Annotated in this window: 61 protein-coding genes, 5 tRNA genes and 1 pseudogene (1 of these 67 running past the window's edge); 31 read left to right on the top strand and 36 right to left on the bottom strand. The window is 35.8% G+C overall.

Annotation, left to right across the window (positions count from 1 at the left end; all coding sequences use genetic code 11):
• Positions 1–355, top strand: the 3' portion of a protein-coding gene (locus GQ598_RS00335) for a TetR/AcrR family transcriptional regulator (RefSeq protein WP_160401842.1). It extends 176 nt beyond the left edge of the window; 355 of the gene's 531 nt are visible here — the last part of the coding sequence; the start codon falls outside the window, past its left edge; it ends in the stop codon at positions 353–355.
• A 153-nt stretch (positions 356–508) separates the two neighbouring features.
• Here the strand turns inward: GQ598_RS00335 and GQ598_RS11040 are convergent, their stop codons facing one another.
• A complete protein-coding gene (locus tag GQ598_RS11040) occupies positions 509–652 on the bottom strand; it encodes a hypothetical protein (RefSeq protein ID WP_202112618.1) in 144 nt (47 codons plus the stop codon).
• A gap of 233 nt (positions 653–885) precedes the next feature.
• On the opposite strand from GQ598_RS11040, the pseudogene GQ598_RS00325 reads away from it, so the two are divergent.
• Positions 886–1953: pseudogene (locus tag GQ598_RS00325) on the top strand (IS3 family transposase).
• A gap of 217 nt (positions 1954–2170) precedes the next feature.
• On the opposite strand, the gene GQ598_RS00320 reads toward GQ598_RS00325, so the two are convergent.
• Positions 2171–3535 carry an MFS transporter gene (locus tag GQ598_RS00320; protein ID WP_160401841.1) on the bottom strand — a complete coding sequence of 455 codons (1365 nt, stop codon included), beginning with the start codon at positions 3533–3535 and terminating at the stop codon, positions 2171–2173.
• A 1-nt stretch (position 3536) separates the two neighbouring features.
• Positions 3537–4199: a cytochrome P450 gene (locus GQ598_RS00315; RefSeq protein WP_160401840.1), complete on the bottom strand. Its 663-nt coding sequence runs from the start codon at positions 4197–4199 to the stop codon at positions 3537–3539.
• 248 nt (positions 4200–4447) lie between these two features.
• On the opposite strand from GQ598_RS00315, the gene GQ598_RS00310 reads away from it, so the two are divergent.
• On the top strand, positions 4448–5305 hold the full coding sequence (locus GQ598_RS00310; protein WP_160401839.1) for a helix-turn-helix domain-containing protein: 858 nt from the start codon (positions 4448–4450) through the stop codon (positions 5303–5305).
• A 51-nt stretch (positions 5306–5356) separates the two neighbouring features.
• Here the strand turns inward: GQ598_RS00310 and GQ598_RS00305 are convergent, their stop codons facing one another.
• Positions 5357–5512, bottom strand: a complete 156-nt coding sequence (locus tag GQ598_RS00305) for a hypothetical protein (protein WP_160401838.1) — start codon at positions 5510–5512, stop codon at positions 5357–5359.
• A gap of 209 nt (positions 5513–5721) precedes the next feature.
• A complete protein-coding gene (locus GQ598_RS00300) occupies positions 5722–6540 on the bottom strand; it encodes a helix-turn-helix domain-containing protein (protein ID WP_160401837.1) in 819 nt (272 codons plus the stop codon).
• Between the two features lie 123 nt (positions 6541–6663).
• Here GQ598_RS00300 and GQ598_RS00295 point away from each other — a divergent pair, with 123 nt between their 5' ends.
• Both GQ598_RS00295 and GQ598_RS11275 read left to right on the top strand, forming a co-directional pair.
• The gene (locus tag GQ598_RS00295; protein ID WP_160401836.1) at positions 6664–7065 is read left to right on the top strand and encodes a hypothetical protein; all 402 of its coding nucleotides are present in this window, start codon (positions 6664–6666) and stop codon (positions 7063–7065) included.
• Positions 7066–7078: 13 nt separating this feature from the next.
• Complete coding sequence (locus GQ598_RS11275; RefSeq protein WP_160401835.1) at positions 7079–7360, top strand: hypothetical protein; 282 nt, start codon at positions 7079–7081, stop codon at positions 7358–7360.
• Between the two features lie 21 nt (positions 7361–7381).
• Here GQ598_RS11275 and GQ598_RS00285 read toward each other — a convergent pair whose 3' ends face one another.
• The 3 genes from GQ598_RS00285 to GQ598_RS00275 form a co-directional block, all read right to left on the bottom strand.
• Complete coding sequence (locus GQ598_RS00285; protein ID WP_160401907.1) at positions 7382–8911, bottom strand: DHA2 family efflux MFS transporter permease subunit; 1530 nt, start codon at positions 8909–8911, stop codon at positions 7382–7384.
• Between the two features lie 8 nt (positions 8912–8919).
• Entirely contained in the window at positions 8920–10095 is a 1176-nt protein-coding gene (locus tag GQ598_RS00280) for an efflux RND transporter periplasmic adaptor subunit (RefSeq protein WP_160401834.1), read from the bottom strand.
• Positions 10096–10164: 69 nt separating this feature from the next.
• Positions 10165–10902, bottom strand: a complete 738-nt coding sequence (locus GQ598_RS00275; RefSeq protein ID WP_160401833.1) for a 3-oxoacyl-ACP reductase family protein — start codon at positions 10900–10902, stop codon at positions 10165–10167.
• 354 nt (positions 10903–11256) lie between these two features.
• Here GQ598_RS00275 and GQ598_RS00270 point away from each other — a divergent pair, with 354 nt between their 5' ends.
• The 3 genes from GQ598_RS00270 to GQ598_RS00260 all read left to right on the top strand — a co-directional run bounded on the left by GQ598_RS00270 (position 11257) and on the right by GQ598_RS00260 (position 13312).
• Positions 11257–11649, top strand: a complete 393-nt coding sequence (locus GQ598_RS00270) for an NAD(P)-binding domain-containing protein (RefSeq protein ID WP_160401906.1) — start codon at positions 11257–11259, stop codon at positions 11647–11649.
• Positions 11650–11679: 30 nt separating this feature from the next.
• A protein-coding gene (locus GQ598_RS00265) for an IS3 family transposase (RefSeq protein ID WP_160401832.1) occupies positions 11680–12830 on the top strand; the annotation gives its coding sequence in 2 pieces (ribosomal slippage) (positions 11680–11926 and positions 11926–12830; 1152 coding nt in all).
• Between the two features lie 68 nt (positions 12831–12898).
• Positions 12899–13312, top strand: coding sequence for a GNAT family N-acetyltransferase (locus GQ598_RS00260; protein ID WP_202112617.1), 414 nt, complete (start codon positions 12899–12901; stop codon positions 13310–13312).
• A gap of 1097 nt (positions 13313–14409) precedes the next feature.
• On the opposite strand, the gene GQ598_RS00255 is transcribed toward GQ598_RS00260, so the two are convergent.
• Positions 14410–14497: transfer RNA gene (locus GQ598_RS00255), tRNA-Ser, on the bottom strand.
• A gap of 193 nt (positions 14498–14690) precedes the next feature.
• Between GQ598_RS00255 and GQ598_RS00250 the strand changes: the two genes are divergently transcribed.
• Genes GQ598_RS00250 through GQ598_RS00225 form a run of 6 tightly spaced genes read left to right on the top strand, consistent with a single transcriptional unit; the run spans position 14691 to position 18202 of the window.
• Positions 14691–15008, top strand: a complete 318-nt coding sequence (locus tag GQ598_RS00250) for a TusE/DsrC/DsvC family sulfur relay protein (protein ID WP_160401831.1) — start codon at positions 14691–14693, stop codon at positions 15006–15008.
• Positions 15009–15029: 21 nt separating this feature from the next.
• Positions 15030–15326, top strand: coding sequence for a cell division protein FtsB (ftsB, locus tag GQ598_RS00245; protein WP_091346162.1), 297 nt, complete (start codon positions 15030–15032; stop codon positions 15324–15326).
• Positions 15326–16036, top strand: coding sequence for a 2-C-methyl-D-erythritol 4-phosphate cytidylyltransferase (ispD, locus tag GQ598_RS00240; protein ID WP_160401830.1), 711 nt, complete (start codon positions 15326–15328; stop codon positions 16034–16036). The genes ftsB and ispD overlap by 1 nt, the downstream gene beginning before the upstream one ends.
• A gap of 4 nt (positions 16037–16040) precedes the next feature.
• On the top strand, positions 16041–16526 hold the full coding sequence (gene ispF / locus GQ598_RS00235) for a 2-C-methyl-D-erythritol 2,4-cyclodiphosphate synthase (RefSeq protein WP_160401829.1): 486 nt from the start codon (positions 16041–16043) through the stop codon (positions 16524–16526).
• 21 nt (positions 16527–16547) lie between these two features.
• The gene (gene truD / locus GQ598_RS00230) at positions 16548–17570 is read left to right on the top strand and encodes a tRNA pseudouridine(13) synthase TruD (protein WP_160401828.1); all 1023 of its coding nucleotides are present in this window, start codon (positions 16548–16550) and stop codon (positions 17568–17570) included.
• A gap of 5 nt (positions 17571–17575) precedes the next feature.
• Positions 17576–18202 (top strand): protein-L-isoaspartate(D-aspartate) O-methyltransferase, encoded by a 627-nt coding sequence (locus tag GQ598_RS00225; RefSeq protein ID WP_160401827.1) that lies wholly within the window; start codon positions 17576–17578, stop codon positions 18200–18202.
• A 36-nt stretch (positions 18203–18238) separates the two neighbouring features.
• On the opposite strand, the gene GQ598_RS00220 is transcribed toward GQ598_RS00225, so the two are convergent.
• The 6 genes from GQ598_RS00220 to nadR all read right to left on the bottom strand — a co-directional run bounded on the left by GQ598_RS00220 (position 18239) and on the right by nadR (position 24061).
• Entirely contained in the window at positions 18239–19063 is an 825-nt protein-coding gene (locus GQ598_RS00220; protein WP_160401826.1) for a 3-keto-5-aminohexanoate cleavage protein, read from the bottom strand.
• Positions 19064–19077: 14 nt separating this feature from the next.
• Entirely contained in the window at positions 19078–20274 is a 1197-nt protein-coding gene (locus GQ598_RS00215; RefSeq protein WP_160401825.1) for an MFS transporter, read from the bottom strand.
• An 18-nt stretch (positions 20275–20292) separates the two neighbouring features.
• Positions 20293–21060, bottom strand: coding sequence for a cyclase family protein (locus tag GQ598_RS00210; RefSeq protein WP_160401824.1), 768 nt, complete (start codon positions 21058–21060; stop codon positions 20293–20295).
• A gap of 193 nt (positions 21061–21253) precedes the next feature.
• Positions 21254–21955: a TetR/AcrR family transcriptional regulator gene (locus GQ598_RS00205; protein WP_141683304.1), complete on the bottom strand. Its 702-nt coding sequence runs from the start codon at positions 21953–21955 to the stop codon at positions 21254–21256.
• A 178-nt stretch (positions 21956–22133) separates the two neighbouring features.
• The gene (gene pnuC / locus GQ598_RS00200) at positions 22134–22823 is read right to left on the bottom strand and encodes a nicotinamide riboside transporter PnuC (RefSeq protein WP_160401823.1); all 690 of its coding nucleotides are present in this window, start codon (positions 22821–22823) and stop codon (positions 22134–22136) included.
• 2 nt (positions 22824–22825) lie between these two features.
• Positions 22826–24061 carry a multifunctional transcriptional regulator/nicotinamide-nucleotide adenylyltransferase/ribosylnicotinamide kinase NadR gene (gene nadR, locus GQ598_RS00195; RefSeq protein WP_160401822.1) on the bottom strand — a complete coding sequence of 412 codons (1236 nt, stop codon included), beginning with the start codon at positions 24059–24061 and terminating at the stop codon, positions 22826–22828.
• Positions 24062–24399: 338 nt separating this feature from the next.
• On the opposite strand from nadR, the gene GQ598_RS00190 reads away from it, so the two are divergent.
• On the top strand, positions 24400–24579 hold the full coding sequence (locus GQ598_RS00190) for a DUF4139 domain-containing protein (protein ID WP_160401821.1): 180 nt from the start codon (positions 24400–24402) through the stop codon (positions 24577–24579).
• Positions 24580–24603: 24 nt separating this feature from the next.
• Positions 24604–26454 (top strand): exodeoxyribonuclease V subunit alpha, encoded by a 1851-nt coding sequence (gene recD / locus GQ598_RS00185; protein WP_160401820.1) that lies wholly within the window; start codon positions 24604–24606, stop codon positions 26452–26454.
• Between the two features lie 100 nt (positions 26455–26554).
• Here recD and GQ598_RS00180 read toward each other — a convergent pair whose 3' ends face one another.
• The 13 genes from GQ598_RS00180 to trxB form a co-directional block, all read right to left on the bottom strand.
• Positions 26555–27280: an amino acid ABC transporter ATP-binding protein gene (locus tag GQ598_RS00180; RefSeq protein ID WP_160401819.1), complete on the bottom strand. Its 726-nt coding sequence runs from the start codon at positions 27278–27280 to the stop codon at positions 26555–26557.
• Positions 27277–28011: an ABC transporter permease subunit gene (locus GQ598_RS00175; RefSeq protein ID WP_160401818.1), complete on the bottom strand. Its 735-nt coding sequence runs from the start codon at positions 28009–28011 to the stop codon at positions 27277–27279. Before GQ598_RS00175 ends, GQ598_RS00180 begins: the two co-directional genes overlap by 4 nt.
• Position 28012: 1 nt before the next feature.
• On the bottom strand, positions 28013–28732 hold the full coding sequence (locus tag GQ598_RS00170; RefSeq protein WP_202112616.1) for an amino acid ABC transporter permease: 720 nt from the start codon (positions 28730–28732) through the stop codon (positions 28013–28015).
• Between the two features lie 167 nt (positions 28733–28899).
• Entirely contained in the window at positions 28900–29808 is a 909-nt protein-coding gene (locus tag GQ598_RS00165) for a glutamate/aspartate ABC transporter substrate-binding protein (protein WP_160401816.1), read from the bottom strand.
• 226 nt (positions 29809–30034) lie between these two features.
• Positions 30035–31576 carry an apolipoprotein N-acyltransferase gene (gene lnt / locus GQ598_RS00160; RefSeq protein ID WP_160401815.1) on the bottom strand — a complete coding sequence of 514 codons (1542 nt, stop codon included), beginning with the start codon at positions 31574–31576 and terminating at the stop codon, positions 30035–30037.
• Positions 31569–32441 carry a CNNM family magnesium/cobalt transport protein CorC gene (corC, locus tag GQ598_RS00155; protein ID WP_091346132.1) on the bottom strand — a complete coding sequence of 291 codons (873 nt, stop codon included), beginning with the start codon at positions 32439–32441 and terminating at the stop codon, positions 31569–31571. Before corC ends, lnt begins: the two co-directional genes overlap by 8 nt.
• 117 nt (positions 32442–32558) lie before the next feature.
• Positions 32559–33026: an rRNA maturation RNase YbeY gene (gene ybeY, locus GQ598_RS00150; RefSeq protein ID WP_160401814.1), complete on the bottom strand. Its 468-nt coding sequence runs from the start codon at positions 33024–33026 to the stop codon at positions 32559–32561.
• Positions 33027–33049: 23 nt separating this feature from the next.
• Positions 33050–33520 carry a 23S rRNA (pseudouridine(1915)-N(3))-methyltransferase RlmH gene (gene rlmH, locus GQ598_RS00145; RefSeq protein ID WP_091346129.1) on the bottom strand — a complete coding sequence of 157 codons (471 nt, stop codon included), beginning with the start codon at positions 33518–33520 and terminating at the stop codon, positions 33050–33052.
• Between the two features lie 4 nt (positions 33521–33524).
• Positions 33525–33842 carry a ribosome silencing factor gene (rsfS, locus tag GQ598_RS00140; protein WP_160401905.1) on the bottom strand — a complete coding sequence of 106 codons (318 nt, stop codon included), beginning with the start codon at positions 33840–33842 and terminating at the stop codon, positions 33525–33527.
• Positions 33843–33929: 87 nt separating this feature from the next.
• The gene (locus GQ598_RS00135; protein WP_160401813.1) at positions 33930–34316 is read right to left on the bottom strand and encodes a hypothetical protein; all 387 of its coding nucleotides are present in this window, start codon (positions 34314–34316) and stop codon (positions 33930–33932) included.
• Between the two features lie 245 nt (positions 34317–34561).
• Positions 34562–36196, bottom strand: coding sequence for a cysteine/glutathione ABC transporter ATP-binding protein/permease CydC (cydC, locus tag GQ598_RS00130; protein ID WP_160401812.1), 1635 nt, complete (start codon positions 36194–36196; stop codon positions 34562–34564).
• Complete coding sequence (gene cydD, locus GQ598_RS00125; protein WP_160401811.1) at positions 36190–37905, bottom strand: cysteine/glutathione ABC transporter permease/ATP-binding protein CydD; 1716 nt, start codon at positions 37903–37905, stop codon at positions 36190–36192. The genes cydC and cydD overlap by 7 nt, the downstream gene beginning before the upstream one ends.
• Before the next feature lie 15 nt (positions 37906–37920).
• Positions 37921–38874, bottom strand: coding sequence for a thioredoxin-disulfide reductase (trxB, locus tag GQ598_RS00120; protein WP_160401810.1), 954 nt, complete (start codon positions 38872–38874; stop codon positions 37921–37923).
• 342 nt (positions 38875–39216) lie between these two features.
• On the opposite strand from trxB, the gene GQ598_RS00115 reads away from it, so the two are divergent.
• Positions 39217–39402 carry a hypothetical protein gene (locus GQ598_RS00115; RefSeq protein WP_065585956.1) on the top strand — a complete coding sequence of 62 codons (186 nt, stop codon included), beginning with the start codon at positions 39217–39219 and terminating at the stop codon, positions 39400–39402.
• 79 nt (positions 39403–39481) lie between these two features.
• Here GQ598_RS00115 and GQ598_RS00110 read toward each other — a convergent pair whose 3' ends face one another.
• Complete coding sequence (locus GQ598_RS00110; RefSeq protein WP_160401809.1) at positions 39482–40144, bottom strand: NAD(P)H-dependent oxidoreductase; 663 nt, start codon at positions 40142–40144, stop codon at positions 39482–39484.
• A gap of 8 nt (positions 40145–40152) precedes the next feature.
• On the bottom strand, positions 40153–41415 hold the full coding sequence (locus GQ598_RS00105) for an AmpG family muropeptide MFS transporter (RefSeq protein WP_160401808.1): 1263 nt from the start codon (positions 41413–41415) through the stop codon (positions 40153–40155).
• A gap of 223 nt (positions 41416–41638) precedes the next feature.
• Between GQ598_RS00105 and GQ598_RS00100 the strand changes: the two genes are divergently transcribed.
• On the top strand, positions 41639–42628 hold the full coding sequence (locus GQ598_RS00100) for a 2-hydroxyacid dehydrogenase (protein ID WP_160401904.1): 990 nt from the start codon (positions 41639–41641) through the stop codon (positions 42626–42628).
• A 58-nt stretch (positions 42629–42686) separates the two neighbouring features.
• Entirely contained in the window at positions 42687–43760 is a 1074-nt protein-coding gene (gene mltB, locus GQ598_RS00095; protein WP_160401807.1) for a lytic murein transglycosylase B, read from the top strand.
• Positions 43761–43860: 100 nt separating this feature from the next.
• Here the strand turns inward: mltB and GQ598_RS00090 are convergent, their stop codons facing one another.
• Positions 43861–44730: a sulfite exporter TauE/SafE family protein gene (locus GQ598_RS00090; RefSeq protein WP_160401806.1), complete on the bottom strand. Its 870-nt coding sequence runs from the start codon at positions 44728–44730 to the stop codon at positions 43861–43863.
• 160 nt (positions 44731–44890) lie between these two features.
• On the opposite strand from GQ598_RS00090, the gene GQ598_RS00085 reads away from it, so the two are divergent.
• Positions 44891–45508 carry a LysE/ArgO family amino acid transporter gene (locus GQ598_RS00085; RefSeq protein ID WP_160401805.1) on the top strand — a complete coding sequence of 206 codons (618 nt, stop codon included), beginning with the start codon at positions 44891–44893 and terminating at the stop codon, positions 45506–45508.
• A gap of 120 nt (positions 45509–45628) precedes the next feature.
• Here the strand turns inward: GQ598_RS00085 and GQ598_RS00080 are convergent, their stop codons facing one another.
• From GQ598_RS00080 to GQ598_RS00065, 4 genes are all read right to left on the bottom strand, one after another.
• A complete protein-coding gene (locus GQ598_RS00080) occupies positions 45629–46234 on the bottom strand; it encodes a tetratricopeptide repeat protein (protein WP_160401804.1) in 606 nt (201 codons plus the stop codon).
• A gap of 170 nt (positions 46235–46404) precedes the next feature.
• Positions 46405–46480 (bottom strand) — tRNA-Lys (locus GQ598_RS00075).
• Positions 46481–46489: 9 nt separating this feature from the next.
• Positions 46490–46565 (bottom strand) — tRNA-Val (locus GQ598_RS00070).
• A gap of 35 nt (positions 46566–46600) precedes the next feature.
• Positions 46601–46676 (bottom strand) — tRNA-Val (locus GQ598_RS00065).
• Between the two features lie 203 nt (positions 46677–46879).
• Here GQ598_RS00065 and GQ598_RS00060 point away from each other — a divergent pair.
• The 6 genes from GQ598_RS00060 to tusA all read left to right on the top strand — a co-directional run bounded on the left by GQ598_RS00060 (position 46880) and on the right by tusA (position 51163).
• On the top strand, positions 46880–47830 hold the full coding sequence (locus GQ598_RS00060; protein WP_160401803.1) for a PilN domain-containing protein: 951 nt from the start codon (positions 46880–46882) through the stop codon (positions 47828–47830).
• Entirely contained in the window at positions 47820–48293 is a 474-nt protein-coding gene (locus GQ598_RS00055; RefSeq protein ID WP_160401802.1) for a hypothetical protein, read from the top strand. Before GQ598_RS00060 ends, GQ598_RS00055 begins: the two co-directional genes overlap by 11 nt.
• Positions 48290–48661: a hypothetical protein gene (locus GQ598_RS00050; protein WP_160401801.1), complete on the top strand. Its 372-nt coding sequence runs from the start codon at positions 48290–48292 to the stop codon at positions 48659–48661. Before GQ598_RS00055 ends, GQ598_RS00050 begins: the two co-directional genes overlap by 4 nt.
• Complete coding sequence (locus tag GQ598_RS00045) at positions 48654–49982, top strand: secretin N-terminal domain-containing protein (protein WP_202112613.1); 1329 nt, start codon at positions 48654–48656, stop codon at positions 49980–49982. Before GQ598_RS00050 ends, GQ598_RS00045 begins: the two co-directional genes overlap by 8 nt.
• Before the next feature lie 120 nt (positions 49983–50102).
• On the top strand, positions 50103–50909 hold the full coding sequence (locus tag GQ598_RS00040; protein WP_160401902.1) for a Cof-type HAD-IIB family hydrolase: 807 nt from the start codon (positions 50103–50105) through the stop codon (positions 50907–50909).
• Between the two features lie 17 nt (positions 50910–50926).
• Positions 50927–51163, top strand: a complete 237-nt coding sequence (gene tusA, locus GQ598_RS00035) for a sulfurtransferase TusA (protein ID WP_160401800.1) — start codon at positions 50927–50929, stop codon at positions 51161–51163.
• A gap of 46 nt (positions 51164–51209) precedes the next feature.
• Here tusA and GQ598_RS00030 read toward each other — a convergent pair whose 3' ends face one another.
• On the bottom strand, positions 51210–51614 hold the full coding sequence (locus tag GQ598_RS00030) for a protein YgfX (RefSeq protein WP_160401799.1): 405 nt from the start codon (positions 51612–51614) through the stop codon (positions 51210–51212).
• A 257-nt stretch (positions 51615–51871) separates the two neighbouring features.
• Here GQ598_RS00030 and GQ598_RS00025 point away from each other — a divergent pair, with 257 nt between their 5' ends.
• From GQ598_RS00025 to GQ598_RS00005, 5 genes are all read left to right on the top strand, one after another.
• Positions 51872–54394 (top strand): PBP1A family penicillin-binding protein, encoded by a 2523-nt coding sequence (locus GQ598_RS00025; RefSeq protein ID WP_160401901.1) that lies wholly within the window; start codon positions 51872–51874, stop codon positions 54392–54394.
• A 13-nt stretch (positions 54395–54407) separates the two neighbouring features.
• Positions 54408–54971, top strand: coding sequence for a 16S rRNA (guanine(966)-N(2))-methyltransferase RsmD (gene rsmD / locus GQ598_RS00020; RefSeq protein ID WP_091346097.1), 564 nt, complete (start codon positions 54408–54410; stop codon positions 54969–54971).
• Positions 54971–55228 carry a DUF1145 domain-containing protein gene (locus GQ598_RS00015; RefSeq protein ID WP_160401798.1) on the top strand — a complete coding sequence of 86 codons (258 nt, stop codon included), beginning with the start codon at positions 54971–54973 and terminating at the stop codon, positions 55226–55228. The genes rsmD and GQ598_RS00015 overlap by 1 nt, the downstream gene beginning before the upstream one ends.
• A gap of 72 nt (positions 55229–55300) precedes the next feature.
• Positions 55301–55376, top strand: a tRNA-Gly gene (locus GQ598_RS00010).
• Between the two features lie 369 nt (positions 55377–55745).
• Positions 55746–57572: a hypothetical protein gene (locus tag GQ598_RS00005; protein WP_160401797.1), complete on the top strand. Its 1827-nt coding sequence runs from the start codon at positions 55746–55748 to the stop codon at positions 57570–57572.
• The last annotated feature ends 99 nt before the right edge of the window (positions 57573–57671 follow it).

The raw sequence follows: 57671 nt of genomic DNA, 5'->3' as shown, positions 1-57671 counted from the left end.
AAATACTGATAAAAATGCCTATAATAAACTTGCAGATCTGCTATTAAAACCCCGTAATATAGATAGAGGCTGTTTAGTGGGGCAAATGGCTCGGGATCGTTCTATTATGGAAAATCCCAATTTAGCCGCAGAGGTTACTCGCGGATTTGAGGCAATGAAACAAACATTAGAAAGCCTTATCAGAATGGGTATTTCTGATGGTAGTATTGCTAATACTCTTGCTCCTTTAGAGGCGGTAACACTTATCTTATCCACTTTGCAAGGTGCTTATATTTCCGCAAAAGGGTTGCAAGATGATTCATATTTTCGTCTGACAATTAATTCGCTATTGAAAATATTTACGCCAAAATCATAGTTTATTTGTGTTAAATTTGAGTTGAACTATGTAGGTAAATTTTAGAGTACTTACGAAATATATAAGATTATGTTCAAAGCAAGCGATAGATAAGTTAAACCATCACGCATGATGCAATAATGTAAGTTATTTTATTATTTAATTATCTTACTACTATTTCAAAATAGACATAAACCATTCCACTGTTTTGGGATCTTGATGTGAGAAGAATAAGCTATGGCCGGTATCTAAAGTAGCAATTTCCACCATTTCTTGCTCTGAAAGGGTAAAGTTAAATACATCAAAATTTTCTTTCATCCTAGCTTTTTTGGTGGGTTTTGGAATAACAACAATACCATCTTAAATAAGAAAACGCAGTGCAACTTGAGCGACTGATTTTTGATGTGTTTTTACCGATTTCAATAAGTACTGGGTTTGGGAGGAAGTTGTTTTTCCCTTAGACAAATGGTCCCTATGATATTGATCCTCGCCAAAAAAGTGGACAAAAGCTGCCTCTATGATATAAACAAAAATCATAGTAGACAAATATCATGGTCAAAAAATTTAGTATCGAATGCAAACAACAATCGGTGGATTATGCGTTATCTAATGCACACCTTTCTATCAGCGAACTTGCCAACCATCTAGGTGTGGGTAAATCAACCCTAGATAAATGGATTAGACAACTTTCCCCGAATAAAACCAGCCGTCGAGAGTTAACGGCTGAGCAACAGCGGATGATGGCGTTAGAAAAAGAGATTAAAGAACTGAAAATGGCCAATGATATACTAAAAAAGGCGCATGTGTACTTCATCAACAATCCAAGTCGGTGAAGTACGCTTATATGAAAAGCATTTAACCTGCTATCCCGTTACTAAGATATGCTCATTACTTGGTGTCAGTTCATCGGGTTATTATGCTTGGTTAAAAAGAGCAAACAAATCAGCCAAACAACTCAGCGAGTATATTAAAAAGCAGTATTGGCAACATAAGGCTCGTTTGGGTGCGCCAAGCCTGCTTCATGATGCTAGGGAAGCGGGCTATCAAGTTTCAGAAAGGACAATTAGCCGTGTTTTGCAACAATCGGGATTACGGAGTAAAGCAGCACGTAAATTCAAGTATAAAACAGACACGACTCATCGCAATATTGCGCCCAACACATTAGATAGACAATTTAACCCTGATAAGCCGAATACGACATGGGTAACCGATATTACTTATATTAAAACGGGTGAAGGTTGGTTATATTTGTCGGTGATTATCGATTTATATGGACGAAAAGTAATTGCTAGGCAAACGAGTCGCTACATAGACCGTCATTTAGTGTGTAATACATTAAAACAAGCCTTATTGTGGCGTCATTTTCCTAAAAATGTACTCATTCATAGTGACCAAGGAAGCCAATATTGCAGTGCTGATTTCAAGCAGTTATTGTTACAATATGGACTCAGGCAAAGCATGAGTCGAAGAGGAAATTGGCTAATAAAGCACTATTTGAATATATTGAAATCTATTATAATCGGATACGCCGTCATTCAGCTAATGGCTGGGTATCACCTGAACAATATGAACAACAATATTACCAAAACGAAAAAATGATAGAGGTGGGCACTGTCTAATATTTTGGCGAGGATCAAGAAAAGTATACCGTTACACTGTATAAGTGGTTTAGAAAATTAGTTTAAACAGAAAAAATACCTTATTCAAGTTGAAATCTGCGTCAGCGGTTGAGACTCTTTATAATACATTCAATTGTTCAATACTGAATAAGTGGCTTAGCAGTATCGTTGAATAAGCGAAAAAAAACGGAACTCACATGTTCCGTTTTTTTGTATATTAAATCCTTGTATTCACTCGGCCAAAGAAAATATAGACAATAACCGCTAGAAAACCAAAAACCAGAGACACAAAAAACATTGCCTGATAAGCGCAGTTTATTGAAATTATTTGATGTTGAGTGAGGTTGATTAATATTCCTGATAGTACGCCTCCAAATGCACCACCAATTTGCTGTGTAACACGCGTGATAGCGCTCGTGTCCTTAATTTGATTTTTATCACAGAACTCAAATGGAGAAGAGAGAACAGCAATCGTGGCGACGCCTAATCCGGAACCTCGAACAGTAAAACCGATAATTTCAAAGGCATCGCCACCTACTTGAATTATTAATATACTTATTGCTGATATTATTAATCCTACACCAATAATTAGAAATGAATTTATCTCACTTAGAGATTTATAAATAAATTTTCTAGACAACCAGGCACCTAAACCTTGTAGAGCTAGCAACATACCAATATATGTAATAGATATATTATCATTTATTGCTTGTATTAAAGGAAAAAAAATCATGAAACCAAAAAAGATAAGTGACGTCAGAAATCCCATAATTATTGCAAACGAATATTGAATACAACTAAATGAACTTAAATCGATCAGTTTACTGTCTGACTTGTTATTAATAATAAGCGAAATCATCATCAAACCAATACCTAAAACTAGCATAATAATATTAAAAATATCAAAAAAATGCCCAGAAGTGATATTTTTAATAGAGATGAAAAATATTATTAAAGCAATTAAAAATGTCATTAACACATAAATATTCATATTGTATTTAGACGTTTTATTATCAGGCATTGTCGTCCTACCAAATAAAAAGGCCATAAGTACTAAAGGTATGTTGATAAAAAAAGCTATTCTCCAATTTAACTGTTCTGATATGATTGCTCCAAAAATTGGCCCTAGTGCAGGGGCAAAGACTGACGGAATAGCAATCAATGCCATAACCGGCTTTAGTCTTTCCTTACCAAAATAAGTTGCTATTGTAGATTGAGTAATAGGAATTAAAATTCCTGCACCAAAACCTTGTAGACATCTATACAAGATTAAAGAAACCAGATTATATGAAAATCCAACTAATATAGAACCAACAAGAAAGACAAAAATTGAGCATACCCATGCTTTCTTGAGTCCAAAATTTTCATGTACATAAGGTGATAGTAATATGCCAGCTGCGCAAGCAAGCATATATATGGTAACAGCCCATTGCATATAAGCATAAGAGGCATTAATGTCATTCGAAATTGAGGGTAAAATAACATTAACAATACTGCTATCTAATAATGGCAATATACTAGATAGTGTCATAGCAAACACTAACTTTCTTTCTGAGGTTGTCAGGTCAATCGATTGTTTCATATTAAACTCTTTCCAGATTATATTGAGTTGCGCCTCGTGTATATATTCCACCGAACGTTGGTGGTGTAATTTCTTTATAATTTTTAAGTATTAAAACTAATTTTTGAAGGGCGATATTTAATTGCATATTTGTAAATTGAGCACCAATACAAGCATGAACTCCCATTCCATATGAAAGATGTTCCTTAAATTCTCTTCGTGGATTGAATGTGTTTGGATGTTCAAAATATTTTTCATCTCTATTTGCTGATGGTATTAAGGAAAATATTAAATCTCCTTTTTTTAAGTTAACACCTTCAACACAACTATCATCCTCGACTTGGCGTGGAATTAAATGAACAGGTGGTGTAATACGTAAGCTTTCCTGCAAGATACTATTAGTGCTGCAATAATTGGAGATAACAAGATCAATATAAGATTCATTTCTATAAAGGTGATAGATACAACTTGCTAAAACTTTATCAACTGGTTCTGAAGCTGCAAGTAAGATGTTTAATGAAAGTGCGACTATCTCACTATCACTTAATATTTCACTTTTATTACTATTATGAATAATAAAATAAATAATATCATCTCCAGCACACTTTTTACGTTCATCGATTAAATCCAATATCACTTTTTCCAATTCTTCAGATGCAAATAGTGCGATATCTTCAGTAAACATGTTTTCCTTTCATTTTATACCTCTTTCTAGACAGCTAGCTAATAAAAATATATATAACCTTAATTATTTCAATTGATTATATTAAATAATATTTTTTTAAATCATTCATGATTTATTGCTAATTTATTTTTAATATATATAGTTATATTTATTTTATTTGAATTAAGTTGGGCTAATTTAGGATAGTTAGTAAAACAAAAATTTACTAACTAATTCCAGCCACAAAATATTACTTAGAGGCCATATAAATGAATATTTCACTCATTTCTCCAGAGGTCGCTTCTTCTGATAGCGAACCTATGATTATATCGGCATCACTCAAATCCCCATCAGTGAAAGTAACAGAACGTCATCATCACTCGAGAGGACAACTAGCTGGTACATTACAAGGTTTAATTTCAATTGAAGTGGAAAGTAGTCAATGGGTAATACCCGCAACTCATGGTATATGGATACCTCCAGATACACAGCATTCTCTTCTCGGATCACATGGACCATTCCACGGATGGAGTATCTATATACAAAAAAGCGAATGTAATAATCTGCCGAATAAACCCTGCATGCTAGAATTATCTAGTCTATTGCGTGAAGCAATTACCCGAACCATGACATGGAATAATTCAGAATTGCAACCCGAGCATAAGCGATTGATGGCAGTGATTGTCGACGAGATTAGTATAACCCCTCAAGTTGAGATAGCACTCCCAATGCCAAAAGATATTCGTTTGTTAAAAATTGCTTTAGCTTTGTCTGATAATCCTAGTGATGATAGAAACATTAATGAATGGAGCGTTTGGGCTGGGATTTCTCGACGCTCATTAACTCGTCGATTTACAAATGAAACTGGATTTAATTTCACAGAATGGCGGCAGAAACTACGTATGTTAAAAGCTTTAGAGTTGCTTGTTGCGGGCAGACCTATTACAGAAATTTCTTTAAATTTAGGTTATGATAATATTAGTGGTTTTATTGCTATTTTCCGTCGAAATTTCGGGGTAACTCCAGGTAACTATCAAAAAGCAATGAGAAATAACCACCCATGGAGAAACTTTAATGACACTATCATTCAAAATGATAATTATATTAATAATAAATTAATAAAATAAAACTTTTTCAGGTTTCATAACCTCAGTATATATTGAGAAGATCTCTACACATCACACTGTAACGGTATACTTTTCCTGTCCATCCAATGACAATACCGATACCATGTCACTAGTATTATTACCATCAATTTTAAAAATATAGCGATTATGAGGCACACCGTTCACCAAAGCAGTGAGAGTGTTTGCCATTTGTTTCATCGTATCCATGATCATTCCTTTATTATTATGTAGACTAATTTTTTACTTGTTATAAGTTTAATTAGCTCTTTAACTAATCGGTAACGATAAACGATATTACTTAATTAAAATACGATGTTTTTTTGATCGGATCAATCATTTTTACATTTCAACAATATTTGACAGTCAAAGTCAAGATTGATTCAGTTAGTAGTATATAAACGATAATACAGTGTATTTTAGGTATGCAATGCCTGAAATACTCTGTACAAACAGTAATGTTTTCCACACATAATGTCATTATTATCAATTATTAAAGCTCGTTTAAGTTGTGATGGTCTCAGTCCCAAACTAGATAAACATGTTCTGCTAAAATGAGCCGAATCAGAAAATCCCATATCACTGGCTAATGTTGTCAGTGTTGTAGGGGAGTCAAGTATATCAATTACATCCTGTAATCTTTTCCACAATAGATAACCCCTGAAATTAATACCCAACTCAGAACGAAAAAGATGAAGAAAGCGACTTTCAGAAAGGTGTATTTTTTCAGCGATTTCCCTCGATGAAATTTGCTTTATGGGTAATGATGAAATAATAGAGACGGCTTTATTAATGCGGTTATCTTGATCACATGAACAACTGGGATCTGACTCACATAATAGCTTATAGACGTGATAAAGATCAAATGGTTGGCTAATAGTAACAGATTTCATAAAATAATTGGCAATTTTTAATGCTTCTTCGTTAGTAAGAAAATAAACAGGGTTAATGTCAGTAAAATGCGATAATAAGTGATAATAGGGATCTTCTGGGTCAATAAGCAAATTAATACAACAGACATCTGGTGCGCTCAGTTTATGGGGAAGATTTGAGTGAATAATAAAACCAAATACATCTTTTTTTTCATCTTGTGTTTCTAGCTCAAAAGACATATTGTGCAATGATATTGTCAATTGAAGAGAAGGGTGACGATGCCAATCCGTCGTGATATTATATATAAAAAACAATGTAGATAAATTTTGTCGGTGTACTTTAACTAACAAATCATTGCCTAACATGATATTTTATCCTTGCTAAATAAACATCCTTGTTATTAAAATAAGTAACATAAACCATATAAAAAGACTATGCATATATTCATAATTTGATTAACTTAAACCAACTAAAGGATAACACATATCATGTATAAAGTTAATCAAGAACAATACAAACGTATTTTTGGCTATTTTAAACCTATCACCAAAAACTTTATTATAAGATCTCAAAATATTTCGCAATCTTTTTGCCATTTTTCAGTAGATAATTTTAATATTAATAATTTTGATTATTTACCATTAAAATTAAAAAAAGATATTCAATACTTTCCAGTAAGAAGAAAAATAGAGTTCTTAGCCGGTAGAGTGTGTTCTGCTACGGCATTAGAAAACTTATTGCATGATGGAGAGTATTACTGGAGACTAAAAAGCTCCAACGGAGCAGTTTTATGGCCTAAAAACATAGCTGGTTCAATATCGCACTCTAATAATTTTGTAACTGCGGTTACACTAAAACACTCAAAGGAGTGTTCAAAGCATAGGAGTTGATATAGAAAAAATAATGTCCACTCAAAAAGCAATTGATTTAAGTCACACGATCCTAAAATGCCCTACTCCCTGTGACATGATAATGGACATAACACATTACATCACTTTGGTATTTTCAGCCCAAGAGAGTTTATATAAGGCGTTTAGCTCCACTGGTATTACACTTTCATATGAAGATATCTTTTGCATAGATGTAAACAAAGAAAAAAAATATGTACATTACATGTTGGTAATCCGATCAATAAAGTTTTTGAAGTTCATTTTTATTTTTCAAAATATTATAATCTTGTTATGACTTATGTATTTATCTAACCGGCTATTTTTCTATTTCACTCTTTGATGTAATAGATGATTTTGCAAACCAAACAACTATGATTAGTAGTAGAAAAATAATTCCATATAGCCAAAAAATTTCGTTGGTTGCGATTACCAGTCCCTGATTAGTAATATTTTGTGCTAGTTTTGCCGAAGCTTGAGTTTCAGAAAATCCGAGCAACTGAAACTGCTGATATGAGTACTCTAGCGTTTGTATATTTTGATTCATCAAATCAGTTAATTGATTGTGATGAATGGCTTCACGATGTTCCCACAATGAATTTGTTAAAGAAGTGCCAATGGAAGTAGATAATGTTCTAAAAAAATTAAATAAACTCCCTGCTGCCGCTAACTTGTGAGAAGGTATATCAGATAAAATTATTATATTCAAAGGCATAACAAAACAAGCTATCGCAAATCCTTGAAAGAATTGGGGCCAGGCAGAACTCGAAAAATCCATATTAGGCTCAAATGAGTAAGCTCTCCAAAAAAAACATAAAGCAAAAACAATGAAACCAAAAGTCACAAGCTTCCTCATATCTAGATGAGGAACAAAACGGCCGACTATTGGAGCAAGAACGATAGGAACCAAACCGATGGGAGACAATGCTAACCCTGCCCACGTTGCCGTATAACCAAAAACCCGTTGTAATAGTTGTGGCTGTATAACTAATGTTCCTATATGTAGCAAAAATGCCAAGCTTATGCAAATCGTCCCTACTGTGAAATTTCTTGATTTAAATAAAGATAAATCAACAATAGGATGCTTTGATGCCATTTCCCAAAGAACAAAAAAAGAAAGTGTGACTAACGTTACCACAGATAAAATAATAATTTCAGATGAATTAAACCAATCCAGCTCTTTCCCTCTATCTAAAATAAGCTGTAAGCTACCGACACCTAATACTAATAAAGCAAGCCCGATAGTGTCTATTGGCGATTTACTTATCTCTGTTTCTCGTCCTTTTAATAATATTTTAATACTTATCCAAGCTATCAGACCAATTGGTACATTTAGTAAAAAAATCCAGCCCCAAAATAAATTATCACTTATCCATCCACCTAAAATAGGACCGCAGACGGGAGCAATAATGATAGTCATCGACCATATTGCTAAAGACATATTTTTTTTGGACTTTGGAGAGTTAGCCAATAACAAACTTTGTGAAAGTGGGATAATTGGACCAGAAACAGCGCCTTGTAGTATTCGTGAAATAATCAACATTTCAAGGCTGTTGGAGATACCACATAGCCAAGAGGTTACAACAAACATCAAAATTGAAAACAAAAACAACTTAACTTCCCCAAAGTACTTAGCTAGCCATCCAGATAAAGGAATTGAAATGGCATTGGAAACAGCAAACGATGTAATTACCCATGTTGCTTGGCTAGTTGATGTTCCAAGGTTTCCTGCAATAGTGGAAAGTGCTACGTTGGCAATAGTTAAATCTAAAATTTGTAAAAAAGCGACTGTTGCCAATGCAACAATGAGCCCAATAAATTTGGGGCCTGATAGATGTAATGAGGACATTTTATTACTCACTGAATATTACTCTCTGAAATTAAGTTATTTTGCATAATTTCTCGGACTAGTTGTTTGAATTCATTTAAGTCGTAAGTAAGTACATCTGTCTGATATTTAATTTCTTGAGGTGAAATATCAGTAAGTAATTTCCCACTGTCGTCACTGGTATCAACTGTTACATACATAGATAACCCTATCCGTAATGGATATTTGTTAATTTGCTCTTTATTCAATTCAATACGAACAGGCAAGCGCTGAATTACTTTAATCCAATTTCCTGTTGCATTTTGTGCTGGTAATAATGAAAAAGCACTTCCCGTTCCCATAGCAATTCCTGTAATTACCCCGTCGAATTTAATATCATCTCCGTAATAATCACTAGTTAACGTAACTTTCTGTCCTAATCGAATGTGTTTTAGTTGAACTTCTTTAAAGTTAGCCTCTACCCAAACTTGCTCCAAAGGAACAATAACTAATAATCGTTCCCCTCTATTAACCTGTGCTCCAATTTGCACTTGGCGCCTTGACACATACCCAGTGACAGGCGAAACAATTGTTACTCGTTTTAAGTTAAGCCAGGCTTCCTTTAGTTTAGAAATCGCTTGCTGAATACTTGGATGCTCGAATAATGAATTCTGCATTAATAGGGCATTATTAATTTCTAACTCTTGCTTGGAAATTTTTAAGTCATTTGACGCAATTAATACATTTTGCCTAGCATGATCTATTTCTTCTTGTGAAATAGCATCACGTGACCAAAGGCTTTCTCTCCGAGCTAAATCTTTTTCTAATTTATCTAATGTCGCTTGCTTTAATTGAATACTTGCTAGCAATTTTTCAGTTGTCAGTTTGATCTGTTGAGTTTCTCTTATTACCTTGGCTAATTCATTTTTTGCATAACTAAAATTATTTTCAGCATCAATTGATTCTAATTTAGCGATTACATCATTTTCTCTCACAAAGTCATTATCATCAACGTAAATGGAGGAGATTCCTCCGCTTATTTGAGTATGAATTGGAACCTGATTTCCCATAACATATGCATTATCTGTAGATTGTATGAACCGAGAAAACATATACCAAAAAATAAAGTATCCCATCCCCAAAATTAAGAAAATAACAGATAAAATAATCAATTTTTTATATCGTGTTAAACCCTTCAACGGTCGACCATCGGTGTTTTTTTCCATCGTATACTCCATTTACATATTTCATTTTAATCCTTGCTTCTATGAACAGAATCATAATATGCAGTTTCATTAAGCAGACATTCCACCATCAATAACGAGAGTTTGACCTGTGATATAATTACCCCCACAACCGAGTAAAAAATTCACAGACATAGTCACTTCTTTGGTTGAACCTATACGACCCAATGGAATTTTTTTGATCATATTTTTGTATGCATTACTCGACAAATTTTTACTCATGTCCGTTTCAATAAGACCTGGAGCTATTGAATTGACCCGAATATTAAAACGACCTAATTCAACAGCCAATGAATGAGTCATACCAATCATTGCAGCTTTTGACGCAGCATAATTTACTTGCCCTGTATTACCTTTAAATGCAGTTACTGAACTAATAAAGAGAATACAGCCATCTCCTTGACTAATCATATGAGGTAAAAAAGCTTTATTGACTAAATAGCTAGACAAAACATTATTATTCATTAGATCTAACCATGTCTTTTCTTCCATGTTTATAAACAAGTTGTCTTTAGTAATTCCTGCATTATTAATCACTGCGTAAGGAGCACCGAATAATGAAATACATTCTTTTGCTACATGGTTAACTTCCTTTGCTATAGAGACATCGCATTGATAAGCTCTGCATTGCTTACCTTGTAAAGCCAAAGATTCACATAACTCAAGCGCTTCCTCTTTGCTGTTTTTATAAGTGAATACAATACTAAATCCTTCTCTAGCCAGTTCTGAAACAATTTCAGCTCCAATGCCTCGTGAACCACCCGAAACAAAAAAACATTTATTTTCCATTATGTTATCCTATCTCTTGTTTGGTTACTAGATTGTGAAAAGCTAACAGCATTGTATAAATGGGTAAGTAATATTGTCTTGAACAAATAAGCTGACTTCATTTTATAAAAAAAGTCATTGATTTATTTAACTCTCTATATTTCAAATAGTTATTTATTCTTTGACAATTATTTTCATTTAAAAAAAAGAATGAGAGATCGAATATAGCTAGTTTATTCAATTAAATAACCCTTGAATTGATATATGCTCACCCAACAGATATCAATTAGAGGATAAAATTCATGACTTACGACTGTGTAATCATTGGTGCTGGACAAGCTGGCTGTGTTTAGCGTCATTTCTGACTAAAAAAATATCACGGTTCTTATATTAGAAAGAGATGAACGTATAGGAGACGTCTGGCGTAGACGACCAGATAGTATGCGGTTGTTTACACCAAGAGCAATGAATCAGCTACCAGGCTTAATTATGGTTGGTGATCAAAAAGGGTATCCAGATAAGCATGAAGTGGCTGATTACTTGGAGTTTTATGCTCAACATAACAAATTACATGTATTGCTAAATAAAAATGTATATTCAGTAGAATATAATGATCAAATTTATTCTTTAAAAACTCAAGATGGAGAAACATTTCAAGCAAAGTGTTTGGTCAATGCAACAGGGGCAAATCAGAAAGTTAATGTTCTTGATATTTCCAGAGATATTTCTGATCCTCGCCAAAAAAGTGGACAAAAGTTGCCTCTATGATATAAACAAAAATCATAGGAGACAAATATCATGGTCAAAAAATTTAGTATCGAATTCAAACAACAATCGGTGGATTATGCGTTATCTAATGCACACCTTTCTATCAGCGAACTTGCCAACCATCTAGGTGTGGGTAAATCAACCCTAGATAAATGGATTAGGCAACTTTCCCCGAATAAAACCAGCCGTCGAGAGTTAACGGCTGAGCAACAGCGGATTATGGCGTTAGAAAAAGAGATTAAAGAACTGAAAATGGCCAATGATATACTAAAAAAGGCGCATGTGTACTTCATCAACAATCCAAGTCGGTGAAGTACGCTTATATGAAAAATCATTTAATCTGCTATCCCGTTACTAAGATATGCTCATTACTTGGTGTCAGTTCATCGGGTTATTATGCTTGGTTAAAAAGAGCAAACAAATCAGCCAAACTCAGCGAGTATATTAAAAAGCAGTATTGGCAACATAAGGCCCGTTTGGGTGCGCCAAGCCTGCTTCATGATGTTAGGGAAGCGGGCTATCAAGTTTCAGAAAGGACAATTAGCCGTGTTTTGCAACAATGGGGATTACGGAGTAAAGCAGCACGTAAATTCAAGTATAAAACAGACACGGCTCATCGCAATATTGCGCCCAACACGTTAAATAGGCAATTTAACCCTGATAAGCCAAATACGACATGGGTAACCGATATTACTTATATTAAAACGGGTGAAGGTTGGTTATATTTGTCGGTGATTATCGATTTATATGGACGAAAAGTAATTGCTAGGCAAACGAGTCGCTACATAGACCGTCATTTAGTGTGTAATACATTAAAACAAGCCTTATTGCGGCGTCATTTTCCTAAAAATGTACTCATTCATAGTGACCAAGGAAGCCAATATTGCAGTGCTGATTTCAAGCAGTTATTGTTACAATATGGACTAAGGCAAAGCATGAGTCGAAGAGGAAATTGCTTTGATAATGCGGTTGTTGAAAGTTTTTTTCATACACTCAAAACACATATTATTCATGACTGTTACTACAAAACGAGGAAGCAGGCTAATAAAGCACTATTTGAATATATTGAAATCTATTATAATCGGATACGCCGTCATTCAGCTAATGGCTGGGTATCACCTGAACAATATGAACAACAATATTACCAAAACGAAAAAATGATAGAGGTGGGCACTGTCTAATATTTTGGCGAGGATCAAAAATCGAAGTAAAACCATACTCTTCACTCTATGCCTCTGAAATATGCGATTTGTTTCATTCGTCTATTCATGCTATTGATACCGATATTTACAGCAAAGCACAGCAAGAAGCATGGTGCTCAACACCACCAGATTATCAGAAGTGGTTAGAACGTTTAAATAACACTCAGCCTTGGATGGCTATCTTTGGCTCAAGCCTTGCGGGGTTTGTTGAACTTGGAGATGATGGTTACATAGACTGTCTGTACGTGCATCCTGACTTTCAAAAGCGTGGCATAGCTAGAAAACTCTATGACCATGTGCTTGACTTGGCCCACCAGAAAAAGCTTACACAATTAAGTGTAGATGCTTCAAAAGTGGCCATGCCAATTTTCAAAAAATGGGGTTTTAAAATAAAGCGGGCTAACAAAATATCCAGAGAAAATCAGGTACTGATAAATTACCATATGTATAAACTACTTTGATTTTTATTGAGACCTTTGTACAGTAAAGCTTCACTCAAACTAAATTTTTAACCGCGCTTTTTTGAGGTATTTGGGCTTATATTTAGATCTAAATACCTCTAGATAAGTTACTATTTATTGCCATTTCCCTGTTTTAGGCACAACTTTCCTACTGTACAGATAACCCTCGTTTGATATCAAAGTTCAATAAGCTGCCTGAAAGATGAGCTTGGATTAGTTCTGTCAATGGAGTTTCAAATTAAACCGTATTTACGAAACCAAAGAATAAGTAGAAAACTTTATGAATAGAGGTGGGCACTGTCTAATATTTGGCGAGGATCATCTCAACAAGGAGGATATTTACAGTTTTTAAAAAGTCATATTTATCAGTATGGTCCAAGCATTCTTAGAAATAAAGAAAACCTAGAGATGGCGTTATGGCGACTATACAATGATCACTATATTGATTATTATCCTAATGCAAAACCAGCCTTTATTGTATTACGAGGAAAGCTTTCAGGTCGGCATTAGTAAGAATTGGTTTGACATATTGTTTGTTAACAGGAGTTTATCTATACTGATATCAATAAAAAAGTAGTGCAATTGCACTGCTTTTTTTTGTTCCTCACTAACTCTTTTTTACACTTTACTCTTATGGTAGCTAGACAACTAATCAAAATAGTGCAGATTGTCTTGTTAAAAATATTTTAATTCTAGAAAAAAAACAAAGGCTGTGAAATTGAATAGATACCAGATTTTTATCAAAATCTTTTTATCTCTTACTCGATAAAATAAGAAGAACTTATTTTTTGTCGAAAAACACTCTTCCTAATATTATTTAGTTCGATGTGAAGTTATGTTTATTTGTTGGAGAGCCAACCGTGATGCATGTCAAATTGTAGGAAAATTTTTATATCACATAAAACACAGCTAATTTTGCTAATTTAGCAGAATTAGCACACTAATGAATGATAATATAAAAATTACTTAATACATTGATGGTAACCTGCGTAAAGATATCTGTACAATATAATCTAATACAAAATGGCATACCTAATGGCATACTGAATAACATCTTCATTTTATCTTGTTGGTTTTTAAGAAGTATTTAGGAAATATGGCGGAAGCGCAGAGATTCGAACTCTGGGAGGGTCGCCCCTCGCCGGTTTTCAAGACCGGTGCTTTCAACCGCTCAGCCACACTTCCGCAATGGCTGTGAATATTAAAGGAGACTTGCTTATTTGTAAATAGCTATTTTAAGATTTTTTATCGTTTGGTTTAAATTTCACCAAATTTTGTGGAATTTAGGCTATCTAGGGTGAATTCGCCATCAAAATTAGTGTTGGAACTTGATTAATTGAGTATAATACAACAAAAATTAAATCACGTATTTTAAAAAATGTTAGAACAGATAGAAACCGATGATAAAGGTTATTTAAGAAATTGGCAGAACTGGAATGTTGAGTTGGTTCCTGAGTTGGCCGCCAAAGAAGGCATTGATTTGACGGATGCGCATTGGGAAGTGATTTTATTTGTTCGCGATTTTTACTTAGAATATAAAACCTCGCCAGCTATACGCGCATTAGTCAAAGCGATGGAAAAAAAATTTGGTGTAGAAAAGGGCAATAGTCGTTATTTGTATAAGTTATTTCCCGAAGGTCCTGCTAAACAAGCGACTAAACTTGCTGGTTTACCAAAACCCGTTAAATGTATATAGATAAAGGATAATATTCAATTCATGATAAGATGGAAGCTCCCTTTATTACTATTGGTCGTGCTTGGTTATTTGCAGTATTCTTTATGGTATGGCAAAAATAATGTGTACGATTATCAAGATAATGTTGAAATGTTAATCAGTTTGCGTGCTGACAATGAAAAGTTAAAGGCTCGTAATGAACAAATGTTTGCTGAAATTAACGATTTACAACGTGGTTCTGAAGCTATTGAAGAACGTGCGCGTAGTCATTTAGGTATGGTTAAACCTAATGAATATTTTTATCGTATTATAATTGATTCAGACTCGAAAAAACGATAATGCATAATGTGAACCCCAATAATATCATCGCTATTGTGCCAGCTGCCGGAATTGGTAGCCGTATGAATAGCCAAGTTCCTAAACAGTATTTAAAAATTGATTCAAAGACGATCTTAGAACATACGTTAAATAAATTATTAACTCATGAGCAAATAACCAAAGTTATTGTTGTTATTAGTCCTGAAGATGACATATTTAATACGCTTTCGATCGCTTTACACGATAAGATTAATGTCACTTTAGGTGGCAAAACGCGAGCCGATTCGGTGTTAGCAGGGTTGCAATTGTTAAATGATGATCAATGGGCTTTAGTTCATGATGCAGCAAGACCTTGTGTTGATCATGATGATATTACTCGGTTAATCACAACGGTAATAAATAAAAAACAAGGTGGGCTATTAGCTACCCGTGTGAGTGATACAATAAAAAGAGCATATCAAGATAATGATACCGTTGTTGATTATTCTGAAGATCGTACTTATTTATGGGGGGCAGCAACGCCTCAATTGTTTAATGCCGGCGAATTAAAATCATGTTTGCGACAAGCTTTAGATGATAGTGTTGCCATCACGGATGAAGCTTCAGCCATTGAGTATTGTGGCGGACACCCTTTATTGATTGAATGTCGCCGAGATAATATAAAAATAACACGCCCTGAAGATTTAGCATTGGCAACTTTTTATTTAACTAAGCAAATTCTAAATAGGTAAAAATATGAGAATAGGTCATGGATTTGATGTACATAAATTCGGTGGTGAAGGTCCGATAACCCTTGCTGGTGTAAAGATTCCTTATCAATATGGCCTTGTTGCGCATTCTGATGGTGATGTTGTATTGCATGCAATAACTGATGCCTTGATTGGTGCATTAGCATTAGGGGATATTGGTAAGCTATTTCCTGATACGGATCCGAAATATAAAGGCATTGATAGTCGAATACTATTGAAAGAAGTGTACATCCTTGTTCAACAAAAAGGCTATGAATTATTGAATTTAGATACCACTATCATTGCACAAGAACCAAAAATGCGACCGCATGTTGATCAAATGCGAGTGAATATTGCTGAAGATCTAAATGTTCATTTTGATCGAATTAGTGTCAAAGCGACAACGACTGAGCAATTGGGCTTTACTGGGCGTAAAGAAGGTATTGCTTGTCAAGCGGTCGTGTTATTAAGCAAAAAGTCTAAAATAGATTAAATTTAAAAATAGGCGATACAGGTGTTAGCACAACTTAATTATTTATATGGAAAACCAACCACTACAGGGCAATATAAACAACAATACGAAGATTTTGTCGTTACAGAAGAACTTGGTTTTGAACTGACTGGCGATGGTGAACATGTTTTAGTTTTTTTGCAAAAACTTGATTGTAATACTGTTTTTGTGGCTGAACAGTTGGCTAAATATGTTGGTATTCCAGCAAAACTCGTAAGTTATGCTGGACTGAAAGATCGCCAAGCTGTCACTGAACAGTGGTTTAGTTTACATATGCCTGGTCAACAAACGCCTGACTTTTCGGCATTTGATTTGGCAGGGTGTAAAATATTAACCGTCACTCGGCATAATAAGAAATTAAAAATAGGTGCATTAAAGGGTAATTATTTTAAAATTAGATTAAGAAATTTAAGTGATCAATCTGAAATTGAGTCTAAATTAGCGTTAATCAAACAACATGGTGTGCCTAATTATTTTGGCGAACAGCGTTTTGGTCGTGATGAGAATAATATTACTCAAGCCATAAAATGGGCCAGTGGTGAAATTTCGGTTAAAGATCGCAAAAAGCGTAGCTTTTATCTTTCAGCCGCACGAAGCGCGATTTTCAATGATATTGTCAGCCAACGAATTACACAAAATTTGCATCAAACGGTGTTGGATGGTGATATATTACAATTAGCACAGCGTGGTAGCTGGTTTGTTGCTCAACCTGATGAATTAACGGTGTTACAGCAGCGTCTAGAAAACGCTGAACTTAATATTACAGCTCCACTGTTAGGAGATTCACCGCTTGGTACATTATATAAAGCGCTAGAATTTGAGCAAAAGTGTTTAAAAAATTGGTCTGAATTTAATGATCTATTTAAAAAAGAACGAGTGGAGACAGCAAGAAGATCATTATTGTTGCGAGCAGAGCAGCTTAATTGGCAATGGTTGGATAGTTGTACGCTTGAGCTTGATTTTTATTTGTCATCAGGTTGTTATGCGACAAGTGTGATTCGTGAATTAATAATAGGAAATGAATAGTCCAAATGCAAAGTTTAAAAATGCAGTCCTTAATTAAATTCCTGCGTCAACACGGAATCAAAGACGATCGTGTTTTAGATGCTATTGCTTCTATTCCCCGGGAGCATTTTGTTGATGAAGCACTTTCTCATCAAGCTTATGATAATCGACCGCTACCAATTGGTAGTGGACAAACCATTTCTCAACCTTATATTGTTGCAAAGATGACCGAACTGTTAAAATTATCGCCTAATTCAAAAGTACTCGAAATTGGTACAGGATCGGGGTATCAAACAGCTGTTTTGGCTAAGTTAGTTGACCATGTTTGTTCAGTAGAACGCATTAAAAGCCTACAGTGGAATACTAAACGCCGTTTAAAGCAATTAGATATTCACAACATTTCAACACGCCATGGGGATGGCTGGTTAGGTTGGCCGGAGCGAGGGCCATTTGATGGCATCATTGTGACTGCAGCTGCATCAGAAGTGCCACTATGCTTGCTTGAACAATTGGCAGATAAAGGTCGATTAGTGATTCCTGTTGGCGAAAACAAACAAATTCTACAGTTAATAGAGCGTGATGGAGACAACTTCGTAACCAAAAATATGGGCGAGGTGATATTTGTGCCTTTAGTTAAAGGGGATATAGAGTAAAAACCATCAGAAAGACTGATGGTTTCACCTTTCTAGTTATTTGATATTTAATATCTTTCTTGCTTCATTTGGTGTTGCAGGTTGTTTTCCTGCTTCTTGTATAATACGAACAGCTCGTTCAACAAATTGACAATTTGATTTTGCTAGTTCTCCTTTCGCATAATATACATTATCTTCCATTCCTACACGGATATGTCCACCCATAGAAATGGTTGCAAAAAGTGTAGATAAATGATTCGAACCAATACCAAATGCGGACCATGTGCAGTCTTTGGGTAATAAATTTTTTAGGAAAACAAGATTTTCAATAGTGGCAGCAATACCTCCAGGGGCCCCCATGCAAAGTTGAAAGTGCAATGGTGCTTTTAGTACTCCTTTTTTTAGATAATATAATGCGTTATAGATAAAGCTTGCATCAAATACTTCAATTTCTGGTTTTACATTTTGTTCTTGCATGTAATAACCTAATTTTTCTAAAAAAGCAGGGGTGTTATAAAATACGGTAGAGTTCATCCAGTTCATTGTTCCACAATCATATGAAGCCATTTCTGGTTTTACTTTCGATAAATGAATCATTCGTGTTTCATCTGTTGCATGGAGATCGCCAGAAGTAGTGCAATTGATAATAATATCGCAGTCAGTTTTACGAATTAATGAAATTGTTTCTTCAAATCTTTCAGCGCTCATAGTCCCATGCCCATCATCGTCTCTCATATGAAGATGGGCAATAGCTGCACCAGCTTTCCAGCATGCATAAACATCGTTTGCTATTTCATGTGGTGTCATTGGTATTGCTTTATTATGTTCTTTAGTTGGAAAGGCACCTGTAGTTGCAACAGTAATAATTACTTTATCATTCATAATTTAACCTCTAATTATTCAATTTTGGTATTCGGTAAAAAAAGCATAGTAATAGCAGAAATGAAGAAGAATACTGCACAAATTCCAATGCCAATAGTAAGCCCATATTTAGTTGCTATAAAACCAAGCACAAATGGTGAAAATGCAGAGATTCCGCGTCCTGCATTGAAGCAAAATCCTGCACCTAAAGTTCTTACGCGTGTAGGAAACAATTCTCCAAAATAAGAGCCAAATAACCCCACAAAAGAGATGAAAAAAGCATAAAATGGTCCCATCAATAAAATCATCATTGGGTCTTCAACCATTACATAAATAGGTAATGTAATGGTGGTACCAATGAATGATAAGATAATCGCTTTTTTACGCCCTATGTTGTCAGATAACCAACCAAATAAGTTATAACCGACAAACATTCCTATGTTTAATATTAGAAAAAACAAAGACATTGTTTTTATGTCTAATCTTCGGACTTGTACTAAAAATGTTGGTATCCATGTAGTCGATCCCCAATATGCAATAAAAGCAAAACTTGATAATAGTGTGGCAAGAATTGTTCTTTTAAAAAGATTTGGAGCAAAAATCTCTTTAATTGAAATATTGCTTATATCGCCTTTTGCGATTCTATCTTCTTTTTGGTTTTTCCAAACTTCTGATTCAGGCACAAAAAAGAAGATATAAAGTGCTGCAAAAATTGAACCCGCACCCGTTAAAAATAGAGCTCGCCAACCAAATTCAGGTATTATGAGTGAAGAAAGAAATGCAGCTATCCCAGCTCCAGCTGGAAATGAGCTTAAAACAAAAGCAGCAGCTCTCCCACGTTGTTTTGCAGGCCACGATTCAGCTATATAAGCAGCGATAATACCCCACACTCCACCTAACGCTAATCCTGCTGTAAAACGTAACATTAACAAAACGATCCAATTTGGACTTAATGATATTGCAGCAGTTAATATTCCAAAAATGATTAAACTCCAGATTAATGATGTTCTTCTTCCATGATTGTCAGAAAACCAACCAACAATGACACTACTTAACCCAACCCCTAGTAGCGTTGCGGTGCCAAGTAGTCCCCCTTGGGACATTGTCATATCCATGTCTTTCATAATTGCAGGTAATGAAACAGCCAATAAAGTAATATCCATTGCATCAAACATGTACCCAAAAAAACCGCCAACAAGTACGTGCCATTTATTAAGTAATTTTGTTTTCATTGCGTCTACTCCTGTAAATTATGGCATTATTGCAATGGTTCGAGTCCAACCTGCACTTGCTTTTTTGATTTTTACTGGTAAACATGACACAGTAAATCCAAAAGCAGGTAATTTATCTAGATTAGTTAGTTTTTCTAAGTGGTAATATTCTTTTTCAATGCCTGCAAAATGTCCTTCCCAAATAATTGATTTGTCATGTGTTTCTCTGAACTTCTCTGCTACAAGTGGTAGTGGACTGTCCCAGCTCCAAGCATCGGTACCTACAATTTTTATGCCTTGATTGAGTAGAAAAAGTGTGGCTTCTCTTCCCATTCCACAACCTTTTACCAAATATTCTTTTGAGCCATAATATTTTTGTGCGCCTGATTGAATTAGTACTATATCTAACGGTTTCAATTTATAACTAATACGATCTAATTCTTTTTCAATATCTTTAGCAGTAACAATATAGCCCGCAGGGAAATGAGAAAAATTCAACATCACTCCGTCAGAAATGCACCACTCTAATGGCATCTCATCAATAGTCTTGGCTTTTTCTCCATTATTCATTGTTGGATGATAGTGCCAAGGTGCATCGAGGTGCGTCCCACTATGGGTTGTTAATTTGACATATTCAATTGCCCAACCCAAACCTTTTGGTAAATCGTCATTAGTAGCTGTTGGAAAAAAGGTTTTGATATGTTCAGCTCCTTTAATATGATCCCAATAATCAATTTCGGTTGGCATAGAAGGTGGATCATTAGGTGTGCGATCTTCAATTGCTATACTTAGATCTATGATTTCCATTCATTTCTCCTTTCATTTAAGTTTTGGTTATTACGTGAAAATAAATTATTCACAATATAAAATTAATTGAACGATCATTCAAATTAGATATATTAAAAATATGGCAGCGATCACAAATTTGAGTGAACGTTCAATTGTTTTTTGAGGTGAAAATGTGCCAACTTTTTACTCTAATTGATAGGGTAATGTATGGTTAAAAGGAAGAATCTATATTTGAAAAGGATTTGATAATATCAAAAGTGGATTGGTAATCGTATTTGGGTTTTGTTAGTACGGCATGTAATCCTTCTATTGAATAATGATAAAGATATTGACAAGCAATTTCTGGATTTTCGATGGAGCAAATATCATGTGAAAGGAACTTTATTCGATCAGCTTCTGCAAAAGTGTTACACATAAGTCCAACTAAAAAATCGAATCCCCAATGAATTTGTTCTTTAGTTGCTGAGGGATAGGCTCTTTTTAATTCCACAATAAAGAATTCGGCATAAGGATCAAATTGTTCACATAAAATTGATAAACCTAGTGCTGAGCCTGATGATAAAAGCCGTGCAACATTAATAGCATAGTAACGCCAACCTTCACCACCATAAAGAGTGTTATAAAGATAAGGTGCTAAAAAAGATTCAACGATTTTTTCTAACGACATAGGCTCATCGCCGTTCTGATTTTTATAGTAATTAAGTAAACGGATTCGGTCTGAACTTAATTTACCAATCCTACGTCGAATGACTGCTTTAAATAGCTCTTCTTTTGAGCCAAAATGGTAATGAACTAAGGCTAATTTTACGCCTGCATCTTCTGTGATATCTCTAATTGATACTTCACTGTAACTAGCTTGAGCAAAAAGCCTTTCTGCTGAATTAAGAAGTTTGTCTGCGGTCGTATTTTTCATAATATTTATATTTAATTGATTTTGATTAAAATTACCATTCAATTATATTAATTTTTTTATGGTGCTCATTGCTGGTAAATAACTATAATTTTATACTATACCACATTTATTGAGCGTAAAATATCGTCCTGAAAATTATAAATTAAGATTTAAAATTTCTTATTGCGTTATTTAATAGCTAATTTTTCTGTTCAGAACGTTTCCATTCACAAATTCCATAAATGGCATTAAATAGATAAATTAAGTACTGTGTTGCGATAATAATATTATTGGTATAAATATTTAACCCGATTACTAATACATTTAATATTACCCATAAATACCAGTTAAAAGAGTATCTCATCATTAATAATAACTGAGCAACTAAACCTAATCCAAAGATGAAACAATTAGTAATGAGTTGGTAGCTTGTATTGAATGAACCAATTTTATCGGTTAGATAAATATTGAGAAAGGCTGTAACAATCAGAAAGATGAGTGTATATAAAAATGCAGTTTCATTAAGTGAACGAACCTTAACATTTTTATCATTATCAAGGTTCTGTTTCCATGTAAATAAGCCATAGATATGCGAACAAAAGTAGTACAAAGGGGGTAATCCAGCACCAATATTGCCACCAAGGATATTCGCGCAACATTCTGCAACTGCGGCAAACATACCCAATACATTACCCATGTTTTTACGTTTAGCTAATAGAATGACGCATAATAGACCACAAAAAGCACCTATGTAGGAAGTTGTATAGCGTAAATTGAATTTAGTAAATGGATCAGTGTGTAAAAATGCCAATGTGACACATAATATACAAAAAAACGGATAGAATTTATTGCGTCCAATTAAAATAGTAATGTCGCTTAATTTATTCATAATTAATACTCTTTATCGTCAATAAGTTGGTTAACTAGTTCAATACAGCGCAAATAGCGCTCTTCGTAATCGGGTGAGTCAATTTGAATATAGTTGATATTATTTTTTTCTAAAATTGCGATTAGCAATTTTTGAAAATCTTTACGTTGTTTGGGACTGCCTAAATGGCGTAAACCGTCGGCAACCCAAGGGGTATTGTTACCAAGCAAAATGACTAGATCGAAACGGTAGTTATTAATCATCGCTTGTAAAAAAGGGTGCTCTCTACCTTCATATTTTTTACAAAAAGCTTGTGTCGTGACAAAATCAGTATCAATAAAAGATACTTTATTGGCATGTTTTATTGCAAAATCGATATATTGTGCATGACCTAAGGCAATTTTATCATAATCGGCATATTGCAAAGCTCGTTCATCTCCTCCAAGGTGTGAAAATACATAATCCCGACCATATTCCCAAGCACTGGTAGTATTAAATACATTAGCAAGCTTGTTAACTAAGGTTGATTTGCCACTTGATTCGCCGCCTAAAATAGCTACTGTTCGGACAAAAAACGGTCTGACTTCTGTTGGAATATATTGCCAATTTTTGAGTGGCGCTTGACGGATTTGTGTGCCACTGACTTGCATAAATTGTCGTTTTGGATCGATGAGAACGGTATTTAAATCAAATAGATCTTTATACATTGCAACATCTTGTGGTTCACTTGAGTAAACGCAATCAGGTTTTATTCCCTTTTCTTGAAACAGTTTTTTAACGCGTTCACTCCACTCATGCCAACCATTTGGGTAAGTTGGGATTCCATCTTCTTCTAATAATTCAATGTGGATATTTTTTTGATATTTAAATGTTTGCAGTAGCCAGCGAATCCTATCATTGATAGTGGGTTGACGAGACATGGCACTTTGTTCAAAGAGTGCCATGTCGCGGATTGTGTCGGAACACAGTACGACATATAGTTCATCAACTTGGCTAATTGCACGCTGAATAAGATAAATATGTCCTGTATGTAAAGGATAAAACTTTCCAAAGATAACACCGATTTTTTTGTCTTTGACGGGAGCTTCAATTTGTAAATATTGATGAAGAGATTGTAACTTTTGCGCACTTGGGTTTTTGATTTTGTCATTGATAAGTTGACTTAGGTAACCTTTAGTCATTTGGCAAGCATCTGCTACGGTTTGTAATGACAAATTTTTTCGTTTTATGGCCTTCTTTAAATAACTGAAGCTATTCATGAAGCCTCCCCTTATTTTTTTTGTTTTTTATTTTTAACAAAATATATATTATTTTTTATTATTGTTCAATATATTAAACAAAAATATTTTGCTTTTAATCCAGTTATAACTTAATTTTATTCAAATGGTTAATGGAAAATCCTTAGTTAGAAAGAAACGGTATGAAAATTCAAAAGATAGTTTTTTAATTGTGTTTGCAGATAATAATGTAACACTTAATAAGTGTCATGATATTACCTCGTTATTTAGTAATAATATTTCACCAAAATATGCTTACACCATTGACGTAAAATGCCAAATAACTGCTTATTGATATTGTTGTTTATGATTAGTTACTAATGATTTTAAATAAATCTGTTTCACTTGATGATGCTAAATATGATGGCGCAAAATATAATGAAGAAACGGGCGAATTAACATGGCAATTTAAGCTCAATTCTAGTGAAAATAAAAATCTTACTTTAAGTTTCAAATTGGCTTATCTAAAAGACAAAGTTGACGATATAATTGGCTTATAAATAAATCAATAATAGAAATAGAGTATGTTAAACGAGTGGTTAAACCAATTTAAACAAGATAGCCAAGTTAGTTTGCTTGATATCCACTTGGCAGCGTTTTTAACCAATAGAGCGATGTTAAATGATGATATTACTGTTAAACGTTTTAGTTTTTTGGTTTTATCACTAAGTAAAGAGGTAAGAGCGGGAAACGTTTGTCTTAATCTGACATTCTTAAATCACGCAACGATTGAACCATTGCTCTGGTTAGCTTTAGGCTCGCCAAGCCAGCAAGATTGGAAAACCACACTTGAACAAGCGCGCCATAGTCAGGTTGTGAGCGATGGAACAAACTTATCTCCCCTTGTCTTTATTGACGATAAAATTTATTTTCAAAGAATGTGGCTTGACGAAAAGAATGTTGCCCAATATTTCAATCATACTACTTTTGATGACCAACCATGTTATTATTCTGATTTAAACGCTATATTAAATCAGCTTTTTACTCATCATCAATCTCAGATCGATTGGCAAAAAGTTGCTGTTGCTGCGGCATTAACGCGCAAAGTTGCGATTATTTCAGGTGGACCGGGTACGGGTAAAACAACTACCGTAGCTAAGATCTTAGCCGGAATTTTGTTAACCAATCCTAATGCTCGAATTGTGACTGCAGCCCCGACGGGAAAAGCGGCATCAAGGTTAACTGAATCACTGAGCCGAACAATAGAACAACTTGCTTTTACATCACTAAACCTAAAGGCAGAAGCGATCACCTTACACCGTTTACTCGGTGCAAAAGCAGATAACAGTTCATTTACGCATAACAAAAATAATCCACTACATATTGATGTGTTAGTTATTGATGAAGCATCAATGGTTGATTTAAATATGATGGCAAGAGTAATAGAAGCGTTACCAACATCTGCCCGTTTAATCTTATTAGGTGATAAAGATCAGCTTTCATCTGTTGAAGCTGGGGCCGTATTTGGTGACCTTTGTACTTTTATTACTCATGGTTATAGTCAACCGCGTGCAAAAGAGCTAAGCCAATTAACGGGTTATATTGTGCCCGTTTGCGAGCAAACAGCTACAATTACTGACAGTATTTGCTTATTACAAAAGAGTTACCGTTTTAACGAGTCATCCGGTATCGGTTTACTGGCTAATGCAGTGAAAGAAGGGCGATCTAGTACGGTTAAACAGTTATTAACAGACGAGTCACTAAACGATATCCAATATCATCCACTATCATCTCAACAAGCTTATTATAATGTATTACAAGACAGCATTCACCATTATAAACATTACTTACATGTTATTAAGCAACAAGGTACTAGCAACATAGCCGCAGTCTTAGCTAAATTTGCTGAATATCGCTTGCTTTGTGCTGTTAGAGAAGGGCATTTTGGTATAGAAGGTTTAAACAAACAAATTGAATTATTATTAGCGAAAAACCAATTGATTCATGTAAGAAACAAAGAAACGTGGTATGTAGGGCGGCCTATTATGATTTTGCGTAATAGCACTTCATTAGGGCTTTATAATGGTGATATTGGCATTACATTAATGGCCGAACACGACCATTCAAAACTACGTGTGTATTTCCCTTTTGCTGATGGTTCGATTAAAGGATTTTCACCATTTCGATTACCTGAGCATGAAACGGCTTATGCTATGACTATCCATAAATCACAAGGTTCAGAGTTTGATCATGTGAACATTATCCTGCCAACTGATTATTCTCCATTATTAAATCGTTCATTGCTTTATACCGCCATTACTCGTGCTAAAAAAACGGTTTCCATTTATGCTACTGAACGGATTTTATTACAAGCTATTAAATCACAAACACAAAGGCATAGTGGTTTAGTCAGTTTATTGCAAAATAATAGCTAAGTTCATTTCGTTAAGAGTATTAAAGCTGCTTATTTTATAAGATGATGTGATAAAAAAGGAACAATAATAAAACAGGGCGATGAGCCCTGTAATAATGAAATTAATGGATAATCTTCGCTAAGAAGTCTTTAGCACGATCGGATTGTGGATTTGTGAAGAATTGCTCTTTTGACGTATCTTCAATAATTTCGCCCGCATCCATAAAGATAACACGATTTGCCACTTTTCGCGCAAAACCCATTTCATGGGTAACAACCATCATTGTCATACCTTCATAAGCTAGCTCAACCATTACGTCTAATACTTCATTCACCATTTCAGGATCAAGTGCTGAGGTTGGTTCGTCAAACAACATTACAATCGGATCCATACATAATGCGCGCGCAATAGCAACACGTTGTTGTTGACCGCCAGAAAGCTGTGCCGGGTATTTATTTGCATGAGCAAGTAACCCAACACGCTCTAAAAGGCTAAGCGCTTTTTCGCGAGCTTCATCATCTGTTCGGCCTAACACTTTAATTTGTGCAAGGGTGAGATTTTTTAAAATAGTTAAATGTGGGAATAATTCAAAATGTTGAAATACCATACCCACTTTAGAGCGTAACTTTGCTAAGTTAGTCGCTTTACTTGTAACTTCAGTTCCATCAATAATAATTTTGCCTTTTTGTACAGGCTCTAAACAATTTACTGTTTTTATCAAAGTTGATTTACCTGAACCTGAAGGACCACAAACCACCACAACTTCGCCTTTACCGACTCGAGTTGTACAGTTTTTTAATACTTGAAATTGTCCATACCATTTTGATACATTTTCTAAGGAGATCATCGATTTATCCCTTTCTTAAAATAATTAACTAACCGTGAAGCAGTAAAACAAATTACAAAATAACTTGCTGCTGCAAAAATAATCATTGAATACTCATCAGTACCACCTCGTGCTTTACCAATTTGCGTTACGCTTGCGCCAAATAGATCAATCAAGCCCATAACATATACTAAAGAGGTATCCTGAAATAAAATAATACCTTGTGTCAATAACAATGGCACCATAGATCTAAAAGCTTGCGGTAAAATAATTAAACGCATTGCTTGGCTTTTGGTCATACCCAATGCATAAGCTGCATGATATTGACCTTTAGCAACAGCATTAATACCCGCACGAATAATTTCAGAATAATACGCAGCTTCGAAAAGAGCAAAAGCTATTATCGCCGATGCAACGTTCACGTTAGCATTACGAGGCAAATTAAAGATATGTATAATGACCTGAGGTAGTGCTAAATAGAACCATAATAATACTAATAATAGTGGAATAGAGCGAAATAAATTAACATAGTTTTTAGCAAAAAAGTTAAGTAATTTATTATTTGATAAACGCATTAAAGCTAGTGCTGTACCCCATACAATACCAAAAACAACAGCTGTGAAAGTGATTTGCACTGTTAACCATAAACCATCAATTAGTACAGGATAAATATTTTCATCTGATACCAATGGAGGTATATTTACAATCCAATTATATAATTGTGTATTTGTAATCCAATCAATTAAATACATATTACCCTCCATGACTCATGTTAGGTAAGCGAGTGTATTTTTCAACAATTCGCATCACAGTAATTACTACATAGTTAATCAACATAAAGGCAATAGTAACACCCAACAAAATTTCAACAATGCTATTGGTAGACTCATTGATACGATCAATTTGACCAATCAAATCAATTAACCCAATTGTTGAAGCAACTGATGAGTTTTTAATAATGTTGGTCATTTCTGATGTTAATGGTGGAATAATACGTCGATAAGCGTTTGGTAATAAAACATACATATAAGCTTGTCGATTAGTTAAACCAAGAGCAATAGCGGCATAGCGCTGACTCTTGGGTAACGTTTGAATGCCAGTTCTAACTTGTTCAGCAATACGAGCTGAAGTAAACAACCCTAGCGCTATTGCGGCAGTGATAAATGCACTTACATTAGGTGATAAGTCAGATATAAACCAAATTTTTAAACGACCACTTAATATTACAGGCAGTATCATATACCACAAGAACATTTGCACTAGTAATGGAATATTACGAAATAGTTGAATATAACCTGCTGCAAAATTATTTAAAAACTTATTGTCTAAAGTTCTACATATTCCCACAAGAGATCCTAGCACAAAAGCGATGATCCACGCAGTAACTGCTAATGAAACAGTCACAAGAACTCCATCTAATAGCCAATTTAAGTAAATACCATCACCGTAAGGGGTGGGTTGAAAAAATAACATCCAATTAAAACTCATTATGGAGTCTAAAAAACTCCATGATAAAGCTGTAATAGGTTCAAAAGATAATGTCCAATTAAAACTCATAATATATTTAATTCGCTAAATTAGATTATGTACTAAATGCGAAAGCATTTAGTACATTGGATTAGAAAGAATAAGAGAAAGTATTAATCTAATGCTTTATCATTAGGATTGGCAAATAGCTCAACCATTTTTGGTGAAATTTCAAGACTCATATTTGCGCCTTTTGGCGGAACAGGTTGAGTAAACCATTTGTTATAGGATTCTAAAGCCTTTCCTGATTTTTGCGCATCAGCAATTGTCTTGTCCATCAATTGTTTAAATTGAGTATCGTCTTTTCTCAACATACAACCATAAGCTTCATAAGAAAGCGGTTCACCAACAATTTTCCATTCAGCAGGATTAATTGCACGAGAACGTTCGCCCGCAAGTAGCGCGTCATCCATTAAAAATGCTGCAGCTCGACCTGTTTCTAACGCTTTAAATGCATCACCATGATCTTTTGGTGTAATAATACGAATACCTAAGTTATTTTTATTATTGATTTGATTTAAACGGATTTCAGAAGTTGTACCTGCTGTCGTTACTACATTTTTACCTTTTAGATCTTCGATACTATTGATATTGCTATCCGCTTTAACTAGGAAGCGCGTACCAACAATAAAAATACTGTCTGAAAAAGCAACTGTTTTTTGGCGTTCAAGATTATTAGTTGTTGAACCACATTCGAAATCATAGGTATAGTTGTTAAGTAGTTGAATACGAGTCTTAGAAGTAACTGGTAAATATTTTACCTTAAGATCAGGTAAGTTTAATTCTTTTTTAACCGCATCAACGATTAAATTAGTATAATCTTGTGAATAACCAATAACTTCTTGTTTTTCACCATAATAGGAAAATGGAATCGAAGATTCTCGATGACCAACAACAATAACACCTGTATCTTTAATTTTGGCTAATGTACCGCTTAGTTCTTCTGCTACAGCCGAACCAGCCATTAACCCTAACATTGCAAATGATAGTACTAATTTGGTTAATTTTGTCTTTTTGTTCATACTCATCTCCTACTGTGTAATCTGTATCATATTAAATATATTTAATATTTTTACAAAGGGCATATATTATAACTTATTTTTTTGTATAAAAGTACTTTTTACTGTTTATTTATCTATATCGGAGCTATATGAAATCAGCAATCAGCGTGTTTTTGCTAATAATTGATTCCATTAAAAGTTCTTAAGCCCAATTATATTTAAGCAATAATTATGCCAGTATCATAAATTATGAACGTCTTTTTATCAAAAGTGAGATAAACATCAATGCCATAATGATAAAATAAGGAACATTTCCCCATCTTGCATAAGGCGTTAGCCCTGTTGTGGGTGAAACAGAAGCCGATAAAACACCTGTTTCAAATTGAGGCAATTGTTTAATAATATTTCCATGCTGATCAATAATTGCGGTAATGCCTGTATTGGTACTACGAATTAACGGCCGACCAAACTCAAGCGCTCTCGCTTGCGCCATTTGTAAATGTTGCTTAGGACCAATGCTATTACCAAACCATGCATCATTTGACACTGTCAATAAAAAATCGCTATCAGGAGTAAATTTTTGTCGCATTAAATCTGACAAAATAATTTCATAACAAATAGCAGGTGTAAATTTAAAACCTTTTATTTCAAGTTGTGGTTGTTTTGCTTCGCCAGATTTCATTGATGACATAGGAACGTTAAGTAATTCCGCAATTGGTTCAAGTACTGATTCTAATGGCGTAAATTCACCAAAAGGTACTAAATGGTGTTTTTGATAACGATTCGTTGTAGGGTATTGATAGGGTTCCTTTTCGCCCAATACCAATAGTGTATTATAGATATCACCATTAGATTGATAACCGTTTTCACCAAAACGATAATCAATAATACCGACAGCAATTTCAGCATTATGTGATCTGGCTTCGTTGTCTAAATATTGTAAAAATGATTGCTGATTAATTTCGTAATCGGTGATGCTAGCTTCTGACCATATAATGATTTTATTTTCTTCTAGGTTATCTTTAGTGAGTTTAGCATAGGTTTGTAACGTATTATTCAGTTGCTCTCTTGTCCAACGAACTGACTGCGAAATATTGCCTTGAATTAAAGCAAAATTAGCTGAACGCGTATTATCTACCGTTGTCCAATCGATATAGTTGAATGAAATTGGTGCAAAAAAGATCGCAAGCAGTGCAAAAAATGCACCAAAAGTGTACATTTTGGGCACTTTGGTGCTAGTGGCCTTTATACCATAAATCAATAAACCACATAACAGCACTAAAAGCAGATTAACACCATCGATTCCAATTACAGGAAAATAAGCATGTAAAGGGCTATCTATTTGGCTATATCCCAATTGCAACCAAGCAAACCCTGTTAAAATATAGCCACGTAAAAATTCGGTGATTTGCCAAAAAATTGGCGCCACAAGTACAAGCTGTTTAAATGAAAATTGCGGAGCAAATCGATTGGCCATTCTTAATAAGAAAGCAAATAGCATCGGGTAAAGCGACAAATAGAGAATTAAAAGCCCCAAAATAATCACAGCTATAAAAGGTGGTAATTCCCCATACTGCTTAATACTGATATAAACCCAGTGAATCCCAGCCGAAAAGTAGCCAACCCCCCAACTTAATCCAAGCAACATGGCCTGTTTTTTTGATTTATTGGCAATAAGCCATAACAGCCCCGTAAACGACACAAAGGCTAAAGGCCAAATATGAAAAGGGGCATAGCTAAATACCGCTATACCACCAAAGAATAGGCTCAATAATATGTGTTTAAACATTGTCAGGTAACTCTAAATTAGGCACTGTTGCCCCTTCTGGAATTGTCACATGGAGTTGAATAATGCGCCGACGATCGGCAATGGTAACTTTAAATTGATAACCATCAATGGTGATGCTTTCGCCACGTAAAGGTAACCGCCCAAAATGTTGCATGACTAGTCCACCGATAGTATCCATTTCATCATCACTAAAATGAGTGGCAAAAATATCATTGAAATCTTCGACTGGTGTCAGTGCTCGAACGGTATAAACCGAAGGAGACAAGCGACGGATATCGCGATCTTCAACCTCGTCATATTCATCTTCAATATCGCCTACTATCAGCTCTAAAATATCTTCGATAGTTACAAGTCCCGACACACCACCAAATTCATCAATAGCCATCGCCATATGATAACGCTGCATGCGAAACTCTTTTAACATATGATCGACGCGCTTACTTTCAGGCACAACAACAGTAGGTCTAAGGATTTTTTTAAGATCAAAATTATCCACACCTTGGCGAATAAAAATCAACAGATCTTTTGCTAACAAAATCCCTTCAATGTGGTCTCTATCTTCACTAATAACTGGATAACGGGAATGTCCATGTTCAGAAATAATATCTAAACACTGATCAAGAGAGTAATTATCTTTAATGGTAACAATTTGAGAGCGGGGGATCATAATATCACGAATGCGTTGCTCGGCAATATCCATGACGCCTTCAATCATATCAAGCGTATCTGGATCGATAAGCTCGTTTTCTTCGGCTTCGCGGATCACTTCGATCAGTTCTTCTTTATCTTTTGGCTCTGAATTAAATAATTGACTTAACCATAATGCAAACCCTTTTTTAGGTCTCCGGTGATTATCATCACTCATTTGTACTCTTCCTTTCTTGCTTTATTATTAATGTAATATTTCTTACTTAGTGTACTAAATTTGTCTACTAAATGATCTTGCAAAACAGCATAAAATCAAATGGTTTATCATACACTTTTATTCATCAATGGGTTGATAAGGATCTTCAAACCCCAGTTGCTGCATAATATCGATTTCGATATTTTCCATTTCTTCGGCTTCGTCGTCAAGAATATGATCATAACCGAGTAAATGCAAACAACCATGTACAATCATATGCGCCCAGTGCGAAGTTAATGATTTATGTTGCTGCTTGGCTTCGGCTTCGACAACTTGTTTACAAATAATAAGATCGCCTAATAAAGGAACATCAATCTCAATGGGTGCTTCAAATGGAAAAGATAACACATTGGTTGGTTTATCTTTATGACGATAAGTATTATTTAATTGCTGACTTTCTTGCTCATCAACAATACGGATAGTCAGTTCAGCATTATCCACAAATTGCGGCAAAATAACCTCTAACCATTGCAAAATTTGCGCTTCGGCTGGCAAATTTTGGTTATCTTCTGTAGCAATTTGTAAATCTAAAATAATTGCGCTCATTTTATTTTGTTTACCTTACTTTATTATTCACGGTGATAAGGATGATTTGTGGTTAAACTCCACGCACGGTAAAGGCTTTCAGCCACAATGACACGCACTAAAGGATGGGGAAGAGTAAGTGGCGACAGTGACCAACTCTGCTCAGCCGCCGCTTTGCAAGCAGGAGACAAACCTTCTGGTCCACCAATTAACAAACTCACATCGCGTCCGTCGACTTTCCAGCGTTCTAATTGTTCAGCTAAATTATGGGTGGTGTAAGGTTTACCGGGAATATCAAGTGTCACAATACGATTACTTTTACCACAGGCATTTAACATCAATTCGCCTTCTTTATCTAAAATTCGCACAATATCGGCATTTTTAGTACGCTTACCAGCGGGTATTTCAACAAGCTCTAATGGCATATCCTTAGGAAAGCGCGCACGATAATCATCAAAAGCCGTGGTGACCCAACTTGGCATCTTCGTACCAACAGCAATCAGCTGAATCTTCACGCCATTAACTCCAAAGCTTCTCTAGTTCGTAAAGCTGACGACTCTCTTCTTGCATGATATGCACAATCACTGAATCCATATCAACCACAACCCAATCGGCATCGCTCTTACCCTCGCTACCTAACACCAAATGGCCATGTTTTTTGGCCTCGTCAAGTAAATGATTAGCAATAGACGAAACATGGCGGTTTGAAGTGCCCGTACAAATAATCATATAATCAGTAATGCTCGACTTACCACGAACATCAAGGGTAACAATGTCTTTGCCTTTTAAATCATCAATCTTATCAATAATAAAATCTTGTAACGACTGCTGCAAAATAAACTCTCTATGTTTAAAAAATAAAGCGCTAGTATATCACGAATTTATAAAATAACGGTGATGATAACTTACACATATTTTTATTGATTATTGGGATTGTTTTTTCCTTTTCTTTTTTGCTAATCTATCTTCACGCATTTTTTTTATCTGTTCTTTTCTGTTTTTCTTTATTTGGTCTCTTTTCAATTTTTTTTGATTATTTATCGCTAAACGTTCCTCTTCTTTTACTGTATCTTTTATTACCTTTTTTGTTGTATTTTCTGCTTTTGGCTTTTTTTCTCTATATATGCTAAGTGCAGCTAGCACCTCTGTTAACGACGATATAACTACAAAGAATAGAAGTCCTAAAAATAAACCTAATAAAGATGGGTATATTGGATTGTAATTGTGACTAATACGCGGATAGATTCTAACTGTTGCTGCCTCTGCAAAATTGGTATTAAATAAAAAAAGTAAGAAAAATATCGCTTTCATAATACATGCAATCTAACTGAGTAATTTTCAGTTATTTCATTTTATAAAGATAGATAAATGTTAAAGGAAATTTGAACAAGAAAAAAGACCTTATTTTAAGGTAAAAATTTTTTAGAAAAGTGATAAACCAGCAAAACTACAAATTCTCCAAACAACCCAACCAAAAAGTTGTCAGGAAAGGTATTGATTTTATTAAAGTTTTTATTTGGTGGTTTTTGTTTAAAAACCACCACCAAATCCAACTTTTACCCCATTGAAACGACCCGATCAAACAACGGATTATCCGTCAAACGATGCGTAACCATCAACAAAGTTTTACCTCTACAAGTTTGTTTAATTAATTGAATAATTTGTTGTTCGGTTTGTTGGTCAAGGCTTTCTGTTGGTTCGTCCATTAAAATTAATGGTGAATTGTGGAGCAATGCCCTTGCTATGCCAATACGGCGGATTTCGCCTCCTGATAGTGAGCGCCCGCCTTGCCCAAGCGGTAACTCTAGCCCGTGCTCAGTACTGAGTAGTTTGTCGAGCTCGACTTGATGTAATACTGCTGTGAGTTGCTCGTCGGTTGCTTGTTCATTACCAATTAATAAATTTTGCCGTAGACTATCACTAAAAATAGTAATCACTTGCGGGACAACGGCGATCGCTTGGCGAAGTGTAGGTTCGTCAAGTTGACTGATTGGGATGTCGTTAATAAAAATCTCTCCTGAATTGGGGTCCCAACAGCGGTTGATCAAATTTAATAAAGTCGATTTACCGCAACCTGTTTGGCCAATTAGGCCAATGTGTTCGCCAGCTTTGACTGTTAGGGAAAAATCGGTCAATACTGCAAAAGGTTGATTTGGATAGCTAAAATTGATGTTATTTAACTGTAAGTTAGCCGATTTTAAGTCAATAATTTGTCCTTGTGCTTTAAATTGTACATCAGGCTGTTGATTAAAAATGGCGGTAGTGCGAGCAGCCGATGTAAGTACTTGCCCTAAAAAGATAAATGCACCGGGTATAGGCATGAGTATTTCAGCACTGGAAAGGCTGACAAAGACAAATAACGCGACTAAAGGTGATAGCGTGTATTGTGTGATTAGCCATAGCACTAATAATGTTAAAAAACCTGCAATTAGCAAGACAAGCGCACTTGATAGTGCCATTAATGTCGATTGGCGTTGTTGATTGTAGAGCCAATTTAATTCGAGTTCATCCAGTTTTGCTCGATAGCGTAATTGTGCATTAAATAGGGTGAGTTCGGCTTGTCCTTGTAGGTAGTTGATTAATTGTAATCGATATTCGTTTTGTTGTTGTGCCAGTGTTGTTCCTAGTTGTTTGCCAGCTTGATAAAAGATGACCGGTACTACGAGTAAGGTAGTGGTTAGAATAATGCTTATGATTAATGCAATCGGTAAGTTGATACTTGCTAACCCAATAAATAACACTCCAATAGTTACAAGAGCAGTGACAATAGGCGAAAACAGCTTTAGATATAAGTGATCAAGCGCATCAATATCGACAATAAAGCGATTAAGCAAGTCGGCTTTTTGGTATTGGGCCAGTTGGTTGGTGCTAAGTGGTAGTATTTTTTTAAACGCTAGGGTTCTTAAATAAGCAAGCAGTTTAAAGGTGGTATTGTGATCAACCAAGCGCTCCATGTAACGCGCAGCGGTTCGTGTTATTGCTGCTGCGCGCACGCCTGCTGCAGGTAACATATAGTTAAACGTATATAACCCTGCTACGCCAGCCACAGCAGTAGACGCTAAAAACCACCCTGATAATGATAGTAAAAATACACTGGCAAATAGGGTTAAGATGGATAGCGATAATCCCAACATAATCTGCCAAAAATAGTGTTTATAGAGTGCAATATATGGACGTAATGTGGTTAGCATGAACTCTCCTTGTTATGGCAGTATAGCTCTCCTTTTGATAGTTGCCATATTTGGTCAAAATGTTGCATCGCGTCATTTTGATGGGTGATGGTGATGCTATTGGTTGCAATATTTTGTTGATCTAAGTTTTGTATGGTTTGTTTGTCTAAACTTGCTGTTGGTTCATCAAGGATGAGTAATTGGCAAGGTTTTAACATGGCACGAGCTAATGCGATTCGCTGGGCTTGTCCTACTGATAATCTGACGGCATCTTCGCCAACAGGGGTATCTAAACCCGCGGGTAATTTGGCGATAACTTCGGTCAATTGTGCTTGACGTATGACGGTTTGAAGTTCTTGCTGTGTGGCATTTTGTTTGCCAAGTAAAATGTTGTCGCGCACTGAGCCATTAATTAAGTACGGGTTTTGTCCGATCCAGCTAATTTGTTGTTGCCATGTTTTGATATCTATCTGGTTGAATTCGATACCGTTAATTCTGAGCGAGCCTTGATAAGGTAAAAAACCCAGTAACACTTGCATTAACGAGCTTTTTCCCTCGCCACTTGTGCCAATAAGTGCCAATTTAAAAGGGGCATGTAATGAAAATGACAACGGCCCGACAATAGGTTTTCCTTCGTTTGATATGACAATTAAGTTGTTGGCTTCAATTGTTTGTATCGCTTGATTAAATGGGGTATTGGTTGATGTTATGTCGGTGTGTTGTTGTGGTGATTTTTGGGTTAAGAACGTTTCGATATTATCGGCTGCGGCAATGGCTTCAGCTTTGGCATGGTAATAAGTGCCCAGATCACGTAAGGGTTGAAAATACTCAGGAGCTAAGATGAGCGCAAAAAAACCAGCAAATAAGGTGACTGTGCCATTGTATGCGCCAAAGTTAAATTCACCTAAATACGAAAAGCCAAAATAAACCGCCACAATAGCGATCGAAATAGAAGTAAAAAATTCCAATACCGCTGAAGACAAAAACGCGACTTTTAGAACTTGCATGGTTTTAATTCGAAAATCCTCAGACGCGCGGGCGATTTCGTTGGTCTGTTTTTCGCCTTGGTTGAATAGTCGAATGGTATTAAGCCCTTTTAAACGATCCAAAAAGTGGCCGCTTAAATAGGATAGGGCTTTAAAATGACGGCGGTTAATATCCGCAGCGCCCATGCCGACTAAGATCATAAAGATAGGAATGAGTGGCGCAGTGCAAAGCAAAATAGTTGCAGCAGCCCAGTTAAATGGGAAGATCGCAATACAGATTAATATTGGTGCCATACTTGCTAGTCGCATTTGTGGCAAGTAGCGGGCAAAAAAGTCATGTAATTTGTCGACTTGTTCAATCAACAAGGTGCTCCATGCACCAGTGGTGCTTTGATTTAAATAGGATGGACCATGTAATTCAAGTTGGTTAATTAATTGGTGCCGAATTTGCTGACGAACTTTTTTGCCTATGGCAAAGTTGATCTTTTCGCGTAGATAGATTAAACCAGCTCGACCGAGTAGTACCACAATTAATACACCAAAAAAAGGCAAAACGTCCACAAAACGTTGTTGTTCAATAATGATTCTTTGCAACATTATTGCAAGCAATCCCGCTTGGATAATGATTAATACCGTTAAAATAAAGCCAGTTAAAACTGACGCTCGCAAATTAGCTTTATGCTTTTTTGCATGCTGTTTTAACCAGCCAAGTAGATAGGTCTGGCGTTTTTTATCTAATGACATAAAGATTTTTACTGCTTATTTTAAGTTATCCAAATAGTGTTCAGCATCTAAAGCTGCCATACAGCCCGTACCGGCTGACGTGATTGCTTGACGATAGATATGATCCATCACATCACCAGCAGCAAAAATTCCCTCGACACTGGTTTGAGTGGCGTTGCCTTGTGTGCCTGATTGTACTTTTATATAGCCCCCATTTAGTTCAAGTTGACCTTCAAATATGGTGGTATTTGGTTTGTGACCAATTGCGATAAATACGCCTAAAACTGATAATTGTTCGGTTATATTGGGATCTTGTGTACTGCGGATCCTAACGCCAGTCACGCCCATATTATCGCCTAGTACTTCGTCGATAACGCGATGCGTATGTAAGATAACTTTGCCTTCCTTAATTTTTTGATCTAAGCGATCCATTAATATTTTTTCAGCTCTAAAGCTATCTCGACGGTGAATTAAATGGACTTCGCTAGCAATATTGGCTAAATACAGCGTTTCTTCAACCGCGGTATTACCACCACCCACTACGGCAACTTTTTGATTGCGATAGAAAAAACCATCGCAGGTTGCACACGCAGATACGCCTTTGCTTTTGAATGCTTCTTCTGACGGTAAACCTAGGTATTGTGCTGATGCACCAGTTGCAATAATAAGGGCATCACAACTATATTCAGTCTCACTACCAAAAAGTTTATAAGGCTTAGAACTAAAATCAACGCGATCGATCTGATCTAAAATAATTTCAGTATTAAATCTTTCGGCATGTTCTTTCATTTTGACCATTAATTCTGGTCCGGTTAAATCAGGTGCACCTGCTGGCCAGTTTTCAAGATCCGTGGTTGTTGTCAGTTGTCCACCTTGTTGCATTCCAGTAATTAACACGGGCGAAAGGTTAGCACGTGCAGCATAAACCGCTGCGGTATAACCTGCTGGACCAGAACCGAGTATCAATAAACGTGCATGTTTGGTTTTCATTTTAAATCCTTATTTATTTTTAACTTTGCCTACTTTAGACAAAACTGGCGCAATTTATGGCAGTAAGTCTAACATTATCAATCTTTATAGTGCAAAAAAATTGATTATTGTAGCAATAGGTAATGACAATAGGCTTTTTTAACGTTAAATAATCGGGTTATCTTTTCCTTTTCAGTTCTTTTAAAATTAATTGTTATTTTTAAAACTATATTGTTTTTTGTTTTTGCTTTATTGCGTTTAAAATACGTCCCTTTGTTATTCTGAAATTTCTTTTTCTATTATTTGATAATGTATTTTTGCTTATCAATTTATTTGACATCCTAACAAAACGGGGGAGATGCTATGAATAATCCTTCAAAAGAAAGTGTAGAAGCTGTACTTACAAAAATTAATTGGGCGCAAGAGATTTTAAATTCGGTACAACAAAATGTCAGCGATCCCCAGATTGGTAATATTTTATCTGGAATTGCTTTTATTATGGACTCTGCTTCAGCCGATGCCGAAGCACTCTATCAATCAATTGAATAATAACTTTGCCTGTTTTTTTTATTTATATCTACCTTCATTCGCCGTGTAGCGATTGAAGGTAGCAGGTTGTTAAATCTGTTTAGTGATTATCAGTAAGATACGTCGTTACATCAGCAAGTGGCCAACGAATATGCGTTGCCGGTTCATTGATTCGATAACCAAAAGCTAAACAAAGTCCTACCCCAAATGATTCTTCACCAATTTGTGGAATATGTTTTTCTAGTATTTTTATCACTTTATCGTGATCGAATCCACCAATAGCACATGAATCAATACCGCGAAATGCTGCAGCAGTCATCATATTGGCACAAGCGATGTAATCTTGCATTTCTGACCAATGGTTGATCGTTAAGCCATCAGCAAGCCCTTGTTCGCAAAAATTAATAAATGCTTGGCAGGCAATATCAATAGACGTTTGATTATTTGGATCGGGCAAAGTGCGTGCAATTGCTCGTCGTAAATAATCGCTCTGTGATGTAAAATTATTCGCTTTTCGATAAAGCGCAATCACAAAATGTGAACAACTGGTGACTTGTTCTTGATTGTAGCAAACATTACGTAATTCTGCTTTTATTTTGCTGCTATCAACAATCACAAAATGCCATGGCTCCATACCAAATGATGAAGGAGATTGTCGTCCTGCTTCTAATATATATTCAATATCATCATTATTAATCTTTTTTGTGTCGTCAAATTTTTTACATGCATGTCTAAAGTTGAATGCTTGGGTTAGCTTGTCCATATTTTCTCCTAAGATTGGCTATTCCACGGGGCAACTTTTAATAATAATAACATACCAGGAATGGCAAGAATAAAACATAGACAAAAAAAGTTTGTCCATCCTAAATATTCAACCATAATACCAGTAGATGCGTTAATTAAAGTTCTTGGTATCGAAGATATACTGGTAAATAAAGCAAATTGGGTTGCGGTATAAAGTGGATTGGTTGTTTTTGCAATAAATGCGGTAAAAGCGGCGGTACCCAGACCCGCACCAAGTGATTCAAAACCAATTACAATAGCTAATAATGTTTTTTGGGATGTTCCTATTACAGTAAAAGGCCCTTCTATTGAAAGCCAAGCAAAACCTAAAATTGAAATAACTTGTACAATGCCAAAAGACCATAGTGCGCGGTTTATGCCTATTTTGATCATCAAAATCCCCCCCATTAATCCACCAAATATGCTTGGCCATAACGAGGCATTTTTCGCAACCCAACCAATATCGGGTCGGCTGTAACCCATTTTTAAATAAAAATTCGTAGCTAAGGCAGTTGCCATGCTATCGCCTAGTTTATATAAAAAGATGAATGTTAAAATCAGTATTGCCGTTTTAAGTCCATTTCGAGTAATAAATTCATTAAATGGTTTAATGATGATATCTTCAATATGGTAATTTTTGGGCGATCGGTTAATTGGTTCTTTTACTAGTAGAGTCATAATAATAGCAGGTAACATAAATAGTGCGGTCACTATAAAAACACTATTCCACGGTAGGGTGTTTGATAATATTAGTGATAATGATCCTGGTACTAAACCTGCAACGCGATAGGCGTTAGTATGAATGCTATTACCTAGCCCTAGCTCTCTATCGAGTAATAATTCTTGTCTAAAGGCATCAAGTGCGATATCTTGCGTGGCTGAAAATAGCGCAATAATAAAGCAGATGGTTGCAATTAACCAAATATTTAACGAGGGTGAAAAAAATCCCAATATTGCAATTGAAAATATGAGTATAATCTGGGAAACCAGCATCCAGCCACGTCGCCTACCTAAATTAAAAAGTGAAATGTTATCCATAAAGGGAGACCAGACGAATTTCAAAATATAGGGAATTTGGGTTAATGAAAAAGCACCAATCGTTTCGATATTTATACCATCACTTTCTAACCATGCAGGCAATAGTTGTAATAATAAATAAAAAGGAAGACCAGAAGCGAAGCCAGTAAAAATGCAGATCAGCATTTTAGTGCTAAAAATCGTTTTTAAAAGTGAATTTTGCGCATTATTCATTATTTAACTTTATTGGTTAGTTCTTTTGCAAAGTGCTATCATAGCACACAACATTAAAAAATAATGCTACAAGCCAAGATAAACCATTACCTAAAGTCATTTTTTTCAAGATACCAAAAGTGATACTGAATCTATATATTTTAGTATAAAGATTAACGCCAACAACTAGTTAAACAAATTAACTATTTACCATGAAAAGGGGTCAAGTAATATGAAAAGTTCGATTAAAGTTGCTGTTTTTAGCAGTAAACATTATGACAAAGAACATTTAGACATCGCGAATAAAAAATTTGGTTTTGATATCGAATATTATGAGCATAAATTAAGTCATAAAACAGTTGTTACTGCCCAAGGGTATAATGCGGTTTGTGCATTTGTTAATGATGAAGTAGATAAAAAAGTGCTACAAAAATTAGCAGGCTATGGCATTAAAATTTTAGCACTTCGTTGTGCAGGGTTTGATAATGTTGATTTAGCCGAAGCCGAAAAATTGGGCATTACCGTTGTTCGTGTCCCAGCTTATTCACCTGAAGCTGTTGCAGAACATGCGGTGGCTTTGATGATGACCCTAAATAGAAGAACTCATAAAGCCTATCAACGCACCCGTGATGCTAACTTTTCGTTAGATGGTTTGACAGGATTTAATATGCACAATCGTATTGCTGGCGTGATTGGTACAGGAAAAATTGGTCAAGCGGTCATCCGTATTTTAAAAGGTTTTGGTATGCATATTCTTGCTTATGATCCTTATCCTAATGATATTGCGGTTGAATTAGGTGCGCAATATGTTGAGTTAGATGAACTATATGCAAAATCCGACGTGATTACGCTACATTGCCCAATGACACCTGAGAATTATCATTTATTGAATAAAGAGTCTTTCAAAAAAATGAAAGATGGTGTGATGATTATCAACACTAGCCGGGGGGCATTACTCGATGCAACAGCGGCTATTGATTCATTAAAACAATCAAAAATAGGCGCTTTGGGGATGGATGTTTACGAAAATGAACGAGATCTCTTTTTTGAAGACAAATCGAATGATGTTATTTTAGATGATGTGTTCCGTCGTTTATCTTCTTGCCATAATGTTATTTTTACTGGTCATCAAGCGTTTTTAACGCAGGAAGCATTATTGAATATTTCGGATACGACTTTGAATAACATTAAACAAATATCTGAAGGTAAACCATGTCCGAATATTGTTAAATAATAATAAATATCTTATGATGTTGTTGATTCTTTAATTACTTAAGATACGGTTTTTTTGTATGCAGCGTATTGCCATTTTTATTAGCATAATTTTATTGCTTACAGCTTGTAGTAGTGAGAGATCTTCAACATCTCCAATGAAAGAACATCGTGGACATACCAATGTCAAAGGTGGCGTTTATCTTGAAAACGATCACAATCCGTCTCAAACCATTAGCTCGCCATTGGCTATCGATAAAGAAAAGTTTATCGATAGAATGGCCAGTAAACATGGTTTTAATCGGCAACAGTTGCGCAATGTGCTTGCACAAACCAATAAACTGGATTGGGTCATTAATTTAATGGATAAACAAGCACCAAAAACCGGCTCATCGACGGTGCCGAATGGTGCTTGGCTTCGATATAAAAATAAATTTATTACGCCGAGTAATCTTCCTCGAGGCGTAGATTTTTGGAACCAATACCAAAAAGAATTGCAACGTGCTTATAATGAATACGGCGTGCCTCCCGAAATTATTGTTGGTATTATTGGTGTTGAAACAGGTTGGGGTAGAGTAATGGGTAAAACAAAAATTATTGATGCCCTATCAACACTGGCTTTTAACTATCCAAGACGTGCGCAATATTTTTCTGAAGAATTAGAAGATTTTTTAGTTATGTGTCGTGATGAAGGCGTTGATCCCTTTGATTTAAATGGATCGTTTGCTGGCGCAATGGGATATGGTCAATTTATGCCGTCTGCATTTAGACGTTATGCTGTTGATTTTAACCATGATGGTCATATTGATTTATGGGATCCAGTTGATGCTATCGGTAGTGTTGCGAACTACTTTAAGTCGCACGGCTGGCAACGAGGCAAAAAAGTAGCGGTTATGGCTAATGGTCAAGCGCCATCACTTGATACAGGCTTTAGCACAAAATACTCAATTGAAACACTAGCAAAAGCTGGATTAAAACCAAAAAGTTCTTTAGATGGACAGACACAGGTCAGTTTGTTGCGCCTTGATATGGGCGACAGTTACCAATTTTGGTATGGATTACCAAACTTTTATACTATTACCCGTTACAACCATAGCACGCATTATGCCATGGCAGTTTGGCAATTAGGGCTTGCGGTTAAAGATGCAAGATAGTTGTTTGTATTAATCTGTTAGTACAGCCTATTGGTTTTATGTTCTAGCCGGTTTTAGGTAAGGTCGCAGTTGCGACCTTTTTTTATGTCTATTAATTATATTAAGAAATGATTAGCTTTATAGCCAGCAATAATAAAAAGATACCAAAAAATCTGATTAGCTTGTTTATTGATAATTTTTGCGCAATTTGTACTCCCACTTTAGCCATTGGTATACTTGCTAGCATAATGACGAATGCGGCAGGTAGATAAATAAAGCCTAAGCAATATTGTGGTAATTGTGGATTATTCCAACCAGCGATTATATAGCCAATGGTTCCACCAATTGCAACAGGCACAGTAAAAGCTGCCGATGTACCAATGGCTTTACGCATATCAATACCACATCTTTGCAAAAATGGCACTACTAATACACCACCACCCACACCGACAAGGGCGGCAAAAATACCAATTAACGTGCCGGCAAAGATAAAAATTTGATTGTTAAAGGGAATCGTTTTACTAACTGGATTTTTGGTTTTTTTGTCTATCTGTAAAATAAATTTAATACTTACATAAATAAGAAAGATAATAAATACCCATTTTAACCAACTGCCCGGGATATAGGGAGTCATATATGAACCGCCTAACGTACCAATAATACAACCTAAAACCATTTTTTTTAAAATTGGCCATTGAATATTGTGGTTTTTGTTGTGAATATAGCTAGATGACAAACTAGTGCCAATGATGGTGGCTAATGATGTTGCAATGGCAATATGGTTAACCCAAGGATCTCCAAGGTTAAAGTAATTTAAGGTAAAAATTAAAGATGGTACAATTAATGCTCCACCGCCAACACCAAACATACCGGCTAATAATCCAGCCGCGGCACCTATTGAAAGGAAAATAATAAATTCAAAAATCATATAAGAAAAATCAGTTTGATTGTTATTTAAACGATTATACTGAGTAAGCGTCTGAGAAGCCATCTGTGACAACAATTATATTCACTATTTATGTACAAAAAAATTTAGAAATATGCGTATTTTAATATAACAGCTTAAATGATAAAGAGATGACCACCCAATTAATATCGCCTATACTATTTTGGAATCAGGTAAATATGATTAGTTTTTTAGGTGTCTTAATATGTTAGAAGATGTAATGCAAGGCGCATTAATTTCGGCAAGTTTAATTATTGCCATTGGTGCTCAAAATTTATTTGTACTTAAGCAAGGACTATTAAAAAACCACATCTTTTTTGTAGCAGCAATCTGTTTTATTTGTGACTTTGCCTTGATGTCAGTAGGTATTTTGGGGGTGGGTTCGTTTATTAGTACCAATCTATTAATAACTCGCATTCTTGCCATTTTAGGGGCGGTTTTTTTGATTTTGTATGGATTTTCAGCTTTTAAAAGTGCCATTCAAGGCAATAGTTACATGCAAATTGAATCTCAAGATCCGCAAAATAACCGTTTACTCAAAGTGGTACTAGCAACCTTGGCTGTTACCTTGCTTAATCCTCATGTTTATCTAGATACCGTTGTTATTGTGGGTGGTATTGCTGGCACATTAACAAGTGAACAAAAATTGGCATTTTTGATTGGCGCGGTTTGTGTTTCGTTTATTTGGTTTTTTGGAATAGGTTATGGTGCAAGACTATTAACGCCACTGTTTAAACAGAAAAAGATGTGGGTCATATTGGACTTTTTGGTAGGTTGCGTGATGTTTTATATTGCTTATCGATTAGTTTTGTTTGTTTTTTAGTTTAATTAAATAGAGCCAAATGATTTTAGTTGCGGATGATTCGTATATAAGACGTCATCAAGCGGTTATTTACCATTTGGTTATGATTTAAGATCTTTGATGTGTTGGATTATTTTATTCTTAATAACAACCACAATCATTATTACTAGCTTGTTTTTTCTTAGCTTGTTGCTTGGCTACAATAGCATTGACTTTTTTGGTTACAATAACTAAATTCTCTTTGGCGTCAGAATAGTTCTGTTCAGCTGCTTTAGTAAACCATTGTTTAGCTTTAAAGTAGTTCTGTTTTACTCCTGTGCCTTTGTAATAGATTGTTGCTAAGGTATATTGAGCAACCGCATCACCTTTTTTCGCTGCTTTAGTATCCCATTCAATTCCTTTTGAATAGCTTTGCTTTGTCCCTTGTCCATTATAGTATAATAAAGCTAAGCTATGTTGAGCGGCGATATTGCCTTGATTGGCTGCTTTTTCAAACCACTGCTTTGCTTGTGTATAATTGGGTTTGGCTTCTTGCTGTTCAAATCCATTTTCGACGGCTTTAAAATGGCGTCTTTTAGTATATGAGCCGTCAGCATACATAAGACCTAAATGATATTGTGCTTCAGCATCATTTTGTTTGGTTGCTTTTTGATACTCCTCATTAAAATCAAATAAAGGTTGTTGCTCAGCATAAATAGCAGTGCTAAAACACAAAACTAGTAATAATTTAGCAAGAAACTTTAGCATAAAGATTCCTTTAAAAAATAAATAACTTACTTATTTTATCGTATTTATTTTTTTAGTATAGTTCGATTATTCAAATTTGTTCCGGACAAATTTGTCGAATGCTAGCGTTCTCATCGCTTTTTTTGTTTTTAATTAGATTAATTTGATTTACTTAGAATTTGTGTAATTAATGGTGGGTCGTGAGCGATTCGAACGCTCGACCAACGGATTAAAAGTCCGCTGCTCTACCGACTGAGCTAACGACCCATCTAGAGATGGTGGGTGATACCGGGTTCGAACCAGTGACCCCCTCCTTGTAAGGGAGGTGCTCTCCCAACTGAGCTAATCACCCCAAGTGTTTTATTACTAAAACGTCACGGTAAAGATTGGTGGGTGATACCGGGTTCGAACCAGTGACCCCCTCCTTGTAAGGGAGGTGCTCTCCCAACTGAGCTAATCACCCTTACCGTGTGGGTGTGCATTATAAGGCACGGCTTATTTCAGTCAACCTTTTTTTTTAAATTTCTCTAAAATCGACTTCGTTCGGTTTAATTTTAAACATTTTTTGGGTGATAGTTCGCAAAAATCACTTTTGTTTATTTTTATTTAATCAAGTGGCATTATGATTAAGTGATTCGGTTATCAAAAATAAAAAGTTAATCAATCATGGTTTTTAATAAAAAACGCGTTATTATTTATGTTGAACCTACTATTTTACGCTATAAAGCAGTAGGCACTGCTAAGCAAAACACTGCATTGACCATTAATGATGACTTAACTGCATTTAATTATCAAAATGCCGCAGATATTGAATTTTTCATTGGTGAGTTACAAAAAAAATTTACTAGGCGCACACAATACGAACTTAATTTAGACATCAATTTAATTCAAACGCAACAACTCACCTTACCCGATGTAAAGCTAAAATTAAGTGAATTGATTTTATATGTTGAAGCTAACATTTATAAATTATTTCAATTGCCTGCTAAAAAGGTACTTTTTGACTTTGTTTATCCAACTAAACAAAACAAACATGTTACCGTAATGATTGTTGAACGCGATTATATTGAAAGTTGGATTAACCTTTTTAAAAAGTATGAATTATTATTAACATTTGCCGGTTATCGCTTCGATAATGCCAAAATTAATTTTTTACCATGGCGTCAAGAAAAGCAAACAAAGCACCTGCAGCAATTAACCTACGTGGTTGCTGGTTTAATTGGTATAATCAGTTGTTTGCTCTGTTATCTTTGGATTCAAGCTCGAAATGAGCTACAACATTACGACCAAAAATTGTTAGAACAGCAAGAGGTAGTGCAAAAGCTCACTGCTGAAGTATCTCATTATTTACCTAACCCATCATTAAGCCACAAACAGATTCAAGATGTTTTATTGTTACTTTCGGCGCAGTTACCGTCTGTCATTTGGATAGACTCTTTTTATTATGAACAACAAAAAATCAGGATCGACGGACAAAGCTTTAGTTATGTTGAATTGACTAAATTTAATCAAAATCTGTTAACGCTAAAAAATATCAGTAACAGCCAAATAAATAGCGTCTCGTCTAATAAAACGAGCTTAGTTTTTGAAATGGAAATTTATTTAGATGAACAGTGATTTTTTTTATCGCCCAATTTGGCAACAATATTTGGTGTCTGTTTTATGCTGTTTAGCGGTTTCTGTGATGATTTATCTATTTTTTATTCACGATATTGAGCAACAAGCAAAATTAAAAAGCAACACATATCAGCAAAAAATCACTGAAACGGAGTTACTACAAGCAAAAGTGAAGCGTTATCAGACAAGTAAAAATAGTTTATATAGTTTAATATCAGAACAAGATCTTGCACAAATGATCGAACAACATCACCTCGTATTGAGTTCCTTTAAGCGCTATCAAACAGTCCAAACCGTTAATTGGGATATTGAGTTAAATGGTCAATTTTTTGATTTTATGAATTTGCTTGCGTCATTGATGGATGATTTCTATTTTCTTGATTTTCAAAATTTAAAAATCAGCAAACAAGAACAACAGTTACAGATCATGTTTACGTTATTGTTCAAAAAGGATAATGAATGATACGTTATGTATATCAATGCATCGGTTTATGCCTTTTAATCTGTTTTGATCTTAAGGCTAATATGCCTCTAGAACGAGATCCGTTTCAACCTTATTATTCGGTTTCATGTAGTGAACAAACCGAACAATTGCTTGAGCAGATCCAAATTTGGCATTTTAGGGGGATGATGAAACAAACTGATCAATCTTATCAGCAGATTTGGTTATCATCTGATAATCAGTGGCTAGCAATAACCGATGACACAGTGCCAAACGTTTTGTTTCCTTGGCATATCCAATCATTACTTAACGACAAAATTATTTGGCAAGCAGATTTACCCAATTATTGCCATCAGACTGTATCATGGACAATGCCTCTCAATGAATAACAACAATACCAAAAAACAACGGCTAAACCACTATATTAGTCGAGTTACTCAAGCCAAAATCAATTTGGCCAACCTAATTATTTCTATTTTTTTTATTATTGGTATAAATGCTAGTCATGCCAATATTGATCAATCATTAAATGCCGAACAAAAAAACAATATCTCAATGACATTTTACCAAACGGATATTGCCATCATCTTGCAGGCGTTAGCCGATAGTCAGCAGATGAATTTAGTCATGTCAGAAGATCTAGCAATCAAGCAGACCATTAAACTTAACAATGTTGATTGGCATAAAGCGTTAAAGATTGTATTAGACTCAGCAAATTTACAAGCTGAAATTGATGATAATATTCTGTTCGTATCCAAAGCGCCCGATCCAGATATTTTAATGCAAAAACAACAATTAGCGCAAAAAGAACAAGAACTCAACCAACCGCTTAATTCGTTATCAATAGCCATTAATCATGCTGATCCAACTACCTTAATCGAAACAATTCAACAGCAAGGGCTATTATCAGAAAGGGGAAAGGTCACACACGATAAACGAACAAACTCGCTCATTGTCACCGATCTAACCAAACAATTTAACCAGATCGAAAAATTAATCAAAACACTGGATAAACCCATGCCTCAAGTCCATATATCAGCGCATATTGTCACCATGAGTGATGAAAGTATGTCAGCGCTCGGTATTAAATGGGGGTACACCGGCAAGTCATCACAATTATTCGATAAGTTCGAGGTTGGCCTTGGTGTGGCACATCCTACTACCTCGGTGGGGTTTAATTTAGCAAAACTATCGGGCAGTTTACTTAATTTAGAACTATCAGCACTTGAATCTGAAAATCAACTTGAAATTATCGCTAGTCCTAATTTACTTACCGCTAATCAAAACATGGCTTCAATAAAACAAGGTACCGAAATTCCTTACGAAGTGTCTAGCGGTAGCAATGGGGCGACATCAATTGAATTTAAGCCCGCGGTATTGGGGCTAGAAGTGACGCCCAAAATACTGTCTGATGATCGCATGATTTTAGATTTATATATTACACAAAATACGGCAGGGCGCTCAATAAAGCGTAGTGATGGTGGTGAAGCGTTAGCGATTGATACCCAAGAAATCAAAACACAAGTGCAGATAAAAAATGGTGAAACTGTCGTCTTAGGGGGAATCTTTCAACAAGTTAATACTAACAATAACCGCAAAGTTCCTGGTGCTGGTGATATGCCTGTTATTGGCAATTTGTTTAAACACAACAGCAAAAAACAACAAAAACGCGAGTTAGTTATTTTTATTACGCCACAATTGGTTGAGTAAATGTTAACGGAGTTGTATCATACTTTAACTTGTTTTAGCCTTTGCTTTGATATGTAATTATTGTTCAAAGTATATTATTTTTAGCCATTATTATTACAATTTATTATAAAAGTAGAGAATATTATGCATGTTGTTGCTTCTGATTTAGATGGGACTTTATTAACTCCTGAACATAGCTTATCACCTTATACCAAACAAGTTCTTCAAGCATTACGCAAAAAAGACATTCATTTTGTTTTTGCAACAGGAAGGCACCATATTGATGTTGCCCAAATGCGCGAAAATATGGAAATTGATGCTTTTATGATAACTTCAAATGGAGCAAGAGTGCATGATAGCCAAGGTAATTTAGTCTTTAGCCAAAGTATTATTCCATCGCTTGCTAGTGAAATTGCCCAAATGAGTATGGATGACCCATTAATTTATACACATGTATATCGTGGTGATGATTGGTTAATTAATAAAGAAGATACATTTTCATTAGAATTTTTTCGAGATACACAGTTCACTTATCAATTATTTAATCCACTTGATTTTTCAACCGATGATATTGCTAAAATTTATTTTACGACGACCGATGATGCACTTTACCCACACCTTGTTCAGTTAAAAAATCGATTAGAGGCAAAATTTGGCAATAAAATTAGTGTTGCTTTTTCAACATTAAACTGCCTTGAAGTCATGGCCGAAAACGTCTCTAAAGGTAGTGCATTAAAAAAAGTGGTTGAAAAATTGGGTTACAGTTTAAAAGACAGCATTGCTTTTGGTGACGGCATGAATGACTACGAAATGTTAAAAGCCGCCGGTAAAGGATGTATAATGGAAAACGGTAGCTCTGAATTAAAGGCATTATTGCCAGAATTAGAGGTTATCGGCTCAAATGCACAAGATGCCGTGCCTCATTACCTAAGTAAACTATTTTTATAATTATCAAATAGACTAAAATGAATATAACTATCGACAAAGAACTCAATACGCTTGGATTGCGTTGTCCTGAACCGATTATGTTAATAAGAAAAGCCATTCGAGAACTTGCCATAGGGCAAGTTCTTCATGTTATTGCTGATGATTTTGCTACAACTCGCGATGTTCCTAGCTTTTGCCGCCATATGGATCACGAATTACTCTCATCGCAAATGGAATCTGAACCATACCAATACTGGATAAAAAAATCGCATTAGTGAAAAGGCTTTTTCAGACAAATTTTTAATAAAATATGGGGTTGCATCAATTTAATTCAATTTGTTTTAGATAATAACGTAATGTTCGCCAGTCATGAGGCTGAAAGTTATCAATCATTAACCAAAGTGTACCATGTTTACCATCGTGTCGAGATTTTAGATTTAAAATAACAACATAACGGAATATCAATGGTTTATGCATCAAATACCAGCGCTGTTTGTGCCAATATAGTTGATTGATATAGTGAAATAACGCAAATTCGCCTTTAATTGTTTGCAAATAGTATAGACAGCGCCACCATTCTATTATCAATAATGGAATGATAATAAAGGTATAACAATTTAAAGTCGTATCAGCAAACAAAACGCAACAAAGTATTATTAGCACTGAATAAAAAAGCGTTGCAATGCATAATTGTTGCTTTGATATGCTAAGTTGTGTGCTCCACATAATGCTTGCTCTACTAAGTTAAAATAGAATTATTTCATGATCCTGATAAAAATTGCTTAAAATAAAACAAAAGATGGGAGATAATGCCCACAATTTTGTGTGATTTAGTCAATGAGAGATCAAACATTCGCATTTTTTAGAATGCCAAAATGAAGATCCTTACCTAAAGATTGATGAATATTGGCGCAGAAAATTCTGATGCCACTATTTTGCCTAAAAAATGAATATAGGAAAGATTTGTGATATTTGTTAGAGTTTTGAAATTTATTCTAAAATTATTCATCGGTTTATTTCTTTGTGCTTTAGTTATTGGCATTGCAGGTTATGCTTATTATTCAAAGGAACTTCCCGACGTTGCAACATTAAAAGATATACGCTTACAAACGCCAATGCAAGTGCTAAGCAAAGACGGTGAATTGATTGCTATTTTTGGTGAACGACGCAGAACACCATTAAAATATAACGAAATCCCTCCAATGGTGGTTAACGCAGTTATTGCAACAGAAGATGCACGTTTTTACGAACATTTTGGTATTGACCCGATTGGTATTGTTCGAGCGATGTATATTGGTTTGAAGCATAAGGGATTTTCTCAAGGCGGTAGTACCATTACTCAACAAGTCGCGAAAAACTTCTTCCTAACGCCAGAAAAGAGCATCACACGTAAAGCCAAAGAAGTCATTCTTGCTATCCGCATGGAAAAAGAGCTATCAAAAGAAGAAATTATGGCTCTATACCTTAACATGATCAACTTTGGATCAAGAGCATATGGAGTTGCTGCAGCATCTTACACCTTTTTTGGCAAAACACCTGATCAATTAACCATTGACGAAGCAGCTTTATTAGCGGGCTTACCTAATGCACCATCGGCATATAATCCAATTGCACACCCAGATCGTGCACTAACTAGACGTAATTGGGTTTTAGGACGTATGTTAGATCAATCCTATATTACCCAAGCACAATATAATGAAGCCATTAAAAAACCGCTTAGCGCAAGTTATCACTCGCCACAAATCGAATTTTCAGCGCCTTATGTTGCCGAAATGGCGCGTCAATTTATGTATGATAAATTTGGCGAAAATGCTTACACCGACGGCTACAAAGTCTACACGACTATCTCAAAAACTGACCAAATAGCGGCGACAGAAGCGGTTCAAAAAAATATTATCGATTATGACATCAGACATGGCTACCGTGGTCCTGAAAAAGTCCTATGGCAACCGAATGAAACGGCATGGGATCCTGAAAAGATCCAACAAACACTTAACAAATATATATGCTATAGCGGCATGTGCCCAGCGGTGATAATGGCCGTATCAGATCAAGAAGCTACCGCTGTATTAACCGATAAAAGTAATATTACTATTAGCTACCAAGATATGAAATGGGCACGTCCATTTATTAGTGACTCAAGACAAGGCGCATTCCCGAAAAAAGTGTCGGATACTCTCAAAGCAGGGCAGCTTATTTGGGTTAAAAAATCGGGCGACAATTGGGGACTCGCACAAATTCCAGCGGTTAATGCTGCGCTTGTATCACTTGATTCCGATAATGGTGCTATCAAAGCCATTGTTGGGGGTTACGATTTTAACTTAAGCAAATTTAATCGCGCGACACAAGCCTTAAGGCAATTAGGCTCGAACATAAAGCCATTTATTTATACCGCCACTTTAGAACAAGGTTTGACAATGGCGACACTACTCAATGACGCACCTATTGTCCGCTCAACGGGTAGTGAAACATGGCGCCCCAAAAATTCACCGCCAACTTATGCGGGGCCATTACGGTTAAGAATTGGCCTTGGAATGTCTAAAAATGTAATGATGGTCAGGGCATTGCGCGCTGTAGGGATCGATTATGCAGCAGAGTATTTAGAGCGTTTTGGCTTCCCTAAAGAAAACATCTCGCATAACGAGTCATTAGCGTTAGGTTCGGCATCATTTACACCACTACAAGTTGCAAGAGCTTATTCCGTTATCACTAATGGCGGCTACCTAATTACGCCATATTTGATTGAAAAGATAGAATACAACAATGGTGCAGGCACTATATATCAACATCAACCAGTGATTGCTTGTCACGACTGTAACGACGATATCAGCACAGCTGGCACTAAACCTGTGGCATTAGATAGTGTCGAAAATGAATCAAACGAATCAGATAGCGAAGAGCCAGAACAAGCTAACCTTAAAGCTGACGACAATTTAGTATTACCTGACATCAATCCAGACGAAAAAAATACAGATGTCACATCAAAATATGCTCCACACACAGTCAATAGTGGCATTGCGTATATCATGAAAGATGGACTTCGATCTATCGTATTTGGTGGCTCAGATTGGCAAGGAACTGCATGGCGTGTAAAAGCATTAGGTCGAAAAGACGTCGGTGGTAAAACAGGTACCACCAACGCGTCTAAAGACGTTTGGTTTTCTGGATTTGGTGGTAATATTGTTACCACTGTTTGGATGGGGTTTGATGACCACCGACGTGATTTAGGCCGAACATTCCGAGCCGAAGCCGGTGCCGTAACGGCAAACCCGGTATGGGTCGATTATATGAAAGTCGCCCTAAAAGATGTTCCCGTAAAAGAAGATGTCAAACCTGAAAATGTCATTTCGGTCACGATTGATCAAAAAACTGGATTATTACCAAGCTCAAGCTCAAAAACCATGTCAGAATATTTTATAAAGGGCACTGAGCCAACGGGTTATGCAACACAAGAAGTGGGCACCAAAGTTATCGACTCTGAAGGCAACTCATCAGAACTATTCTGATAAAGGATTTAACATGAATGGTTCAATCAGAATTATTGGCGGAAAGTGGCGTGGACGAAAGTTATCGGTGCTTGACAAACAAGGACTACGTCCAACCACAGACCGCATCAAAGAAACCTTATATAACTGGTTAATGCCAGTTATCCAAGGCAGCCATTGCTTGGATTGTTTTTCTGGTAGCGGATCTCTCGGCTTTGAAGCCGCATCAAGGGGCGCCACAAGCGTCACCTTACTGGAAAAAGACAAACAAGTTGCCCAGCTACTCAACAAAAACAAACAGTTAATTGCGAGCGATGCTATCGACATTTATCACACCGACACCCTCGCGTGGCTTAACAAACCTGCATCCAAACAGTTTGATATTGTATTTATCGATCCGCCGTTTCATCAATCCTTAGTCGCAAAAACGGTCAGCCTACTTGAACACAACAACTGGCTCAAACCGTCGGCTTATATTTATATTGAAGCAGAAATCGAGCACGACCTAACAACCTATATTCCAAATAACTGGCACTTACATCGCGAAAAAACCGCCGGCCAAGTTCACAGCTACCTTTTTATACGGGAAGATAATTAATGTTCATCTTTATTGGCAAAGCCTTATATTCGTTAATGTGGTTATTTTTATTATTTAACCTAATTTGTCCTTACCCAAAACCAGCTAATATTGTTGCCAATATAGGCTTAATCGCCTTTGTGGTTACCCACGGCTTACAAGCATGGTTCCTAAGCTCAACCATGACCAAGCAAGAAAAGCAACAAGACAAATTCAAAGTAGTACGCCTGTTCCTATTTGGCGTTTTTGAATCACTTAGTTGGAAAGATAAAAAATAATGGCAAAAAGTGGTTGCTAGATACAAATTTTTTTGTATAATGCTCACCACTTCTTTTGAAGCACCTCAATAAGCGGGAATAGCTCAGTTGGTAGAGCACGACCTTGCCAAGGTCGGGGTCGCGAGTTCGAACCTCGTTTCCCGCTCCAAATCTTAATAATGCATTTATTCCTCATATTACAAAAACTAAATAAAGCCTAAACAAGACTTTTTCTATTTATTAGTCAAATAAAAAACTTTAATAAAATCAATTACTTTTCTGACCGATTTTTTGGTCGGTGACTAAGTTGTTTTTAACCAAAAACCATTTCCCAAAACACGCCAACAAAAGCTCAACCTTATCAACTTAACAAAACTTTACAAATATTTAACAAAAAAGCTAGCGCATTATTACTCAAGCGGTTATAATTTAAGTGCTTTAAAAGCAAGGGAAAGCTCGTCAGTCGAGCGGTTAATTATAAAAAGTTTAAATAAAACAAAAAATTACTTGACAGGATAATCGAAATGCGTTACCATGTATGGCACATGGCACATGGCACATGGCCTGCCAAACCTATGCCCTAAATCTTTTTCAATTTCACCGTAGTCTAAATCAGACACAGTTCTTATTATCATCATCGAAGTCATTTCGCGTAGCGAAATGGACGCCGTCATCGAGGTCTTTACTGGCGATGTTTTCGGCGGGTACTTCGGCAACATCCTTGGAGACATCGTCGGAAACCGCTTTGGTCAGGTCATCGGCCACATGTTCGGTAAAATTATCGTCGATATCCAAGTGTTTATTAAGTTCAATAAGACCGTCATTGGTATCCAAACTGCCATTATGGTTTAGACTTTCATTATTATCAAAATTATCTAAATCGGCGTTGTTCTTCGCGTTGTTGCTCTTGTTGTCGTATTCACAGGGTTCAGTGGCATTAACGGCACATACATCAAGAGCAATTGAAGGTACTGCGCCATATTTAACATTTGATGGGGGACAGACAAAGGCAACTAATACGGATACTTTTTTGGCAATCGAGTTGCCAGATGGAAGACGTATTACTCAGTCAGCTAACACATCAAGTGCTACCAATCCGATAAGGTTACCTAGTGGTAATTTTACTTTTAATGATATACACACGGTGGTTCCCGCATCGGTCCCATTAGTAAATGGTGAGTATGCAATAGATATAAATAATTTGGTTAGCCAAGGGAAGTGGGGAGATGATGATGGAGATGGACAGGGTGCTAATGGTGTTACAGCATCAGGGCGTATAGATTTAACAATAAGGGATAAAAATGGCACTACCGTTAGTCGTAATGATACATTAAGTCTATGTAAAGCGCCTTATAAGTTAACTTTAAGTAGTACAGGGGGGGCTTTAGAGACTCGTTATGGTGTGCCAAGAGGTAGTCGATTTTACGGAGGGACGGCGGAGTATTATATCACTTTGTCGTCACAGCCGGTTATTTGTTCGGTCAGGCCTAATTTGTTGTTTGGTGGTACTACTGGCATCAATTCTATCGACAACCCTCGCTTTGCCGGCCCATCTAACATATGGTCTCCTACTAAGGGCTTTTTGGTTCAGTCAGCAAGTCCATCGTCTTACGAGTTAAACTTTCCAACTACAGGTGCTGATGGATTGTATTTTGATTTGGATGTTGGTGGAATCGATGCAAGTCAGTTGAGTTGGACAGTTAATACAAGTGGTCGTTTAAGGGCAACGGTGAGTTGGACAAGGCCGCGTTCTGGTACATTCACAGCCCCAGATGGACGTACTGTCCAAGCCGATGTCTGGATTAGAGATAAATCCAGTTATGTAACACGGGTAACATTAAGGGGTCCTAGGGCAACTAGTGCTCAAATAAACTCAAGTAGTCCTAGTCGGCTTACTCCGTCGCTATCTTTGCCACAGAAGTTTGAGTTGGTCGGTAGGGATAGTAATGGTAATGAGGTTCGTTATGGATTTGTGTTGAGGCAGTGGTTCGTCCATCGGGGTAATAAAACTGCTTCTCAGTCTAACCAATCCACTTGGTGTCGTGATTTGGGTTATCGTATTGTTAGGGTAAGGGATTTAACTAATGCGGTTTGTCGTGGTTATGGAGTGAATAATAGTTATCCTTGTACTGGTGCAGTAGGTGCCGTGCCGTCGTCTAGTAATAATGTTTACATGCGTCACATAGGTGCAGGTTTTTTCACGGAGTGGGGCTCCATGAACTTCTACGCTGATGCGGGCTTCGTCGCCAACTACTGGACGAGTGACGCAGCAGGTAGCGGTGGCTTCTCTGTCACCTCGAACCGCGGCGTTGTCCTCAGCGACAGTGCCGGCTACGGCAACTATGCTGTTTGCACCGCACCTTAGTTTTTAGCGTTTAGTCCTTAATCCTTGGGCCGCGGGGGCGGTTATGGTGCCTGAGAGGACAATCTAACAAAGAATAACGCCCCCGCGCAAGTTGGGGCA

Source organism: Gilliamella sp. Pas-s95, assembly GCF_009795795.1.
Classification (GTDB): domain Bacteria; phylum Pseudomonadota; class Gammaproteobacteria; order Enterobacterales; family Orbaceae; genus Gilliamella; species Gilliamella bombicola.
This window is presented reverse-complemented; position numbering and strand designations above follow the sequence as displayed.

Coding starts and splice junctions, on each gene's coding strand:
- GQ598_RS00275 (WP_160401833.1), bottom strand. CDS start 10,902: ATGGAAAATAAATGTTTTTTTGTTTCGGGTGGTTCACGAGGCATTGGA.
- mltB (WP_160401807.1), top strand. CDS start 42,687: ATGCAGCGTATTGCCATTTTTATTAGCATAATTTTATTGCTTACAGCT.
- GQ598_RS00165 (WP_160401816.1), bottom strand. CDS start 29,808: ATGAACAAAAAGACAAAATTAACCAAATTAGTACTATCATTTGCAATG.
- nadR (WP_160401822.1), bottom strand. CDS start 24,061: ATGAATAGCTTCAGTTATTTAAAGAAGGCCATAAAACGAAAAAATTTG.
- GQ598_RS00305 (WP_160401838.1), bottom strand. CDS start 5,512: ATGGATACGATGAAACAAATGGCAAACACTCTCACTGCTTTGGTGAAC.
- GQ598_RS00085 (WP_160401805.1), top strand. CDS start 44,891: ATGTTAGAAGATGTAATGCAAGGCGCATTAATTTCGGCAAGTTTAATT.
- GQ598_RS00110 (WP_160401809.1), bottom strand. CDS start 40,144: ATGGACAAGCTAACCCAAGCATTCAACTTTAGACATGCATGTAAAAAA.
- GQ598_RS00015 (WP_160401798.1), top strand. CDS start 54,971: ATGTTCATCTTTATTGGCAAAGCCTTATATTCGTTAATGTGGTTATTT.
- GQ598_RS00225 (WP_160401827.1), top strand. CDS start 17,576: ATGCAAAGTTTAAAAATGCAGTCCTTAATTAAATTCCTGCGTCAACAC.
- GQ598_RS00280 (WP_160401834.1), bottom strand. CDS start 10,095: ATGGAAAAAAACACCGATGGTCGACCGTTGAAGGGTTTAACACGATAT.
- GQ598_RS00250 (WP_160401831.1), top strand. CDS start 14,691: ATGTTAGAACAGATAGAAACCGATGATAAAGGTTATTTAAGAAATTGG.
- GQ598_RS00180 (WP_160401819.1), bottom strand. CDS start 27,280: ATGATCTCCTTAGAAAATGTATCAAAATGGTATGGACAATTTCAAGTA.
- GQ598_RS00090 (WP_160401806.1), bottom strand. CDS start 44,730: ATGGCTTCTCAGACGCTTACTCAGTATAATCGTTTAAATAACAATCAA.
- GQ598_RS00055 (WP_160401802.1), top strand. CDS start 47,820: ATGAACAGTGATTTTTTTTATCGCCCAATTTGGCAACAATATTTGGTG.
- GQ598_RS00210 (WP_160401824.1), bottom strand. CDS start 21,060: ATGGAAATCATAGATCTAAGTATAGCAATTGAAGATCGCACACCTAAT.
- GQ598_RS00030 (WP_160401799.1), bottom strand. CDS start 51,614: ATGTGGAGCACACAACTTAGCATATCAAAGCAACAATTATGCATTGCA.
- GQ598_RS00220 (WP_160401826.1), bottom strand. CDS start 19,063: ATGAATGATAAAGTAATTATTACTGTTGCAACTACAGGTGCCTTTCCA.
- GQ598_RS00190 (WP_160401821.1), top strand. CDS start 24,400: ATGATTTTAAATAAATCTGTTTCACTTGATGATGCTAAATATGATGGC.
- ybeY (WP_160401814.1), bottom strand. CDS start 33,026: ATGAGCGCAATTATTTTAGATTTACAAATTGCTACAGAAGATAACCAA.
- GQ598_RS11275 (WP_160401835.1), top strand. CDS start 7,079: ATGTCCACTCAAAAAGCAATTGATTTAAGTCACACGATCCTAAAATGC.
- GQ598_RS00215 (WP_160401825.1), bottom strand. CDS start 20,274: ATGAAAACAAAATTACTTAATAAATGGCACGTACTTGTTGGCGGTTTT.
- GQ598_RS00320 (WP_160401841.1), bottom strand. CDS start 3,535: ATGAAACAATCGATTGACCTGACAACCTCAGAAAGAAAGTTAGTGTTT.
- lnt (WP_160401815.1), bottom strand. CDS start 31,576: ATGTTTAAACACATATTATTGAGCCTATTCTTTGGTGGTATAGCGGTA.
- GQ598_RS00175 (WP_160401818.1), bottom strand. CDS start 28,011: ATGTATTTAATTGATTGGATTACAAATACACAATTATATAATTGGATT.
- GQ598_RS00005 (WP_160401797.1), top strand. CDS start 55,746: ATGGCACATGGCACATGGCACATGGCCTGCCAAACCTATGCCCTAAAT.
- ispF (WP_160401829.1), top strand. CDS start 16,041: ATGAGAATAGGTCATGGATTTGATGTACATAAATTCGGTGGTGAAGGT.
- GQ598_RS00300 (WP_160401837.1), bottom strand. CDS start 6,540: ATGTTAGGCAATGATTTGTTAGTTAAAGTACACCGACAAAATTTATCT.
- GQ598_RS00060 (WP_160401803.1), top strand. CDS start 46,880: ATGGTTTTTAATAAAAAACGCGTTATTATTTATGTTGAACCTACTATT.
- trxB (WP_160401810.1), bottom strand. CDS start 38,874: ATGAAAACCAAACATGCACGTTTATTGATACTCGGTTCTGGTCCAGCA.
- GQ598_RS00170 (WP_202112616.1), bottom strand. CDS start 28,732: ATGTTATTTTTTCAACCCACCCCTTACGGTGATGGTATTTACTTAAAT.
- tusA (WP_160401800.1), top strand. CDS start 50,927: ATGAATATAACTATCGACAAAGAACTCAATACGCTTGGATTGCGTTGT.
- cydD (WP_160401811.1), bottom strand. CDS start 37,905: ATGTCATTAGATAAAAAACGCCAGACCTATCTACTTGGCTGGTTAAAA.
- ftsB (WP_091346162.1), top strand. CDS start 15,030: ATGATAAGATGGAAGCTCCCTTTATTACTATTGGTCGTGCTTGGTTAT.
- GQ598_RS00105 (WP_160401808.1), bottom strand. CDS start 41,415: ATGAATAATGCGCAAAATTCACTTTTAAAAACGATTTTTAGCACTAAA.
- recD (WP_160401820.1), top strand. CDS start 24,604: ATGTTAAACGAGTGGTTAAACCAATTTAAACAAGATAGCCAAGTTAGT.
- GQ598_RS00205 (WP_141683304.1), bottom strand. CDS start 21,955: ATGAAAAATACGACCGCAGACAAACTTCTTAATTCAGCAGAAAGGCTT.
- GQ598_RS00135 (WP_160401813.1), bottom strand. CDS start 34,316: ATGAAAGCGATATTTTTCTTACTTTTTTTATTTAATACCAATTTTGCA.
- GQ598_RS00295 (WP_160401836.1), top strand. CDS start 6,664: ATGTATAAAGTTAATCAAGAACAATACAAACGTATTTTTGGCTATTTT.
- pnuC (WP_160401823.1), bottom strand. CDS start 22,823: ATGAATAAATTAAGCGACATTACTATTTTAATTGGACGCAATAAATTC.
- GQ598_RS00050 (WP_160401801.1), top strand. CDS start 48,290: ATGATACGTTATGTATATCAATGCATCGGTTTATGCCTTTTAATCTGT.
- ispD (WP_160401830.1), top strand. CDS start 15,326: ATGCATAATGTGAACCCCAATAATATCATCGCTATTGTGCCAGCTGCC.
- GQ598_RS00310 (WP_160401839.1), top strand. CDS start 4,448: ATGAATATTTCACTCATTTCTCCAGAGGTCGCTTCTTCTGATAGCGAA.
- GQ598_RS00315 (WP_160401840.1), bottom strand. CDS start 4,199: ATGTTTACTGAAGATATCGCACTATTTGCATCTGAAGAATTGGAAAAA.
- cydC (WP_160401812.1), bottom strand. CDS start 36,196: ATGCTAACCACATTACGTCCATATATTGCACTCTATAAACACTATTTT.
- corC (WP_091346132.1), bottom strand. CDS start 32,441: ATGAGTGATGATAATCACCGGAGACCTAAAAAAGGGTTTGCATTATGG.
- GQ598_RS00045 (WP_202112613.1), top strand. CDS start 48,654: ATGAATAACAACAATACCAAAAAACAACGGCTAAACCACTATATTAGT.
- GQ598_RS00285 (WP_160401907.1), bottom strand. CDS start 8,911: ATGTCCTCATTACATCTATCAGGCCCCAAATTTATTGGGCTCATTGTT.
- GQ598_RS11040 (WP_202112618.1), bottom strand. CDS start 652: ATGAAAGAAAATTTTGATGTATTTAACTTTACCCTTTCAGAGCAAGAA.
- rsmD (WP_091346097.1), top strand. CDS start 54,408: ATGAATGGTTCAATCAGAATTATTGGCGGAAAGTGGCGTGGACGAAAG.
- GQ598_RS00080 (WP_160401804.1), bottom strand. CDS start 46,234: ATGCTAAAGTTTCTTGCTAAATTATTACTAGTTTTGTGTTTTAGCACT.
- GQ598_RS00115 (WP_065585956.1), top strand. CDS start 39,217: ATGAATAATCCTTCAAAAGAAAGTGTAGAAGCTGTACTTACAAAAATT.